Source organism: Streptomyces sp. NPDC029164, from assembly GCF_055563995.1.
Genome location: NZ_JBVHWW010000032.1, coordinates 1 through 57,671 on the forward strand (window position 1 = coordinate 1; position 57,671 = coordinate 57,671).

The 57,671-nt window shown below is 71.9% G+C and carries 43 protein-coding genes (1 of these 43 running past the window's edge); 20 read left to right on the forward strand and 23 right to left on the reverse strand.

The window, feature by feature from the left end; translation table 11 throughout:
• The first annotated feature begins 134 nt into the window (after window positions 1-134).
• Window positions 135-1,751 (forward strand): ABC transporter permease, encoded by a 1,617-nt coding sequence (locus ACZ4VT_RS27705; RefSeq protein WP_467953614.1) that lies wholly within the window; start codon window positions 135-137, stop codon window positions 1,749-1,751.
• Window positions 1,751-2,779: an ABC transporter ATP-binding protein gene (locus ACZ4VT_RS27710; RefSeq protein ID WP_467953616.1), complete on the forward strand. Its 1,029-nt coding sequence runs from the start codon at window positions 1,751-1,753 to the stop codon at window positions 2,777-2,779. Before ACZ4VT_RS27705 ends, ACZ4VT_RS27710 begins: the two co-directional genes overlap by 1 nt.
• A 10-nt stretch (window positions 2,780-2,789) precedes the next feature.
• Here the strand turns inward: ACZ4VT_RS27710 and ACZ4VT_RS27715 are convergent, their stop codons facing one another.
• The 10 genes from ACZ4VT_RS27715 to ACZ4VT_RS27760 form a co-directional block, all read right to left on the reverse strand.
• A complete protein-coding gene (locus ACZ4VT_RS27715) occupies window positions 2,790-4,034 on the reverse strand; it encodes a cytochrome P450 (protein ID WP_467953618.1) in 1,245 nt (414 codons plus the stop codon).
• 60 nt (window positions 4,035-4,094) lie between these two features.
• The gene (locus tag ACZ4VT_RS27720) at window positions 4,095-5,501 is read right to left on the reverse strand and encodes an NAD(P)/FAD-dependent oxidoreductase (RefSeq protein ID WP_467953619.1); all 1,407 of its coding nucleotides are present in this window, start codon (window positions 5,499-5,501) and stop codon (window positions 4,095-4,097) included.
• Window positions 5,498-5,761 (reverse strand): ferredoxin, encoded by a 264-nt coding sequence (locus ACZ4VT_RS27725; RefSeq protein WP_467953621.1) that lies wholly within the window; start codon window positions 5,759-5,761, stop codon window positions 5,498-5,500. The genes ACZ4VT_RS27720 and ACZ4VT_RS27725 overlap by 4 nt, the downstream gene beginning before the upstream one ends.
• A 131-nt stretch (window positions 5,762-5,892) precedes the next feature.
• The gene (locus tag ACZ4VT_RS27730; RefSeq protein ID WP_467953623.1) at window positions 5,893-6,525 is read right to left on the reverse strand and encodes a hypothetical protein; all 633 of its coding nucleotides are present in this window, start codon (window positions 6,523-6,525) and stop codon (window positions 5,893-5,895) included.
• Window positions 6,526-6,623: 98 nt separating this feature from the next.
• Entirely contained in the window at window positions 6,624-7,529 is a 906-nt protein-coding gene (locus ACZ4VT_RS27735) for a DMT family protein (protein WP_467953625.1), read from the reverse strand.
• 80 nt (window positions 7,530-7,609) lie between these two features.
• Complete coding sequence (locus ACZ4VT_RS27740) at window positions 7,610-8,701, reverse strand: LOG family protein (RefSeq protein WP_467953627.1); 1,092 nt, start codon at window positions 8,699-8,701, stop codon at window positions 7,610-7,612.
• A 26-nt stretch (window positions 8,702-8,727) separates the two neighbouring features.
• Window positions 8,728-9,801, reverse strand: a complete 1,074-nt coding sequence (locus ACZ4VT_RS27745; protein ID WP_467953629.1) for a hypothetical protein — start codon at window positions 9,799-9,801, stop codon at window positions 8,728-8,730.
• Complete coding sequence (locus ACZ4VT_RS27750) at window positions 9,783-10,568, reverse strand: ABC transporter ATP-binding protein (RefSeq protein WP_467953631.1); 786 nt, start codon at window positions 10,566-10,568, stop codon at window positions 9,783-9,785. Before ACZ4VT_RS27750 ends, ACZ4VT_RS27745 begins: the two co-directional genes overlap by 19 nt.
• Before the next feature lie 203 nt (window positions 10,569-10,771).
• Entirely contained in the window at window positions 10,772-12,151 is a 1,380-nt protein-coding gene (locus ACZ4VT_RS27755; RefSeq protein ID WP_467953633.1) for an aspartate aminotransferase family protein, read from the reverse strand.
• Entirely contained in the window at window positions 12,136-12,639 is a 504-nt protein-coding gene (locus tag ACZ4VT_RS27760) for an Lrp/AsnC family transcriptional regulator (protein ID WP_007266859.1), read from the reverse strand. Before ACZ4VT_RS27760 ends, ACZ4VT_RS27755 begins: the two co-directional genes overlap by 16 nt.
• A 168-nt stretch (window positions 12,640-12,807) precedes the next feature.
• Here ACZ4VT_RS27760 and ACZ4VT_RS27765 point away from each other — a divergent pair, with 168 nt between their 5' ends.
• From ACZ4VT_RS27765 to ACZ4VT_RS27775, 3 genes are all read left to right on the forward strand, one after another.
• Window positions 12,808-14,247, forward strand: coding sequence for a gamma-aminobutyraldehyde dehydrogenase (locus ACZ4VT_RS27765; RefSeq protein ID WP_467953635.1), 1,440 nt, complete (start codon window positions 12,808-12,810; stop codon window positions 14,245-14,247).
• 92 nt (window positions 14,248-14,339) lie between these two features.
• The gene (locus tag ACZ4VT_RS27770; RefSeq protein WP_467953637.1) at window positions 14,340-15,518 is read left to right on the forward strand and encodes an ABC transporter substrate-binding protein; all 1,179 of its coding nucleotides are present in this window, start codon (window positions 14,340-14,342) and stop codon (window positions 15,516-15,518) included.
• Window positions 15,519-15,595: 77 nt separating this feature from the next.
• A complete protein-coding gene (locus ACZ4VT_RS27775) occupies window positions 15,596-16,060 on the forward strand; it encodes a hypothetical protein (RefSeq protein WP_351292910.1) in 465 nt (154 codons plus the stop codon).
• Between the two features lie 8 nt (window positions 16,061-16,068).
• Here ACZ4VT_RS27775 and ACZ4VT_RS27780 read toward each other — a convergent pair whose 3' ends face one another.
• The 5 genes from ACZ4VT_RS27780 to ACZ4VT_RS27800 all read right to left on the reverse strand — a co-directional run bounded on the left by ACZ4VT_RS27780 (window position 16,069) and on the right by ACZ4VT_RS27800 (window position 21,030).
• Window positions 16,069-17,268, reverse strand: a complete 1,200-nt coding sequence (locus ACZ4VT_RS27780) for a serine hydrolase domain-containing protein (RefSeq protein WP_467953640.1) — start codon at window positions 17,266-17,268, stop codon at window positions 16,069-16,071.
• Between the two features lie 149 nt (window positions 17,269-17,417).
• Window positions 17,418-18,086, reverse strand: coding sequence for a response regulator (locus ACZ4VT_RS27785; RefSeq protein WP_467953642.1), 669 nt, complete (start codon window positions 18,084-18,086; stop codon window positions 17,418-17,420).
• Window positions 18,083-19,282, reverse strand: a complete 1,200-nt coding sequence (locus tag ACZ4VT_RS27790) for a sensor histidine kinase (RefSeq protein ID WP_467953644.1) — start codon at window positions 19,280-19,282, stop codon at window positions 18,083-18,085. Before ACZ4VT_RS27790 ends, ACZ4VT_RS27785 begins: the two co-directional genes overlap by 4 nt.
• Entirely contained in the window at window positions 19,279-19,968 is a 690-nt protein-coding gene (locus ACZ4VT_RS27795; RefSeq protein WP_467953646.1) for a glycerophosphodiester phosphodiesterase, read from the reverse strand. The genes ACZ4VT_RS27790 and ACZ4VT_RS27795 overlap by 4 nt, the downstream gene beginning before the upstream one ends.
• Before the next feature lie 36 nt (window positions 19,969-20,004).
• Window positions 20,005-21,030 (reverse strand): adenosine deaminase, encoded by a 1,026-nt coding sequence (locus ACZ4VT_RS27800; RefSeq protein ID WP_467953648.1) that lies wholly within the window; start codon window positions 21,028-21,030, stop codon window positions 20,005-20,007.
• A gap of 110 nt (window positions 21,031-21,140) precedes the next feature.
• Between ACZ4VT_RS27800 and ACZ4VT_RS27805 the strand changes: the two genes are divergently transcribed.
• Window positions 21,141-21,869 (forward strand): DUF4190 domain-containing protein, encoded by a 729-nt coding sequence (locus tag ACZ4VT_RS27805; protein WP_467953650.1) that lies wholly within the window; start codon window positions 21,141-21,143, stop codon window positions 21,867-21,869.
• A gap of 15 nt (window positions 21,870-21,884) precedes the next feature.
• Here the strand turns inward: ACZ4VT_RS27805 and ACZ4VT_RS27810 are convergent, their stop codons facing one another.
• From ACZ4VT_RS27810 to ACZ4VT_RS27820, 3 genes are all read right to left on the reverse strand, one after another.
• Window positions 21,885-23,492 (reverse strand): TROVE domain-containing protein, encoded by a 1,608-nt coding sequence (locus ACZ4VT_RS27810; RefSeq protein WP_467953652.1) that lies wholly within the window; start codon window positions 23,490-23,492, stop codon window positions 21,885-21,887.
• Window positions 23,493-23,915: 423 nt separating this feature from the next.
• Window positions 23,916-24,347: an NUDIX hydrolase gene (locus ACZ4VT_RS27815; RefSeq protein ID WP_467953654.1), complete on the reverse strand. Its 432-nt coding sequence runs from the start codon at window positions 24,345-24,347 to the stop codon at window positions 23,916-23,918.
• Window positions 24,344-24,898, reverse strand: coding sequence for an NADAR family protein (locus ACZ4VT_RS27820; protein WP_467953656.1), 555 nt, complete (start codon window positions 24,896-24,898; stop codon window positions 24,344-24,346). The genes ACZ4VT_RS27815 and ACZ4VT_RS27820 overlap by 4 nt, the downstream gene beginning before the upstream one ends.
• Before the next feature lie 194 nt (window positions 24,899-25,092).
• Here ACZ4VT_RS27820 and ACZ4VT_RS27825 point away from each other — a divergent pair, with 194 nt between their 5' ends.
• From ACZ4VT_RS27825 to ACZ4VT_RS27860, 8 genes are all read left to right on the forward strand, one after another.
• Window positions 25,093-26,607, forward strand: a complete 1,515-nt coding sequence (locus ACZ4VT_RS27825) for a gamma-aminobutyraldehyde dehydrogenase (protein WP_467953738.1) — start codon at window positions 25,093-25,095, stop codon at window positions 26,605-26,607.
• 47 nt (window positions 26,608-26,654) lie between these two features.
• Complete coding sequence (locus ACZ4VT_RS27830; RefSeq protein WP_467953657.1) at window positions 26,655-27,905, forward strand: polyamine ABC transporter substrate-binding protein; 1,251 nt, start codon at window positions 26,655-26,657, stop codon at window positions 27,903-27,905.
• A 64-nt stretch (window positions 27,906-27,969) separates the two neighbouring features.
• The gene (locus ACZ4VT_RS27835) at window positions 27,970-29,118 is read left to right on the forward strand and encodes an ABC transporter ATP-binding protein (RefSeq protein ID WP_467953658.1); all 1,149 of its coding nucleotides are present in this window, start codon (window positions 27,970-27,972) and stop codon (window positions 29,116-29,118) included.
• Window positions 29,115-30,044, forward strand: coding sequence for an ABC transporter permease (locus ACZ4VT_RS27840; protein ID WP_467953659.1), 930 nt, complete (start codon window positions 29,115-29,117; stop codon window positions 30,042-30,044). The genes ACZ4VT_RS27835 and ACZ4VT_RS27840 overlap by 4 nt, the downstream gene beginning before the upstream one ends.
• Window positions 30,044-30,850 carry an ABC transporter permease gene (locus tag ACZ4VT_RS27845; RefSeq protein ID WP_467953661.1) on the forward strand — a complete coding sequence of 269 codons (807 nt, stop codon included), beginning with the start codon at window positions 30,044-30,046 and terminating at the stop codon, window positions 30,848-30,850. Before ACZ4VT_RS27840 ends, ACZ4VT_RS27845 begins: the two co-directional genes overlap by 1 nt.
• A gap of 23 nt (window positions 30,851-30,873) precedes the next feature.
• Window positions 30,874-32,292: an NAD(P)/FAD-dependent oxidoreductase gene (locus tag ACZ4VT_RS27850; RefSeq protein ID WP_467953662.1), complete on the forward strand. Its 1,419-nt coding sequence runs from the start codon at window positions 30,874-30,876 to the stop codon at window positions 32,290-32,292.
• A 188-nt stretch (window positions 32,293-32,480) separates the two neighbouring features.
• The gene (locus ACZ4VT_RS27855; RefSeq protein WP_467953663.1) at window positions 32,481-32,942 is read left to right on the forward strand and encodes a hypothetical protein; all 462 of its coding nucleotides are present in this window, start codon (window positions 32,481-32,483) and stop codon (window positions 32,940-32,942) included.
• A gap of 52 nt (window positions 32,943-32,994) precedes the next feature.
• The gene (locus ACZ4VT_RS27860; protein WP_467953740.1) at window positions 32,995-34,836 is read left to right on the forward strand and encodes a chitinase; all 1,842 of its coding nucleotides are present in this window, start codon (window positions 32,995-32,997) and stop codon (window positions 34,834-34,836) included.
• Between the two features lie 169 nt (window positions 34,837-35,005).
• Here the strand turns inward: ACZ4VT_RS27860 and ACZ4VT_RS27865 are convergent, their stop codons facing one another.
• Both ACZ4VT_RS27865 and gabT read right to left on the reverse strand, forming a co-directional pair.
• The gene (locus ACZ4VT_RS27865; protein WP_467953665.1) at window positions 35,006-35,827 is read right to left on the reverse strand and encodes a phosphatase PAP2 family protein; all 822 of its coding nucleotides are present in this window, start codon (window positions 35,825-35,827) and stop codon (window positions 35,006-35,008) included.
• A 143-nt stretch (window positions 35,828-35,970) separates the two neighbouring features.
• On the reverse strand, window positions 35,971-37,317 hold the full coding sequence (gene gabT, locus ACZ4VT_RS27870) for a 4-aminobutyrate--2-oxoglutarate transaminase (RefSeq protein ID WP_467953666.1): 1,347 nt from the start codon (window positions 37,315-37,317) through the stop codon (window positions 35,971-35,973).
• A 253-nt stretch (window positions 37,318-37,570) separates the two neighbouring features.
• Here gabT and ACZ4VT_RS27875 point away from each other — a divergent pair, with 253 nt between their 5' ends.
• From ACZ4VT_RS27875 to ACZ4VT_RS27885, 3 genes are all read left to right on the forward strand, one after another.
• A complete protein-coding gene (locus ACZ4VT_RS27875) occupies window positions 37,571-39,697 on the forward strand; it encodes an ATP-binding protein (protein ID WP_467953668.1) in 2,127 nt (708 codons plus the stop codon).
• Between the two features lie 184 nt (window positions 39,698-39,881).
• Window positions 39,882-41,462 (forward strand): PucR family transcriptional regulator, encoded by a 1,581-nt coding sequence (locus ACZ4VT_RS27880; RefSeq protein ID WP_467953670.1) that lies wholly within the window; start codon window positions 39,882-39,884, stop codon window positions 41,460-41,462.
• 200 nt (window positions 41,463-41,662) lie between these two features.
• Window positions 41,663-43,108, forward strand: coding sequence for an aldehyde dehydrogenase family protein (locus ACZ4VT_RS27885; RefSeq protein ID WP_467953672.1), 1,446 nt, complete (start codon window positions 41,663-41,665; stop codon window positions 43,106-43,108).
• Window positions 43,109-43,182: 74 nt separating this feature from the next.
• Here ACZ4VT_RS27885 and ACZ4VT_RS27890 read toward each other — a convergent pair whose 3' ends face one another.
• The 3 genes from ACZ4VT_RS27890 to ACZ4VT_RS27900 all read right to left on the reverse strand — a co-directional run bounded on the left by ACZ4VT_RS27890 (window position 43,183) and on the right by ACZ4VT_RS27900 (window position 53,005).
• Window positions 43,183-46,593 (reverse strand): Swt1 family HEPN domain-containing protein, encoded by a 3,411-nt coding sequence (locus tag ACZ4VT_RS27890; protein WP_467953674.1) that lies wholly within the window; start codon window positions 46,591-46,593, stop codon window positions 43,183-43,185.
• Entirely contained in the window at window positions 46,593-49,454 is a 2,862-nt protein-coding gene (locus tag ACZ4VT_RS27895; RefSeq protein ID WP_467953676.1) for a DUF1156 domain-containing protein, read from the reverse strand. The genes ACZ4VT_RS27890 and ACZ4VT_RS27895 overlap by 1 nt, the downstream gene beginning before the upstream one ends.
• An 80-nt stretch (window positions 49,455-49,534) precedes the next feature.
• Complete coding sequence (locus ACZ4VT_RS27900; RefSeq protein ID WP_467953678.1) at window positions 49,535-53,005, reverse strand: helicase-related protein; 3,471 nt, start codon at window positions 53,003-53,005, stop codon at window positions 49,535-49,537.
• Window positions 53,006-53,341: 336 nt separating this feature from the next.
• Between ACZ4VT_RS27900 and ACZ4VT_RS27905 the strand changes: the two genes are divergently transcribed.
• The 3 genes from ACZ4VT_RS27905 to dxr form a co-directional block, all read left to right on the forward strand.
• Window positions 53,342-55,336, forward strand: a complete 1,995-nt coding sequence (locus ACZ4VT_RS27905) for an acyl-CoA dehydrogenase family protein (protein WP_467953680.1) — start codon at window positions 53,342-53,344, stop codon at window positions 55,334-55,336.
• 91 nt (window positions 55,337-55,427) lie between these two features.
• Window positions 55,428-56,750, forward strand: coding sequence for a serine/threonine-protein kinase (locus tag ACZ4VT_RS27910; RefSeq protein ID WP_467953682.1), 1,323 nt, complete (start codon window positions 55,428-55,430; stop codon window positions 56,748-56,750).
• Window positions 56,751-56,770: 20 nt separating this feature from the next.
• Window positions 56,771-57,671 carry the 5' portion of a 1-deoxy-D-xylulose-5-phosphate reductoisomerase gene (gene dxr, locus ACZ4VT_RS27915; protein ID WP_467953684.1) on the forward strand. The gene runs 353 nt beyond the window's last position, so 901 of the gene's 1,254 nt are visible here — the first part of the coding sequence; the start codon lies at window positions 56,771-56,773; the stop codon falls past the right edge of the window.

Sequence of the window (57,671 nt, forward strand, 5' to 3'; positions counted from 1 at the left end):
TGGAGCCAACACCCTCATCCCTCCTGGCATAAGCCACCCCTCCCCCCCTCCTCCCCCCCCCCCCCCCCCCCCCCCCCCCCCCCCCCCCCGGCCCCCGCGAGGGCGGCCGGGCGACCGCGGTACGGCTCGCCCTGATGGCCGTGCCCCTGGTCTTCTTCGGGCTGTTCTTCGCCTACCCGGTCGTCGCGATCGTCGGACGCGGCCTCAAGACCGGCGAGGGCTGGCAGTTCGGCCGGATCGGCGAGGTGCTGACCCGGCCCGACATCGCCGGCGTGCTGTGGTTCACCACCTGGCAGGCGCTCGCCTCCACCGTGCTCACGCTGCTGATCGCACTCCCCGGCGCGTACGTCTTCGCGCGCTTCGAGTTCCCCGGCAAGCAGCTGCTGCGGGCCGTGGTGACCGTTCCCTTCGTGCTGCCGACCGTGGTCGTCGGCACCGCCTTCCTCGCCCTGCTGGGGCGCGGCGGGCTGATGGACGAAACGATGGGGGTCCGGCTCGACACCACCGTCTGGGCGATCCTCCTCGCACACGTCTTCTTCAACTACGCGGTCGTCGTCCGCACGGTCGGCGGGCTGTGGGCCCAGCTGGATCCGCGCCAGGAGGAGGCCGCCCGGGTGCTGGGTGCCGGCCGGTTCGCCGCCTGGCGGCGCGTGACACTGCCCGCGCTGGCCCCGTCGGTGGCCGCCGCCTCACTGATGGTCTTCCTCTTCACCTTCAGCTCGTTCGGCGTCGTACTGATCCTGGGCGGGCCCGCGTACTCCACCCTGGAGGTGGAGGTCTACCGGCAGACCGCGCAGCTCCTGGACCTGCCGACGGCCGCCGTGCTGACGATGGTGCAGTTCGCCGCGATCGGCGGGATCCTCGCCGTGCACGCCCGGACCGTGCGCCGGCGCGAGACCGCCCTGCGGCTGGTGGACCCGGGCCGGACCACGCACCGACCGCGCGGCTGGGCGCAGCGCGCGCTGCTGGGCGCGGTGCTGCTCACCGTGGCGCTGCTGATCGTGCTTCCGCTGGGCGTGCTGGTCGAGCGGTCCTTCGACGCCCCCGGCGGGTACGGCCTCGGCTTCTACCGCGCGCTCCAGGACGCGGGCGCCGGCGGTGGAACCTTCCTGGTGCCGCCGCTGGAGGCGATCGGGAACTCCCTGCGGTACGCGCTCGCCGCCACCGCGATCGCCCTGATCATCGGGGGACTGGCGGCCGCCGCCCTGACCCGGCGCGCGGGCCGCTTCGTACGCGGCTTCGACGCGCTGCTGATGCTGCCGCTCGGGGTGTCCGCCGTGACGGTGGGCTTCGGCTTCCTGATCACTCTGGACGAGCCCCCGCTGGACCTGCGGACCTCGTGGATCCTGGTGCCGCTGGCGCAGGCGCTGGTGGGCGTGCCCTTCGTCGTACGGACCATGCTGCCGGTGCTGCGCGCGGTCGACGGGCGGCTGCGGGAGGCCGCCGCGGTGCTCGGCGCGTCGCCGCTGCGGGCCTGGCGGGAGGTGGACCTGCCGCTGGTGCGGCGGGCGCTGCTGATCGCGGCCGGATTCGCCTTCGCCGTCTCGCTGGGCGAGTTCGGCGCGACCGTGTTCATCGCGCGGGCGGACCAGCCGACGCTGCCCGTGGCCGTGGCGCGGCTGCTGGGGCGGGCCGGCGAGATGAACTACGGGCAGGCGATGGCCCTGAGCACGATTCTGATGCTGGTGTGCGCGGTGTCCTTGCTGCTGCTGGAGCGACTGCGACCCGACAAGACCTCCGGGGAGTTCTGATGACACTGCTTCAGCTGGAAGGGGTGTCGGTCCGCTTCGGTGAGCGCGCGGTCGTCGACGCCGTGGACCTGGAGGTCGCCGAGCACGAGATCGTGTGCGTGCTGGGGCCGAGCGGAAGCGGCAAGTCCACGCTGCTGCGGGTCGTCGCCGGCCTCCAGCAGGTGTCCGCGGGCCGGGTGCTGCTGGGCGGGGACGACCAGTCCGGCGTGCCCGTGCACCGGCGGGGCGTGGGCCTGATGTTCCAGGACCACCAGCTCTTCCCGCACCGCGACGTCGGCGCGAACGTCTCCTTCGGCCTGCGGATGCGCGGTGGCGCGCGCGCCTCGTACGCGTCCCAGGTCGCGGAACTGCTGGAACTGGTCGGGCTCCCCGGGGCCCAGGGCCGGGCGGTGGCCTCCCTGTCGGGCGGCGAGCAGCAGCGGGTGGCGCTGGCCCGGGCGCTGGCGCCGTCGCCGCGGCTGCTGATGCTCGACGAACCGCTGGGACAGCTGGACCGCGGGCTGCGGGAGCGGCTCGTGGTGGAACTCCAGGGACTGTTCTCCCGGCTGGGCACCACGGTGCTCGCCGTCACCCACGACCAGGGGGAGGCCTTCGCGCTGGCCGACCGGGTCGTCGTGATGAGGGACGGCCGGATCGCGCAGGCCGGGACCCCGCTGGAGGTGTGGCAGCGGCCCGCGTCGGAGTTCGTCGCGCGGTTCCTCGGCTTCGAGAACGTGGTCCCGGCCGTGGTATCGGGCGCGGCGGCCGGGACCCCGTGGGGCAAGGTCCCGGTCCCTGAGGGATCCCCCGAGGGCGAGCAGCGGCTGCTGATCCGCCCGGCGGGGGTCGTGCTCTGCGCGGCCGGCCTGCGGTCCGAGGTGGTGTCCCGCACCTTCCGCGGTACGCACGTCGCGCTGCGGCTGCGGCCCGAGGCGGGGCCGGACCTGGAGGCGGAGTGCGGGCTGGACGGGGCGCCGGCCGTGGGGGACCGGGTCGCGGTGACCTTCACCCCGTCCGAGGTCGTCGTGCTCCCCGCGGACCCGGCCTGATCGGGAGGGCCTAGGGACGGATACCGTCGCAGGCGATCGGCAGGTGGCGCGGGCCGCGCAGGACCGCGTTCCGGCGGTACGGCGGCGGGTCCTCCAGCAGCCGCGGGTTCTCCAGCCGGCGGGCCAGTTCGCTCAGCGCGAGCTGCGCCTCCTGCCGGGCCAGCGGGGCGCCGAAGCAGCTGTGGATGCCGCTGCCGAGCCCGAGGTGCTGGATGTCCTTGCGGTCGGGGTCGAAGCGGTCCGGGTTCTCGAACCGCTTCGGGTCACGGTTCCCGGAGGCCAGGATCAGCCACAGGGAGGCGCCCTTGGGGATCGCGACGCCGGCGACCTCGATGTCGGAGAGGGTGGAGCGCTGGGGGAGCAGCTGCACGGGCGGCTCGTACCGCAGCAGCTCCTCGACGATGGGGACGGACAGACCGGGGTCCTCACGGAGCCTCTTGAGGACGTCCGGGTGGCGCAGCAGGGTCAGCATCCCGTTGGTGATCAGGTTGACCGTGGTCTCGTGGCCCGCGATCAGCAGCAGCGCGGAGGTGCTGAGCGCCTCCATGGTGGTCATCGACCCGTCCGGGCCGTCGTCGGTCGCCAGCTGGGACAGCATGTCGGTGCCCGGCTTCTTGCGCCGCTCCTCGACCAACCCGGCCAGGTACATGCCCAGTTCCATACGGGCGTCCATGGCGCCCTTCCCGTGCTGGGTGGGGTCGGCGTCCGGGTCGGGGTCCAGGCTCGCGGCGAGGGTCTCCGCCCAGACGTGGAACTTCGGCTCGTCCTCGCGGGGCACGCCGAGCAGCCGGCAGATGACCGTGACCGGGAAGGGGTACGCGAACTGGTCCACCAGGTCGACCCGGTCCAGGTTGCCCCTCTCGGAGATCGAGTCGATGAGCCCGGTGACGAGGCCGCCGAGTTCGTCGCGCATGTCGTGCACCCGGTGGGGGGCGTGGGGCGGCCCGAACGGCCGGTTCGTCATCCGCCGCAGGCGGTCGTGCTCCGGCGGGTCCAGCTTGAGGAAGGACGGCGGCAGGGCCGCCCCCTCCTCCTCGGCCTGGCCCAGCGGGTCGTTCCCGGTCGACTTCAGGTTCTTCGCGTCGGAGCTGATCCGCGGGTCGTGCAGGAGGCTCTGGATCTCGTAGTACGTGCTGACCACGTACGGGCCGTCCCCGTCGTGGGACACCGGGGTCCTGCGGAGCTCCTCGTACAGCGGATACGGATTCGCGCGGTTCGCGTAGTCGATGATCTCCCGCAGGAGGGCTTGTGTCATGACGGGTCCTCGTGATCCTCGTGATCCTCGGGGGAGGGCGCGGTGCGGTCTCGGACGCGGTCAGGGGCGCCCGGGAACGAAGGTCATCTTCCGGTCGGCCGGCGAGTACCCGCTGAGGGTGATGGTCGGCCCGTGCGTCGGCACCGAGGGGTCCGGGAAGTCCGCCGGAACCGGCTTGTGCCCCTCCGGCCTGCGGTCCACCGTCGAGAACTCCGGGGGGAACGGCGCGGTGGTCTCGATCTGGCGCTCGTAGAACGGCAGCCACCGGCAGTTGTCGAAGGTCACGGCGGCGATCACCCGCCCCTGGTACCCGTACACGGCCGCGAACCGGCGCTCCGCGAGCGAGCCCTGCGTGACGAGGAGCTCGGTCCCCATCGGCGGCACCCCGACCGACTTGATGTTCACCCCGAACTGCGAGGACCAGAACGCCGGGACCCACAGGTGGGGGCGGCGGTCCGCGCTCTCGCTGAGCATGTTGTGCGCGGCGGTGTCGGCCTGCGCGACGGCATTGCCCCAGTGCTCCAGGGAGAGGAACTGGTAGCCGAACAGGGCGTGCGGGGAACGTGCCACGTCACCCGCCACGTAGATGTCGTCGGTGACTATGCCGCGGATGTCGAAGGCCCGGCAGCCCGCGTCACAGGCGATGCCGCGGGGACCGGCACCCAGCCCGGACCCGGCGAGCCACTCGGTGTTGCGCTGCGCGCCGAGCCCCACGACCACCACATCGGCCTCGACGGTGGACCCGTCGGAGAAGTGGGCGGCGCGGACCCGTCCGGCGGGGTCGCCCTCCAGCCCGGTCACCATGACCCCGGTGCGCAGGTCCACCCCGTTCTCGCGGTGCATCTCGGCCGCGATCGCGCCGATCACCCCGCCGAGCGCGCCGACCAGCGGCGCCGCGCCCCGTTCGGCGACGGTCACGTCCAGGCCGCGTTCCCGGCAGGCGGAGGCGATCTCGGACCCGGTGAAGCCGGCTCCGATGACGAGCACCCGGCGGGGGCCGGCGGCGAGGGCCTGTTGCAGTGCTTCGCCGTCGTCGCGGGTGCGCAGGACGAAGACTCCCTTGAGGGCGCCCTCCTCCGCGTTGGGCCAGGGCCGCGCGCGGACTCCGGTGGCGATCAGCAGCCGGTCGTACTCGACCTCGTCGCCGTTGCCGAGGCGGACCCGGCGGGCGGCCATGTCCAGTCCCGTGGCGGGGACCCCGAGGCGCCATTCGGCGTCGATCGCGCGGCGGCGGGGGAGCGCCGTGTGGTCGGCCACCGCGTTGCCCAGCAGGACCTGCTTGGACAGCGGGGGCCGGTCGTAGGGCTCGTACGGTTCGTCGCCGATCATCGTGAGGGAACCGGTGAAGCCCTTCTCGCGCATGGTCTCGGCCGCCCGCAGGCCGGCCAGCGAAGCGCCGACGACGACGATGCGGCCCTCGCGCTTGAGCCGCTCCAGGGCTCCGTCGCGTGTTCCTTCACCGGTCACCGCGAGCCTCCGGAACGGGAGCCGGCTCCGGCCACGGCATCGGGGGCCGGCACGTTCGCCATGTCCTCGTCGGTCAGTTCCAGGAGGATCGCACCGACCGGACAGGCGGCCACGGCGCGTTCGACGTTCTCGCGCTGCTCGGCGGCCGCCTCCGGGCTGTAGAGCAGGGACTCGTCGCCGTGCATGGCGAACACGTCGGGAGCGAGGAACGCGCACTGGGCGTATCCCTGGCATCGGTTGAGGTCGACGACAAGCCTCATGACGGTTCTGCCCTTCCCTCGGCTCGGTACCCCGTCACCCCCGACATCCCCGGATCCTCCCCTTCACCCCAGCATGCACGTGGGACCCGCGGGCCGCCTGCCGGAGTACGCACCCCCAGGTCAGCAGCGGTTCAGGGCGGTCCGGACCGGCTCGTCCGGGCAGTGCCGCGGCGGGCGCGCAGGATGTGCACGCTGATGACCAGGGCCCAGGCCGGGAACAGCAGCTCGGACCAGGGCACGCCGGAACCCACCACGATCAGGATCAGGCCGACGACCGTGCCCAGCACGGCCAGCGAGCGGGGGAAGACCCCGAGCAGCCGCCCGATGGTCGAGGTCGCGAGCACGAAGACGGCCGCCATCCGCATGGCGTAGGTCGCGAGGAGCGTATAGGCGTAGTGGCGGCCGAAGTCGGAGGGCGTGTCCTCGTTCAGCACGGTGCCCGCGGCCGCGGCCGAGGCGAACAGCGTGGCCACGAAGACGAATCCGCTGCCGAGGAACACGGTGGCGACGAACCGGTCCTCGGCATCACCCGTGTGCGCGCGCAGGGCGCCCATGAACCAGAGGAAGAAGATGCCCGCGAAGGGCACGATCTCCAGGGCCACCTGGACCGCCCAGCGCTTGTCCGGGTCGATGGCCGCGTCGGCGACGTCGCCGGGGACGGCGATCCGCATCAGGACGATCGCCACCCCGAGCAGCAGGGCGAAGCCGACGCCGGCCATCCCTGCGGCGCGCGGTGTCTTCAGCCGATCGGTCGTGGGCTCCACAAGCCACTCGCTCTCTCCCCCGGTCCAGCAAGCGGCAGCCGCCGCCGCGCCACCACCGGGGGCGGCCGACCGGGTGATGCCCGGCCGGCGGGCCCGGGTCAGCCGACGGCCTCCGGCACCGGCGCAGGCACCTCCTCCTCGGAGCCCTCGTGCTTGCCGTACCAGGCGACGGCCACCGCGCCGGCGACGGCCAGGACGAAGCCGAGGACCGCCAGCCAGGCGAGGCCCGGGCGGGAGGCGTCACCGAGCCAGAGCACGCCGATCGCGCCCGGGAGCACCGTCTCGCCGACGACCAGGGCCGCCGTGGCGCCGTTGACCGAGCCGATCTGCAGGGCGACCGTGTGCAGGTACATGCCGCCGATGCCCGCCACCAGAATGGCGTAGAGGGCCGGGTCGGAGAGGAAGGTGCCGAGGTCGAACGGGTCGACGCCGTCGAGGATGCGGACGCCGACGCCGAGCGCGCCGAAGCCCAGGCCCGAGAGCAGGCCCGCGAGGATCGCCGCCCCGCCGCCGAGGAGGCGCACCGCGACCGTGCCGCCGACCATCAGCAGCAGCGTGATCCCCAGCAGCCACCAGTGCGTGGACATGGGTGCGTGGTGGCCGCCCTCGTGGCCCGCCGCCGTGGCGAGCAGCACCAGCGCCGTGCAGACGACGCCGATCGAGGTCCACTCCTTCCGGCTCAGCCGGATGCCCAGCATCTTCACGCTCAGCACGGCCGTGATCACCAGGTTGGCGCTGATCACCGTCTGCGAGAGGAAGAGGGGAAGGAGGCGGGCGGCCAGGGCACCGAGCCCGAAGCCCACGAAGTCCAGGATCGTGCCGACGATGAACTCCCAGGTCATCGCCGCTTTGGCGGTGGACGACAGATTGGGTCCGCCATGGGCGGTCACCCCGGCGGCGGTGGGGGACATCCGGGCGGCGCGGCGGGATCCGACGGCTTGCAGCACGGATCCCGTGCCGTAGCAGATGGACGCCGCGACAGCGGTCAGCAGGCCTATGAGCACCAAGGGCTCCGTTCACGTCTGGCAGGTTTTGCGGTACCTCTGCCAGACGTGCGAACGGGCCGCGAAGTTGCTTCCGGAGCTCAGCTCATTGACGCGAGGACGCCGGGGACCTCGTCCACCGAGTCGACCAGCGCGATCCGGGACTCCATGGCGCGGCCGCGGGCGAGCGCCCGGAGCAGCGGCCAGACCGGGAGGTGCTCGGTCCAGTGGGTGTGGCCGACCAGGACCATCGGCGCCGGCTCGCCCCGGGACTCGTAGTAGTTCGGCGTGGCGTTGCCGAAGACCTCCTGGACCGTGCCCGCCGCGCCGGGCAGGAAGACCACGCCCGCGGTGGAGCGGGCCAGCAGCCCGTCCTCGCGGGTGGCGTTCGCGAAGTACTTCGCGATGTGCCCCGCGAAGGCGTTCGGCGGCTCGTGCCCGTAGAACCAGGTCGGAATGCCCACCGAGTCGCCACCGGCGGGCCAGCGCTCCCGTACGGCGAAGGCCGCGCGCGCCCAGTCGGACACCGACGGCGCGAAGGACGGGGCCTTGGCCAGCAGCTCCAGGGCCTCCGCGAGGGCATCGTCGGGGGCCGGGGCCAGGTAGGCGCCGAGGTTCGCGGCCTCCATCGCGCCCGGGCCGCCGCCGGTGGCGACCGTCAGCCCGGACCGGGTCAGGGCCCGGCCCAGCTCTGCCGCGCCGCGGTAGTCCGTACCGCCGCGGGACATGGCGTGGCCGCCCATCACGCCGACGACCTCGGCGCCGACGAGGTGCTCGTCGAGGGCGTCGGAGACGGCGTCGTCGTGGATGGAGCGGAGCATGGAGGAGAAGACGTCGCCGTCGGCCTTGGTCTCCTGGAACCAGGCGTAGGCCAGGGCGTCCGGGGTGGCCTCGTACCCGTCGGGCAGTCCGGCGAAGAGCTCCTCGGGCGTGTAGAGCAGTCCCCGGTACGGGTTGAACGGCAGGTCCGGGACGGGCGGGAAGACCAGCGCGCCGTCGGCGCGGACCTTCACCGACGCGTCGGGCTCCATCGCGCAGCCCAGGAACACGGCCGCCGAGGTGTCGGCGGCGAGCAGCGCGAAGGTCCGCTCCAGCAGGTTGAGCGACTGGATCCGGTAGCCGCTGAGCGAGCCGCGTGCCACGACCTGGTCGAATTCGGCGAGCGTCTCGATCTCGATGTCTGCGTTGACCATTCGGCCCACCCTAAGGGCTGCTCGCGTCAGCGGGTCAGTGCCAGCGACGTCAGCTGCGCCACACCCCAGCTGACCGGAACGCACACCGCCACGAGCGCGCCGGCCCGCAGACTCGCCGCCGTACGCAGGACGTTGGCGGGAGCGCCCAGGTCGAGCAGGGCCTCCCGCGCGGCGCCCCTGCTGCGGCGCGCCTCCACCGCGGATGTGAGAAGGGTCGCGGCCGCGCACAGGGCCACCAGCGCGGCGGCCGGCCCGGTCAGCGGGCCCAGCGGGACGAGCGGTCCGCCCTGCTCGCGCAGGGCCACGGCGGTGAGGGCGCCCGCGCCGACCGAGCACAGCACGCCGAGCGGCGGGCCGATCCGGGGAGCCTCCTCCTGGAGGACCCGCCCGGCCAGCAGCCGCAGCGCGCCCGGGCGCACGGCCTGGACCAGACTCCCGGAGGCGTAGGCGAACCCGGGTCCGGCGAGGGCGAGGCCGATCGCGGTCAGTGACCAGCCGGCGAGCATCCCGGTGCCGCTCCGGCCCGCGTAGGCCTCGGCGGCGAACCCGCAGGCGGTCAGCGCGATCCCCCAGGGCAGCCCCGTCTGCGGGGCGAGCGGCCGGTGCGGGCGCAGGGCGAGGGCGGTGGCGGCCGAGGCGGTCATCGGGACCAGGGCCAGCAGGGTCAGGGCGGCCGCCACGGGCAGCGGCTGGTCGGCGTGGAGCAGCTTGGCCCCGGCTCCGTCGAACGGCAGTCCGGCCAGGTCCCCGCGCAGGTGGAGGAAGGCGGCCAGAGCCAGGGCGCTGCCCAGGGTGCAGGCGACGGCGGTGGAGATCGCGGCGACGAGGACGAGCCGTACGGGCCCTGGCCCGACGGCGTCCAAGCCCGCGCGGGGGCGGTTCGCCGGGTCGGCGCGGGCCACGGCCACGGCGAAGTGGACGGTGACGGCCACCGGGATCAGGGCCCAGAGCAGGCGAGGGAACGATCCGGCGGGCCGGGCCACGGCCCCGGCGAGTACGGAGAGCAGCAGGAACCCGGTGCCGGCCGAGGCGGCGGCGACGAGGAGCCGCCGCAGCTGGACGAGCGGCCGGGAACCGCGGGCTAGGCGGAGAGCGAGCACGCGGCCTGGCCCTCCGGGGTGTCGTCGGCGGGGGAGGAGACGGCCGCGGCCCCCGCGAGACGGCCGTCGAGCAGGGCCAGCCGGCGGTCCGCGACGGCCGCGGTGGCCTCGTCGTGGGTGGCCAGCAGCACGGTGACCTCGTGGGAGCGTGCCGCGGTGGTGAGGGTCCGGAGCAGCAGGGCCCGCTCGGCGCGGTGCAGCGGGGCCGTGGGCTCGTCGGCGAAGATCACCGCGGGCTCGTTGACCAGGGCGCGGGCCAGGGCGACCCGCTGGCACTCGGCCCGGGTGAGGGAAGCGGGGCGCTTGCGGGCGAAACCGCCGATGTCGAGGCGGTCCAGCCATTCGCAGGCGGCGTTCTTTGCGGCGCGGTGGGAGGTGCCGGCGAGGAGCAGCGGCAGGGCGGCGTTCTCCCAGACCTTCAGCTCGGGCAGCAGCTGCGGCTCCGGGCCGATCCAGCCGAAGCGGTCGCGGCGCAGCCGTTCGCGGGCCGCCGCGCCCATGGTGTGCACGGGGACGCTGTTGAACCAGACCTCGCCCTGCTCGGGCCGCAGCTGCCCGGACAGGCAGCGGAGCAGGGTGGTCTTGCCGCTGCCGCGGGGACCGGTCAGGGCCAGGATCTCGCCCTGACGGACTCCCACCGAGACGCCGACGAGGGCGGGGGATCCTCTCCCGGACTTCGTCCGGGGGGACCCCCAGTGGGAGTGGTGAAGGGACCGCGCCCAGAGGACGTCATTGTCAGGCGGGGCATTGTCCGGTGGAGCCACCATGGCGTACACCTCCGTCCGGGGGAACGAAGCGGAGCCGGTTCGGTCACTGGCGCCGCACTGAGATGTAAAGAGATGAACGTCTTGGATGGTGACAGCACACGGCCCGAACCCCCGCGTTCTCACTCGAACGGGGGATCCGGGCCATGTGATCGGACTACTGCGGCCTCGGACGGTTTACATCCTGGCCGGCCGGGCGGGCCTGTTTACAGCTTCGTCCACGCCTCGGTGAGCACCGAGCGCAGGATGCCCTCGATCTCGTCGAAGGTGCCCTGGTCCGCGATCAGCGGCGGCGCGAGCTGGATGACCGGGTCACCGCGGTCGTCGGCCCGGCAGTACAGGCCGTTCTCGAAGAGCGCCTTGGAGAGGAAGCCGTAGAGCACGCGCTCCGTCTCCTCGTCCGTGAAGGACTCCTTGGTGTCCTTGTCCTTGACGAGCTCGATGCCGTAGAAGTAGCCGTTGCCGCGGACGTCGCCGACGATCGGCAGGTCGTGCAGCTTCTTCAGCGTCGAGAAGAAGGCGCCCTCGTTGTCCAGCACGTGCTGGTTGAGGCCTTCCTTGTCGAAGATGTCGAGGTTGGCCAGCGCGACCGCCGAGGAGACCGGGTGGCCGCCGAAGGTGTAGCCGTGCAGGAAGGTGTTGTCGCCCTTGTAGAAGGGCTCCGCGAGGCGGTCGGAGATGATGCAGGCGCCGATCGGGGAGTAGCCCGAGGTCATGCCCTTGGCACAGGTGATCATGTCCGGCACGTAGTCGAACTTGTCACAGGCGAACATCGTGCCCAGACGGCCGAACGCGCAGATCGTCTCGTCGGAGACGAGCAGGACGTCGTACTCGTCGCAGATCTCGCGGACCCGCTGGAAGTACCCGGGCGGCGGCGGGAAGCAGCCACCGGCGTTCTGCACCGGCTCCAGGAAGACGGCGGCGACGGTGTCGGCGCCCTCGAAGAGGATCTCCTGCTCGATCTGGTCGGCGCACCAGCGGCCGTAGGCCTCGGGGTCGTCGCCGTAGATCGGGGCGCGGTAGATGTTGGTGTTCGGCACCTTGTGCGCGCCGGGGACCAGCGGCTCGAAGGGGGCCTTCAGGGCCGGCAGGCCGGTGATGGACAGGGCGCCCTGCGGGGTGCCGTGGTAGGCGACCGCACGCGAGATGACCTTGTACTTGGTGTGCTTGCCCTGCAGCTTGAAGTACTGCTTGGCGAGCTTCCAGGCGGTCTCGACGGCCTCGCCGCCACCGGTGGTGAAGAAGACCTTGTTCAGGTCGCCGGGGGCGTAGTGGGCGAGGCGCTCGGCGAGCTCGACGGCCTTGGGGTGCGCGTACGACCAGATGGGGAAGAACGCGAGTTCCTGGGCCTGCTTGTACGCGACCTCGGCCAGTTCCTTGCGGCCGTGACCGGCGTTGACCACGAACAGGCCGGCGAGACCGTCGAGGTAGCGCTTGCCCTTGTCGTCCCAGATGTAGGTGCCCTCGCCCCGGACGATGGTGGGGACGGGGGAGTTCTCGTAGGACGACATGCGGGTGAAGTGCATCCACAGGTGGTCGTACGCGGTCTTGGAGAGGTCCTGGCTCACGGTTATCGGGTTCCCCACATGTAGGTCTGCTTCTTCAGCTTCAGGTAAACGAAGCTTTCGGTTGATCGCACGCCGGGGAGCGTGCGGATCTTCTTGTTGATCGTTTCGAGCAGGTGGTCATCGTCCTCGCAGACGATCTCCACCATCAGGTCGAACGACCCGGCGGTCATCACCACGTACTCGCACTCGGCCATGGCGGTCAGCGCATCGGCCACGGGGTCGAGGTCGCCCTCGACGTTGATGCCGACCATGGCCTGGCGTCGCAGGCCCACGGTGAGCGGGTCGGTGACGGCGACGATCTGCATGACGCCCTGGTCGAGCAGCTTCTGCACGCGCTGGCGCACGGCAGCTTCGGAGAGGCCGACGGCCTTGCCGATCGATGCGTAGGGACGGCGGCCGTCCTCCTGCAGTTGCTCGATGATCGCCAGGGACACAGCATCGACCGAAGGGGACGGTTGTCTGTTCCTGGAATCTGCGCTTCGACTGACCACGACCTCACTGTGCACGAGGGTCGTCTGTTCCGCAAGACGGAATCGATGAAATCCGTTGTTTGGGCACTCGGATCTCACTGATTTCGTAGTTGGTGGCCTCTGGGTCTGTCGAAAGCCTCCGCTTAGGAGCTAGGCTTGGCTTTTGTCTCAATCGTTGGACATGTGATCAGGAGTGTGGCTGTAGTGACCACCGAACTGCGTCGTCTGCGCAACTACATCGGCGGGGAGTTCAAGGACGCCGCCGACGGGCGGACCACCGAGGTGGTCAACCCGGCCACCGGCGAGGCGTACGCCACGGCCCCGCTCTCGGGCCAGGCCGACGTCGACGCCGCCATGGCCGCCGCCGCGGCGGCCTTCCCGGGCTGGCGCGACACCACCCCCGCCGAGCGCCAGAAGGCGCTGCTGAAGATCGCGGACGCCTTCGAGGCGCGCGCGGACGAGCTCGTCGCCGCGGAGTCGGAGAACACCGGCAAGCCGCTGGGCCTCACGGCCAGCGAGGAGCTGCCGCCGATGGTGGACCAGATCCGCTTCTTCGCGGGTGCCGCCCGTCTGCTGGAGGGCCGCTCGGCCGGCGAGTACATGGAGGGGATGACCTCGATCATCCGCCGTGAGCCGGTCGGCGTCTGTGCCCAGGTGGCGCCGTGGAACTACCCGATGATGATGGCCGTGTGGAAGTTCGCCCCGGCCATCGCCGCGGGCAACACCGTCGTGCTCAAGCCCTCGGACACCACCCCGGCCTCCACCGTCCTGATGGCGGAGATCATCGACTCGGTCCTGCCCAAGGGCGTCTTCAACGTCATCTGCGGCGACCGCGAGACCGGCAAGGCCATGGTCGAGCACTCCACCCCGGCGATGGCCTCCATCACCGGCTCGGTGCGCGCCGGCATGCAGGTCGCCGAGAGCGCCTCCAAGGACGTCAAGCGCGTTCACCTGGAGCTCGGCGGCAAGGCCCCGGTCGTGGTCTTCGAGGACGCCGACATCCCGAAGGCCGTCGAGGACATCGCGGTCGCCGGCTACTTCAACGCCGGCCAGGACTGCACCGCCGCCACCCGCGTGCTCGTGCACCAGTCGATCCACGACGAGTTCGTGGCCGCGCTCGCCAAGGCCGCCACGGACACGAAGACCGGCCAGCCGGACGACGAGGACGTGCTGTACGGCCCGCTGAACAACCCGAACCAGCTCAAGCAGGTCACGGGCTTCATCGAGCGTCTCCCCGCCCACGCCAAGGTCGAGGCGGGTGGCCACCGGGTCGGCGAGAAGGGCTTCTTCTACGCCCCGACCGTGGTCTCCGGCCTCAAGCAGGACGACGAGATCATCCAGAACGAGGTCTTCGGCCCCGTCATCACCGTCCAGTCCTTCACGGACGAGGCTCAGGCCCTGGAGTACGCGAACGGCGTCGAGTTCGCCCTCGCCTCCTCGGTGTGGACCAAGGACCACGGCCGCGCGATGCGGATGTCCAAGAACCTCGACTTCGGCTGCGTGTGGATCAACACCCACATCCCGCTCGTCGCCGAGATGCCGCACGGTGGCTTCAAGAAGTCCGGCTACGGCAAGGACCTCTCCGCCTACGGCTTCGAGGACTACACGCGCATCAAGCACGTGATGACCTCGCTCGACGGCTGATCGGCCGCATCGGTCACAGCACAGCGTTGACGGGGCGGGCAGTAGACAACATGTCTATTGCCCGCCCTTCCGCGTTCCCCGAGGCTGTGCCCATGCCTGAACTCGCCTTCTCCCGCCGTGCGGCGCTGTACGGCCTCGGTGCCGCGGGCCTGTCGGCCGCCCTCGTCGGCTGTGGTGTGCCGGCCGCCTACGTTCCCGAGGAACGGCGTACGGGACCGGACCGGTCCGAGCGGGACCGGAACGTCGCCTTCTCCAACTGGCCGCTCTACATCGACACCGACGAGGAGGACGAGGAGCGCCGGCCGACGCTGGAGGCCTTCTCGGAGCAGACCGGCATCGAGGTCCGGTACAGCGAGGAGATCAACGACAACGACGAGTTCTTCGGCAAGGTCAGCCCGGCCCTGATGAACCACCAGGAGACCGGCCACGACCTGGTCGTGGTCAGCGACTGGATGGCCGCCCGCTTCGTCCATCTGGGCTGGGCCCAGAAGCTGGACCGCTCGGCGCAACCCAACGTGTCCAGGCACCTCGACCCGCAACTGCGCTCCCCCGCCTTCGACGAGGGCCGGCTGCACACCGTGCCCTGGCAGTCGGGGATCACCGGCATCGCCTACAACCGCAGGGCCCTGGGCCGGGAGATCAAGTCGGTCAAGGACCTCTGGCACCCGGACCTGGCGGGCCGCGTCACCCTTTTCTCCGGCCTCGACGAGTCCTTCTCCCTGCTGATGCAGGGCGACGGCGTGGACGTCACCCGCTGGACCGAGTCCGACTTCCACCGGATGTGCGACCAGGTCGAGAGCATGGTGAGAAAGAAGCACATCCGCCGCTTCACCGGCAACGACTACACCTCCGATCTGAGCAAGGGCGATGTCCTCGCCTGCCAGGCCTACTCCGGTGATGCCATCCAACTCCAGGCCGACAACCCGGACATCGAGTTCGTGGTCCCCGAGGAGGGGGCCGAACTCTGGGCCGAGAGCCTGCTCGTCCCCAACCTGGCCCGCCACAAGGCCAATGCCGAGGCCCTGATCGACTACTACTACGACCCGGCGGTGGCCGCGTCCCTGGCCGCCTCCGTCAACTACGTCTGCCCGGTCCCGGCCGCCCGGGAGGTGCTGGCCGGCTCCGACGACAAGGAGACCGCCGAACTGGCCGAGAACCCGCTGATCTTCCCGGACGGCGAGATGCGCAAGCGGCTCGTGGTGTCCCGGGACATCTCCTCGGCCGAGCGCCGCTCCCTCGCCACGCGCTGGAACGCGATCGTCGGACTCTGATCACGGTCCGGCCACGGAACTGAACGCGTTCAGCAAATTGGCTGAACGTGTTCAGAAACCTGCGTAGGCTTACTCCCATGAGCGAGAGAAGCGCCCTTCAGCGGCGGATCCGTGCCTGGTTGACCCTGTTCCTCATCTGCCTGGTGCTCAGCGGCCTCACCGCCTTCCCCCTGGTCACCGAACTCCACTGGCTCAACTCCCTCGTGGACAACGACTGGGTGCGGCGGGTGGGCGACGGCCTGGACCGGGCCGATGCCGACTACCCCTTCCTCCTCTACGGCACCGACTGGCTCGCCTTCGCCCACCTCGTCATCGCCGTCTTCTTCTACGGCGTCCACCGCGACCCCGTCCGCAACATCTGGATCGTCGAAGCCGGCATGATCGCCTGCGCCGGAGTGATACCCCTGGCCCTGATCTGCGGCCCGATCCGGGGCATCCCCATCTGGTGGAGCGTCATCGACATGTCGTTCGGCGTCTTCGGGGTCATCCCCCTGCTGGTGCTCCGCCGCATGATCAAGCGCCTTGAGGCGATGCCCGCGTAGCCGGCTTCCTATCGCGCGAAGGCCGCCATCACGATGTCGAAGGCCACCTTGTTCATGTCCTGGCCCTTGGCGTCGGTGGAGTTCACCGAGTACACGAGCGTGCGGGACAGGTCGCGGGTGCCGCCGATCGCGGTGTTGTATCCGTGGCGGCCGCCCGTCTTGCCCCAGGCCACGGTGCCGTCGGGCAGGACGATCTTGGACATCCCCGCCGTCAGCGCGGCGTCCTTCCCGCTCGCGAAGTCCTTCACCGCCGGCACCGTGAACATCTCCCCCAGCTGGGCCCTCGGCACGATCCGTCCGCTGAACAGGGCCACGGTGAAACGCTCCAGGTCCGCCGTGGTCGAGATGATGTCTCCCGCCGCCCACCGGTCCGAGGAATTCCACTCGGTCACGTCCCGCAGCTCCCGGGAGCCGTCCGCTCCCACCGTCGCCTGGTAGCCCCGATGGTGCGGACCGTGGATCTTCGTCTGCGTCCGCGCCGGGAACGAGGTCTGACGCAGACCCAGCGGCTTCAGGACCCGCCGGGCGACCGCCTCCTCGTACGAAGTGCCCGTCACCTTCTCGATGAGCACGCCCAGCACCGTGTAGTTGATGTTCAGGTAGTGCTGGGACGTGCCCGGGGTGAACTCAGGCTTCTTCGCGAAGGCGTTGGCCAGCTGATCGTGCGGGTCGGTGACATCGAAGCGGTGCTCCCACTGCTCCTCGAAGCCGTTCCCCGGTCCGTCGGCGGCCGGTATGCCGCTGGTGTGGTTGAGCAACTGCCGGACGGTGACCGTCCCGTACCCCTCAGGGACGGTGCCGGGCAGATAGTGCCGCACCGGCCTGTTCAGATCGAGCCGGCCCTCGGCGGCGAGCTGGAGCACCACCGCCGAAGTGAACGTCTTGGTCACCGACCCGGCCCGGAACCGGCCATGCTCCAGCGCCCCCCGCCCCGTGCGGACATCGGCAACACCGGAACTGCCCTTCCACGTGCCGCTCCTGCCGCCCACGCGGACCAGTGCGGCGGTCGCGTCCCCGTGTTCCGGGCCGAGACCGGCGATCGCCCTCTCCAGCGCCGCCGCGTTGGGCGGCGTCGAAATCACCGACGCGACCCCCGCGGAGGAGAGCGGAGCGGGATCCGGGGCCGGCGCGGCGTGGGCGACGGCCGGACCGGACGCGATCCCCAGGACCAGAGCGGCGGCGGCAAGCGTGCGCGTACGTGCGTTCATGGCGGTGTGCTCCCCCTGTGCGACATCGGGGCCGTCTGCCCCGATGGCCTCAATGCTCCAGGTCAGAGGGGTAGTTGCGAATCACCGTCAAGAGGGGTCTTCACCGGTACGACAACTACCCGCCGCGGGGGAGGCGACACGCCGTCCCCTCACTCCCCAGAGGGAGTACCCGCCGCGATCAAGCCCGTCTCGTACGCGCAGATCACCGCCTGGATCCGGTCCCGCAGCCCCAGCTTCGCCAGCACGTTCCCCACGTGCGACTTCACCGTGTGCTCGCTCACCACCAGAGATGCCGCGATCTCCGCGTTCGACAGGCCCCGCCCCAGGTGCAGCAGCGTTTCCCGTTCCCGCGCCGTCAGCACCTCCAGCCGGTCGGCCGGAAGGGAGGGCCGCACCGTCGCCGCCGTGTACTCCTCGATCAGCCGCCGCGCCACCGAAGGCGCCAGCAGCGACTCGCCCGCCGCCACCACCCGTACCGCGTGCACCAGATCGTCCCGCCGCACGTCCTTCAGCAGGAACCCGCTCGCCCCCGCGTGCAGCGCCTCGTACACGTACTCGTCCGAATCGAAGGTCGTCAGCATGACCGTCCGGCACGCGCTCCGCGCCGAGATCGCCCGGCACGCCTCGATCCCGTCCAGCACCGGCATCCGGATGTCGAGCAGCGCCACGTCCGGAGCGAGCCGGGCCACCGCCTCCACCGCCGCCGCCCCGTCCCCCACCTCCGCCACGACCTCGATGTCCTCCTGGACGTCCAGGATCATCGCGAACCCGCTGCGCACCAGCTCCTGGTCGTCGGCCACCACCACACGGATCGTCAATTCCCCACCTCCAGCGGTGAGGTTACAAGGACGGCCCGCACCTCGAACCCGGAGCCGTCGCGCCGCGGCCCGCACTCCACCGTGCCTCCGTGGGCCGCCGCCCGCTCCCTGATCCCGATCAAACCGTGCCCGCCGCTGCCGCTGCCGCTGCCGCTGCCGCCGCCCGTCGGCCCCCGCCCGTCGTCCGCCACCGTGATCGCCAGTTCCCGCGCCCCGTGGTGCAGCCGTACGCTCACCCGCCGGGCCCGCGCGTGCTTCACCACGTTCGTCAGCGCCTCCTGCACGATCCGGTACACGGCCGTGTCCACCGCCGGCGGCAGTCCCCGGACCTCGCCCGTGGCCTCGTACGCGATCTCCGGCCCGCCCCGGCGCACCCGGTCCAGCAGCGCCGGGAGCGACGCCACCCCCGGCTGCGGCTCGCGCGGCGCCGGGCCGTCCGCCTCGCGGAGCACCCCCAGCATCGTGCGCAGCTGCGCCATGGCCTCCCGGCCCGTCTCCGAGATCGCCTCGAAGGCCGCCTCGGCCCGCTCCGGCGCCCGCCGCACCGCCACCGGCCCGGCCTCCGCCTGCACGATCATGATGCTGACGGCGTGCGAGAGGATGTCGTGCATCTCCCGCGCGATCCGGGCCCGCTCCCGGGCCACGGCCTGCTCCGCCTCGATCCGGTTGGCCCGCTCCAACTGCGCCGCCCGGTCTTCGACGGCCGCGGTGTAGGCCTGCCGGGTGTACTGGAGCCGGCCCAGCGCGTAGGCGGCGCCCGCGCAGAACAGAGTGAAGGACAGCTCCCTGGCCGAGCCCGTCTCCAGCCCCACGGACGCGGCGACGGCCACCACCGAGCCAGCCCCGACCGCCGCCCGCACCCGGCCGGAGCACTGCAGGGCGACGGTGAAGAAGGCCATCAGCCCGGCGTACGGAAGCGGCTGGCCCGGCCCGTCCATCGTCACCTTGTAGACGCCACCGATCAGCAGGATCGCCACCAGGACGAGCACGGGCCGGCGCCGCCGCCACACCAGCGGGACCACCCCCAGCGTGGTGACCGCGTACGAGGCCCAGGTCGTCGGCGGCAGCCCGGGCTCCCGCGGCAGCACGAACGGCATCGTGACGGCCAGCTGCACCAGCACGGTCAGGCCCAGGTCCACGACCCACGGACGGGCTCCGCGCAGCCGCCGGAACCGCCGGCCCAGCGCGCGTCTCACCGTCCGGACGCGGCCCGAACGCGCGCCAGCACGTCCACCCGGTTCGTGGTGACCGCGTCCACCCCCGCCTTGACGAGCCGCTTCATCGCGCACTTGGTGTCCGCGGTCCAGGCCGAGACCAGCAGGCCGTCCCGGTGGAGCGCGTCCGTCAGCTCCCGGCTCACCAGCCCGAAGCGGTAGTTGAGCCAGCGCGGCGCCACGGCGTCGATCAGCACCCGCCGCGGCGGCGACAGCGTGGTCCAGGTCAGCGCGATCTCCGCGCCCGGATCGGCGGCGCGGACCGCCAGCATCGAGTGGGGGCCCGCGCAGTAGTACGTCCGATCGCGCGCGCCGCACTCGCGGACGAGGCCCACCACCGTGCGCACCGACTCGGACGTGGCACCCGGGAGGTCGAGCATCAGCCGCCCCGCCCCCGCGGCCATCAGGGCGTCGCGCAGCGTGGGAACGCCGCCCTCCGTCAGCTCCTCGAGCTGTGGGGCCGTGACGTCGCCGAGGCCTACGTCATGGCCCCAGAGCCGCTGGAGCGTGTCGTCGTGGAGCAGGACCGGCACCCCGTCACGGGTCAGCCGTACGTCGATCTCGACCGCGTCGGCCCCGCGGGCGAAGGCGGAGCGGATCGAGGGCAGGGTGTTCTCACGTACACGGTAGGGATCGCCGCGGTGGCCGACGGCAGTCAGGGTAGGCATGGCCCCATTCTCCGTGCCGCGGACGTCAATTGGAGATCAGCGCGCCAGCCATTCGGCGGTGTACGCGTCGATCTCCGCGATGATCCACGCCTTGCCGGCCGGCTCCAGGAAGGAGGCTTCGACGGCGTTCTTGGCGAGCTGCGCGAGACCGCGCTCGTCGAGGTCGAGGAGGCGGGCGGCCACCGCGTACTCGTTGTTGAGGTCGGAACCGAACATCGGCGGGTCGTCGCTGTTGATGGTGACGAGCACGCCCGCCGCGACCATCTCCTTGACGGGGTGCCGATCGAGGTCGGTGACCGCGCGGGTGGCGATGTTGGAGGTCGGGCAGACCTCCAGCGCGATGCGGTGCTCGGCGAGGTACGCGAGGAGCTCCGGGTCCTGCGTGGAGCTGGTGCCGTGGCCGATGCGCTCGGCGCCGAGCTCGCGGATGGCGTCCCAGACGGTCTCGGGACCGGTGGTCTCGCCGGCGTGCGGCACGCTGTGCAGGCCGGCGGCGCGCGCCGCGTCGAAGTACGGCTTGAACTGCGGGCGCGGGACGCCGATCTCGGGCCCGCCCAGGCCGAAGGAGACCAGGCCCTCGGGGCGCAGGTCGACGGCGAGCCGGGTGGTCTCGGCGGCGGCTTCGAGGCCGGCCTCGCCGGGGATGTCGAAGCACCAGCGCAGGATGACCCCGAGTTCGGCCTCGGCGGCCTTGCGGGCGTCCTCGATGGCCTCCATGAAGGCCCGCTCGTCGATGCCGCGGCGGGTGGAGGAGTACGGGGTGATGGTCAGCTCGGCGTAGCGGATGTTCTGCCGGGCCATGTCACGGGCGACTTCGAAGGTGAGGGTGCGTACGTCGTCCGGGGTGCGGACCAGGTCGACGACCGAAAGGTAGACCTCGATGAAGTGGGCGAAGTCGGTGAAGGTGAAGTAGTCGGCGAGGGCCTCGGGGTCGGTGGGGACCTTCGAGTCGGGGTGCCGGGAGGCGAGCTCCGCCACGATGCGCGGGGACGCCGAGCCCACGTGGTGGACGTGGAGTTCGGCCTTGGGCAGCCCCGCGATGAAGGGGTGCAGGTCGGTCATGGGGTTGCCTCCGGGAGGACGCGGTCGCGGGCAGGTCGGGATTCATCGTAGGCAGGCCCGTGACTGTCGGTGGCAGCGCTTAGCATGGCTGTACGAGAGGGGGGCGCCGTATGAACGACAGCAGTCCCGAGCCGCGCGACCCGTGGGCGCCGCCGGAGCGGCCCGCGGTGGAGCTGGGCAAGTCGCAGGGCACGCAGGACACCAACGGCACGCCGGGCGTGTCGGGCCCGCCGTCCGTGCACGACCAGCAGACGCTCGCCGGAACGCCCGGAGACCAGCTGCCGCCGACCGCTCAGCCGCCGACCGCTCAGCCGCCGACCGCTCAGCCGCCGACGCCGACGCCGGCACCCGCCCCGGCCGCGCCGCAGGTCGGCCCCGCGTCCGCCGCGTACGGATATCCGGTCCAGCCCGGTTACGGATACCCGGGCGACGCCGGCTACCCCGGCCAAGCCGGGTACCAGGGCTACCCGGGCGGCCCGCAGGGGTATCCGGGCCACGGCCCCTACACGCCGTACGGTCCGCAGCCCAGCAACGGCTTCGGCATCGCCGCGCTCGTCCTCGGCATCATCTCGGTCCTCGGCTGCTTCCTGAGCTTCGCGGGCGTGGCCATCGGGATCGCCGCGGTCGTCTTCGGCGCCCTCGGCAAGGGCAAGGCGAACCGCGGCGAGGCGGACAACGGCGGGATGGCGCTCGCGGGCATCATCCTGGGCGCGGTGGGCATCCTGCTGGGCGTGCTGATACTCCTGGCGGCGTTCGCCAGTCTCATGGACCTGGGACCGATCGACGATTCCCCGTACGACAGCCCGTACGACAACTCCCAGGTCCACGAGAAGGTCTGACCGGAGGGGACCGGCTCAGCAGGCCCAGGGCCAGTCCGCGTTCCGGCCGTCCTCGATCAGGGGCACCATCCGGAACGCCGCGTCGGTGAGCCCGCCGAAGGTGTGCCGGTTCCCGCCGCCGGACGGGGCGTGCCCGACCCGGTAGCCGGCCAGGTTCCAGGTGTAGACCGGAACCGAGGCCGGCACCTCCGCCGTCGGATCGCCGCCGTGGCCGTACGAGGCGGCCTGCTCGTCGGTGACGATCAGCACCCGGTCGTGGTCCCGGTAGTGCTCCCTCACGGCCTGGGCCGTGTAGGTGCCGCCGAGGTCCCCGAAGCGCTCCAGCACCTTCAGCACGGATTCGCCCCGGCCGTACGGGACGGCCTTGCTCGTCGTGCCGAACTGGACCAGGTCGGCGTGCTCGGCCCGCAGTGCCACCGCCGCGCCGAACACGGCCGCCGCGTCGGCCCGGTTGAGCTTCGAGCGGTCCGACAGCGGGGACCACATCGACCCGGACCGGTCGACGAGGACCAGCGTCCGGCCGGGCAGCGCCGGTACGTTGGCCAGCGAGTGGCCCAGCGCCTGCTCCAGCGGGTACGCCCAGCGCAGCGACGGGGCGTGCTGATGGGCGGCCAGGTAGCGGAAGGGGAACTGCCGGGACCGGGCGACGACCGCCGGGTCGGAGATCCTCGCCGCGACCTGTGCGGCCACCGCGTCCGAGACCCCGGCCTGGTCGAAGTTGCGCAGGTTGCGCAGCAGCGCCATCGCACCCATCGACGGGATGACCGCCTCCCAGGCGGCCGCGTCCATCGGGCCCTGCAGCCAGCCGGCCAGCGCCTCCCAGGTCATGCCCGCCTCCGCGAGCCGCTCGGCGCCGTCCGGGGCGAGGACCACACCACGCCGCTCGGAGACCGGCAGCTCCCTCAGCGCCCGGTGCGCGGTGAGGGTGCGGTTGCCGGCCGGGACCCGCGCGTCGTCCGGGTTGTGCCGGCGGTCGAGGGCGTAGCGGAACAGCTCGCCCTGCCAGGGCTTGGCCGGGTCGGGGGAGGCGTGCACGAGGTTGAGGACGTCACCGAAGCGGTAGGCCTTGGAATCCGTGTCGTACTTCAGCAGCGTGGTGCCGGAGTAGAGCCGGCGCACGGCGTCGGCGATGCCGCGCTTGACGGGCTTGGGCACGGCCCGGCCGTACGCCGCCGTCCAGTAGGCCAGCAGTTCACCGGGCTCGTCCGCGCGCCGCAGTACGCAATCCACGACCTGGCGGTTCGAAGGCCCGTCGGTGGCGCCCGCGTCGAGCCGCGCCTTGACGTACTCGGCGGCGCCGACGAGGGACGCGGTGCGCATGTTGGCGTCCCCGCGGAGCCAGCCCAGCAGGCCGGCCGTCCACGCGGGATCCTCGACGGCGAGGGTGCGCACGAGCGCGGCGAAGCGGTCGTCGCGGGCCTCGCCGCTCTCGTACGCGGTGCGCTGCGTCACGAAGTTGGCGACGGCGAGCAGGAACAGCTCGGAGCGGGGATCGCGCAGGTGGCCGGGGCCGCCCTGGCCGGTGCGGGCACGGCCGGCCGAGCACACGGGCGACGTCGGTGAAGCGGGCGACGTGGGCGACGTGGGCGCGGACTTGGACGTGCGCAGGTTGAAACGAGCCATGGTGAATCCCCCCGAATTCAAAGGAAGCGGGGGAGGCGTGACGTGCGGGATGCCCGAGATCAGAGGTCGGCGACGGACAAAGTCAGGTGCTCTGTCCAGCTGAGCTACCGGCCTGAGCCGGGCGGGATTCGAACCCGCCACCTCCTGATCCGGAAGTAGCCGTCGCCTGCGCACCGGGCATCCCGCACGCGGCCTCCCGAGATCAAGGTGGCGGCGGCCTGGAGTTCTTTGCAAAAGAAGGAGCCGCAGCCTGCGCACCGGGAGGTGCGTGACGTAGGTGTCCAGAGAACAAGGTCGGCGCAACCACAAGGTGCTCTGCCAACTGAGCTACACCGGCGTGACACCGGTGACGGGACTCGAACCCGCGACCGCCCGATGTGGAGTCGAAGTAGGTCGCGCCTTCGCACCTGGACAAGGATCACGTTAGGCGGCGGGGCCGGGATCCACCACGCAATTACTGAGCAGCGTGGGCACCATGACCGACGCGCCGTCCGGGCCGCGCGAGAGCGGGACCCAGATCAGCCCGACCATCCGGGGGCACTCGCACTCCAGGTCAGGGTCCACGCCGAGGACCGGCTCCCCGGGCGCCACGTCCACCCGGAAGCAGGAGGTCCAGCCCGAGGGGTAGGGCGCGTCGTACGCGTACCGTACGCCCAGGGCGCGCAGGCCGGTCTCCTCGGCCACCTCGCGCCGGACCGCCTCCTCGGGTTCCTCGCCCGCCTCCAGACCGCCGCCGGGCAGGGTCCAGTACTCCGGCCCGTCGTGCCGGCCCGTGGCCCCCCTGCCGCGCTCGCGCACCATCAGCACGCAGCCGTCGCGGACGATGACCGCGGCGACCCGGCGCCGCTCCGTCACGCGTCGTCCCCGCGCAGCCGCTCCCGGGCCTCCATCAGGGCGAAGCCCAGCAGGTTCAGCCCGCGCCAGCGGGCCGGATCCAGGGCGCGCTCGTCGTCGGCGGCCAGTCCGATGCCCCAGATCCGGTCCATCGGGCTCGCCTCCACCAGCACCCGGTTCCCGGTGCCCAGCAGGTACGAGCGCAGCGCCGGGTCGGAGCCGAACTTGTGCACGCTGCCCTCCACCACCAGGGCGAAGCGCTCCCGCTCCCATATCGCGTTGTCGAAGCCGCGCACGAGCCGCCCGGCCTTCTTCGCCTCCGCCGGGCTCTTCGCCGCCAGCGCGGCCCGCTCTCCCTCGGCGTCCCCGAACAGGCGGGCCTTGCCGGCCATCATCCAGTGCTCGGCCGTGGCATAACGGACGTCACCCACAGTGAAAGCGGACGGCCACCACTGGCTCAGGCAGCTCGGACCGAGCCTGCCGTCCGGCAGCGGCCGGTGCCCCCAGAACGGCAGGTACTTCACCCGTTCACCACGGCTGACCTGCTTGATCAGGTCCTCGATCATCTCCATGCACGCGAGTCTGGCAGTCGCCACTGACACTTCGTACGGGATTTCCGGTGTGCCTCGACACATGGTCGACCGATTCCGTCGCGTAATCAAAAGGCAACAACGGAATCACTTGGCCGAGGGCACCACCTCTGTCAGGATCGGCACTCAATTCGAGCTGTAGCTCGAACTGTAGCTACGGAGAGCGTGAGAGCGTGATGGGCAACCGCTTCCAGGTCAAGGACCGCTTCGCAGACGGCGCGCAGTACATCGACGGGCAGCTCAGGCCCGGCACCTCCGGACAGTCACACACGGTGGTCGATCCGGCGACAGGCGACGAGGTCCTCACCTACGAACTGGCGAGTACCGCGGACGTCGACGAGGCGGTCGCCGCCGCCAAGCGTGCCTTCCCGGCATGGTCCGGCGCCACCCCCGGCGAGCGTTCGGACGCCCTGCACCGGCTGGCCGCCGTGCTGGCCGAGCAGGCGGAGGACCTCGCGTACGCCGAGTCCCTGCAGTGCGGCAAGCCGATCAAGCTGTCCACGGAGTTCGACGTGCCGGGGACCATCGACAACACCGCCTTCTTCGCGGGAGCCGCCCGCCATCTCCAGGGGCAGGCCGCCGGCGAGTACTCGGGCGACCACACCTCCTGCGTACGCCGCGAGGCCATCGGGGTCGTCGGCTCCATCGCGCCCTGGAACTATCCGCTCCAGATGGCCGCCTGGAAGATCCTCCCGGCGATCGCCGCGGGCAACACGATCGTCCTCAAGCCCGCCGAGCTCACCCCGCTGACCTCCCTGATGTTCGCGCAGGCGGCCAAGGAGGCGGGCCTGCCCGACGGCGTGATCAACATCGTCACCGGCGCCGGCCGCGTGGCAGGCGAACACCTGGTGGGCCACCCCGACGTGGTCATGACCTCCTTCACCGGCTCCACCGCCGTCGGCAAGCGGGTCGCGGAGATCGCCACCGCCACCGTCAAGCGGCTCCACCTGGAGCTCGGCGGCAAGGCCCCCTTCCTCGTCTTCGACGACGCCGACCTGGAGGCAGCCGCGCACGGCGCCGTCGCCGCCTCCCTCATCAACACCGGCCAGGACTGCACCGCCGCCACCCGCGCCTACGTGCAGCGCCCCCTCCACGACGCCTTCGTCGCCCGGGTGGCCGAGCTGATGGAGACCGTCCGCCTCGGCGACCCCTTCGCCCCCACCACCGACCTCGGCCCGCTGGTCTCGCACGCCCAGCGCGACCGGGTCGCCGGCTTCGTCGAGCGGGCCCGCGCCTACGCCACCGTCGTCACCGGCGGCGAGATCCCGGCGGGCGAGCTGGCCGACGGCGCGTACTACCGGCCCACCCTCATCTCCGGCGCCGCCCAGGACAGCGAGGTGGTCCAGTCCGAGATCTTCGGCCCAGTCCTCGTGGTCCTGCCCTTCGACACCGACGACGAGGGCATCGCGCTGGCCAACGACACCCCGTACGGACTCGCGGCCTCCGCCTGGAGCCGGGACCTCTACCGGGCGAACCGCGCCACCCGTGAGATCCAGGCGGGCTGCGTCTGGGTCAACGACCACATCCCGATCATCAGCGAGATGCCCCATGGGGGCTACAAGGCCAGCGGCTTCGGAAAGGACATGTCCTCTTACTCCTTCGAGGAGTACACGCAGGTCAAGCACGTGATGTACGACAACACTGCGGTGGCCGCGAAGGACTGGCACCGCACGATCTTCGGGGACCGATAAGAAACCACCGCCCGACCAGCGGTACACCTCCCGAAAGGGCACAGCGCATGGAGCAGTTCGAGCCCGACCGCCTCTCGGCGGCGCAACTCGCCGCGATGCGGCGCAGCCTCACCAGTGGGCGCGGCGCCCTCACCCGCCGCTCGCTGCTGCGCGCCTCCGGAGTCGGAGCGCTCACCCTCGGAGGCCTGGCCGGCCTCGCCGGGTGCGGCATCCCGCCCGCGAAGCGCGCGGGTGACGCGGCGGCGGCCTCCGACGACCACTCGGCCGGGGAGAAGGAGATCACCTTCTCCAACTGGACCGAGTACATGGACACCAGCGAGGACGAGAAGTCGCGTCCCACGCTGGAGGAGTTCACCCAGCGGACCGGGATCAAGGTCAAGTACACCGAGGACATCAACGACAACGTCGAGTTCTTCGGCAAGATCAGACCGCAGCTCGCGGCCGGCCAGGACACCGGCCGCGACCTGATCGTCGTCACCGACTGGCTGGCCGCCCGCATCATCCGGCTCGGCTGGGCACAGCGGCTGGACCCCTCGCACCTCCCGCACGCCTACGCCAACCTGATCCCGCAGTTCCGCACCCCGGACTGGGACCCGGGACGGGCGTACAGCTACCCCTGGACCGGCATCGACACCGTCATCGCCTACAACGAGAAGGCGACGGGCGGCAAGAAGGTTGACTCCGTCACCCAGCTGCTCGACGACCCCACCCTCAAGGGCCGCGTCGGCTTCCTCACCGAGATGCGCGACAGCGTCGGCATGACCCTGCTCGACCAGGGCAAGGACCCCGCCGGCTTCACCACCGCGGACTTCGACGGGGCGATCGGCCGCCTCCAGAAGGGCGTGGACACCAAGCAGATCCGCCGCTTCACCGGCAACGACTACACGGCGGACCTCGACAAGGGCGACCTCGCCGCCTGTCTCGCCTGGGCCGGCGACGTCATCCAGCTGCAGGCCGGCAACCCGGACATCAAGTACGCCATCCCCGCCCCCGGATACATCACCTCCAGCGACAACCTCCTGGTCCCCGCCCAGGCCCGGCACAAGGCCAACGCGGAGAAGCTCATCGACTACTACTACGAGCCCGCGGTCGCCGCCCAGCTGGCCGCCTTCATCAGCTACGTCTGCCCGGTCGAGGGCGTCAAGGACGAGCTGGCCAAGATCGATCCCGAACTCGCGGACAACCCCCTGATCGTCCCGGACAAGGCGATGGCCGCCAGGGCCCACGCCTTCCGCTCCCTCACCAGCGAGGAAGAGACCGCGTACGAAGAGAAGTTCGCCAAGCTCATCGGCGCGTAGCCGTACGCGCCCCGCCGCGAGCCCTCCCTTGCCCGCTCCGCCCACCCACCCCCGGGACCTCTCCATGACTGACAAGACCGCGGGCGGCGACGTCCGCCTCTCCGGGATCAGCAAGCACTACGGCACCTTCACCGCAGTGCACCCGCTGGATCTCACCATCCCCCAGGGCTCCTTCTTCGCCCTGCTCGGCGCCTCCGGCTGCGGGAAGACCACCACCCTGCGCATGATCGCCGGCCTGGAGGAGCCCTCCACCGGCACGGTCCACCTCGGCGACCGTGAGGTCACCGACCTGCCGCCGTACAAGCGCCCGGTCAACACGGTCTTCCAGAGCTACGCGCTGTTCCCGCACCTGAACATCTACGAGAACGTCGCCTTCGGACTGCGCCGCCGCGGCATCAAGTCGGTCAAGAAGCAGGTCGACGACATGCTGGAGCTCGTCCAGCTCGGTCAGTTCGCCCAGCGCAAGCCGCACCAGCTCTCCGGCGGCCAGCAGCAGCGCGTCGCCGTGGCCCGCGCCCTGATCAACCACCCGCAGGTACTGCTCCTCGACGAGCCGCTCGGCGCCCTCGACCTCAAGCTGCGCCGCCAGATGCAGCTGGAGCTCAAGCGGATCCAGACCGAGGTCGGCATCACCTTCGTGCACGTCACGCACGACCAGGAGGAGGCCATGACCATGGCCGACACGGTCGCCGTGATGAACGGCGGCCGCGTCGAGCAGCTGGGCGCCCCCGCCGAGCTGTACGAGAACCCGGGCACCACCTTCGTCGCCAACTTCCTCGGCACCTCGAACCTCATCGAGGCGAACGTGGAGTCCGCCGGGTCGGACGTGGTCGTCTCGGCCTCGGGCGCCACCCTGCGGCTGCCCGCCGGCCGGTGTTCGACCACGCCCCGCGCGGGCGGAAAGCTCCTCGTCGGCGTGCGCCCGGAGAAGATCTCCCTCGTCCCGGCCGCGGACGAGCACACCATCGCGAGCGGCCGGAACAAGATCACGGGCCGCATAGCCGCCTCCTCCTTCATCGGAGTCTCCACGCAGTTCGTGATCGACAGCCCCGCCTGTCCCGGGCTGGAGGTCTACGTCCAGAACATCGAGCGCGACGCCCGCCTGGCCCCCGGCGCCGAGGTGGTCCTGCACTGGAACCCGGAGCACACCTTCGGCCTCGACGCCGCGCAGGACATCGACGCGGGCATCGAGACGGTCGAGGAGAGCGCGTGACCACCACCGCCGCGCCGCCCCAGGCGCCCGTCGCCGCCGAACCCCCGGTGCACAAGCCGTCCGTGCGCAAGCGGCTGATCCCGTACTGGCTGCTGCTCCCCGGCATCCTGTGGCTGCTGGTGTTCTTCGTGCTGCCGATGGTCTACCAGGCCTCCACCTCGGTGCAGACCGGCTCCCTCGAAGAGGGCTTCCGCGTCACCTGGCACTTCGGGACCTACTGGGACGCCTTCACCGAGTACTACCCGCAGTTCCTGCGCTCCCTGCTCTACGCCGGCACCGCGACCGCGCTGTGCCTGCTGCTCGGGTACCCGCTGGCCTACCTGATCGCCTTCAAGGCGGGCCGCTGGCGCAACCTCCTGCTGGTCCTGGTCATCGCCCCCTTCTTCACCAGCTTCCTGATCCGCACGCTGGCCTGGAAGACGATCCTGGCCGACGGCGGCCCGGTGGTCGCCGTCCTCAACGACATCGGCTTCCTCGACGTCACCAGCTGGCTCGGCATGACCGAGGGCGACCGGGTGCTGGCCACGCCGCTCGCGGTCGTCTGCGGTCTGACGTACAACTTCCTCCCCTTCATGATCCTGCCGCTGTACTCCTCGCTGGAGCGCATCGACACCCGCCTCCACGAGGCGGCCGGGGACCTGTACGCCCACCCCGCCACGGTCTTCCGGAAGGTGACCTTCCCGCTCTCCATGCCGGGCGTCGTCTCCGGGACCCTGCTCACCTTCATCCCGGCGAGCGGCGACTACGTCAACGCCGAACTGCTCGGCTCCACGGACACCCGGATGATCGGCAATGTCATCCAGTCGCAGTACCTGCGGATCCTCGACTACCCGACGGCGGCCGCGCTGTCCTTCATCCTCATGGCCATCGTGCTGATCATGGTCACCATCTACATCCGCCGAGCGGGGACGGAGGACCTGGTCTGATGCGCAATCCCCTCACGTGGCTGCGGCGCAATCTGGTCGTCATCGCGGGCCTCGGCACGCTCGCGTACATGATCCTGCCGAACGTCGTCGTCACCGTCTTCTCCTTCAACAACCCCACCGGGCGGTTCAACTACGCCTGGCAGGAGTTCTCCCTCGACGCGTGGAAGGACCCCTGCGGGGTCGCCGACATGTGCGGCTCGCTCTCGCTGTCGCTCCAGATCGCGCTGTGGTCCACCCTCGCCGCGACCGCGCTTGGCACCGCCATGGCCTTCGCGATGGTCCGCTACCGCTTCCGGGGGCGCAGCGCGGTCAACTCGCTGATCTTCCTGCCCATGGCCATGCCCGAGATCGTGATGGCGGCCTCGCTGCTCGCGCTCTTCCTCAACATGGGCATCCAGCTGGGCTTCTGGACGATCCTGATCGCCCACATCATGTTCTGTCTCAGTTTCGTCGTCGCCGCCGTCAAGGCGCGTGTCCTGTCCATGGACCCGCGGCTGGAGGAGGCCGCCCGAGACCTCTACGCGGGCCCGGTGCAGACCTTCGTACGGGTCACGCTGCCGATCGCGGCGCCCGGCATCGCGGCGGGCGCGCTGCTCTCCTTCGCGCTGTCGTTCGACGACTTCATCATCACCAACTTCAACTCGGGCAACACCGTCACCTTCCCCATGTTCGTGTGGGGATCGGCCCAGCGCGGTACGCCTGTGCAGATCAACGTCATCGGCACGGCGATGTTCGTCATCGCGGTGCTGGTGGTCCTCGTCGGCCAGATGGTCGGCAACCGCCGCAAGAAGGCACAACCGAAGTAGACCCCTGTAGGGAGTTGGAAGCCATGGCCCCAGTCGCCATGCGTAGTGTTGCGAAATCCCTTTCCGAAGCGAAGCCGGTCTCGTACTGGCTGGACGACCCCGGCAAGCCCGCGCCGCAGCCGGCGCTGACCTCGGACGAGCGCTGTGACCTGCTGGTCATCGGCGGCGGCTACAGCGGGCTGTGGACCGCGCTGATCGCCAAGGAGCGCGACCCCGAGCGGGACGTCGTACTCATCGAGAGCAAGGAGGCGGGCTGGGCCGCCTCCGGGCGCAACGGCGGTTTCTGCGCCGCCTCCCTCACCCACGGACTCGGCAACGGGATCGCCCGCTGGCCCGACGAGCTGGCCAAGCTGGAGGAACTGGGCGCCCGCAATCTCGACGCCATCGAGGAGGCCGTCGCCCGCTACGGGATCGACTGCGACTTCGAGCGGACCGGCGAGATCGACGTCGCCACCGCACCCCACCAGGTCGAGGAGCTGCGCGAACTCCACGAGGAGGCGCAGCGCCTCGGCCTGGCCGGCGGCTCCGAATGGCTGGACGCCGAAGCCCTGCGCGCCGAGGTCGACTCGCCGACCTTCCTCGCGGGCCTCTGGGACCGCGACGGCGTCGCCATGCTCAATCCGGCGAAGCTGGCCTGGGGCCTCAAGGAGGCCTGCCTCGGCCTGGGGGTGCGGATCTACGAGAACACCCGCGGCCTGAAGATGTCCGCGGTCGGGACCGGGATGGCCGTCCAGACCCCCTACGGCACGATCCTCGCCCGCCGGGTCGCCCTGGGCACCAACATCTTCCCCTCGCTGGTCAAGCGGATCCGCCCCTTCACGGTTCCGGTCTACGACTACGCGCTGATGAGCGAGCCGCTGGACGAGGGGCAGCTCGCCGCGATCGGCTGGAAGAACCGGCAGGGGCTCGGCGACAGCGCCAACCAGTTCCACTACTTCCGGATCACCAGGGACCACCGGATCCTGTGGGGCGGCTACGACGCGATCTACCCCTACCGGGGCAGGCTCGACTCCGAGTACGACCACCGCCCCGAGACGTACCTCAAGCTCGCGGAGCACTTCTTCACCGCCTTCCCACAGCTGGAGGGGCTGAAGTTCAGCCACGCCTGGGGCGGCGCCATCGACACCTGCTCGCGGTTCTCGGCCTTCTTCGGCACGGCGCACTCCGAGAAGGTGGCCTACGCGGCCGGCTACACCGGGCTCGGGGTGGGCGCCACCCGCTTCGGCGCGGAGGTGATGCTGGACCTGCTGGACGGGCTCTCCACCGAGCGCACCCGGCTGGAGATGGTGAAGTCCAAGCCGATGCCGTTCCCGCCCGAGCCCTTCGCCTGGACCGGGATCACCCTCACGAAGTGGTCGCTGGCCCGCGCCGACCGCCGCGGCGGGCACCGCAACCTGTGGCTGCGCACGCTGGACCGCTTCGGCCTCGGCTTCGACAGCTGAGCACACGCCGCCGATCGCACGCCCCGGCGCGCATCCGCCGGTCACCGTGTGACCCGTTTCACTACCATGGAGTAACGAAACCCGCGTCATAGTCGCGCCCGGCCCCGCTCTCTCCCGGTGAGAACCCTTCACCGCGCACGAGACGAACGGAGGCCGGGCGATGACGTTCCGGGGGGGCCAAGACGGCAGTGGAATGGCTGGTATCGGTGGCACCGGACCCCGATGCCTGCCGGTGGGAGTGGGAGCGCAACCCCTTCGGGGTCGTCCTGCTGCCCGCCGGCCGGCTGTGGGACGTGCTCATCCTGCCCGGGGACCTGGGGCAGGTCACCCTCGACGTACTACGGCTCATCACCGGCCGGCCCGGCCCGGTGCTCGCCGACTTCGGCGACTCCCGGATGGGCTTCTTCGTGCCCGCGGGCACCGCGTCCCGCTGGCTCGGCACGGGGGTGCGCGGGGCCGGGCGCGGGACCTGGATCGTCGTCCCGTACCCCGGCCGGGCCACCGGCGGGGTGCACTGGGCGGTGCTCCCGGACGGGGAGGGGACCCTCACCGACCCGGCCGTGCTGGAGCTCGCGATGCACGAGGCGGCGGCGACGGTCGCGGCGTCCGCCCTGGCGCCCGCCGGGGAGGGGGAGGGTCGGACACCTTGACAAGGGCATTGGTCTGGACCATCTTGGGCGCCGCTGTTCCCGTTTCCGCAGCCTGGCTCCATCCCCCCATGCCCCGGAGGCAGTTGTGCGCAGAACCTGGTCCCTCCTCACGGCCGCCGCCCTGGCGGCGGCCGCATTCCTCGCCGCCGGACCGCCCGCCGCCGCGGCCGACGCCGATCTCGTACGCAACGGCGGCTTCGAGGCCGGCCTCGAAGGCTGGAGCTGCTCGGCGGGCAGCGGAGCCGTCGTCACCGCACCCGTCCACAGCGGGGGTTCCGCCCTCAGGGCCACCCCGGCCGGCCAGGACAACGCCCGCTGCTCCCAGAGCGTCACCGTCAAGCCCGACTCCTCGTACACGCTGGCCGCCTGGGTGCAGGGCACGTACGTCTACCTCGGCGCGAGCGGCACCGGCACCACCGACGTGTCGGCCTGGACGCAGACCCCGGGGGCGTGGAAGGAGCTCACCACCACCTTCCGCACCGGCCCGTCGACGACCTCGGTGACGGTCTACAGCCACGGCTGGTACGGCCAGCCCGCCCACCTCACCGACGACCTCACCCTGATCGGCCCCGACCCCGGCGGCCCCGGCCAGCCCCAGCCCCCGGCCGCCCCCACCGGCCTGACGGCCACCGCCACGTCGTCGAGCTCGGTCTCCCTGAACTGGTCGGCGGTGCCCGGAGCCACCTCGTACACCGTCCACCGGGACGGCGCCGCGCCGTACTCCGTCACCTCCACCGCGACGGCCGTGACCGGCCTCGCCGCGTCCACCACGTACACCTTCCGGGTCGGCGCGGTGAACGCGGCGGGCGAGTCCGCGCAGAGCGCCCCCGCCTCCGCGACCACGACAGCCGGTGGCGGTGGCGGTGGCGGGGGAGGCCTGCCGGCCCACGCACTGGTCGGCTACCTGCACGCGAGCTTCGCCAACGGCTCCGGCTACGTCCGGATGGCCGACGTGCCCGCCTCCTGGGACGTCGTCAACCTCGCCTTCGGCGAACCGACTTCGGCGACCTCCGGCGACATCCGCTTCCGGCTCTGCCCGGTCGCCGAGTGCCCGAACGTCGAATCCCCGGCCGAGTTCAAGGCCGCGATCAAGGCCAAGCAGGCCGCCGGCAAGAAGGTGCTGATCTCCATCGGCGGCCAGAACGGCCAGGTACAGCTGGCGACCACCGCCGCCCGCGACACCTTCGTCTCCTCCGTCAGCAAGATCATCGACGAGTACGGGCTCGACGGGCTCGACATCGACTTCGAGGGCCACTCCCTCTCCCTCGCCACCGGGGACACCGACTTCCGGGCCCCCACCACGCCGGTCGTCGTGAACCTGATCTCGGCCGTGAAGACCCTGAAGGCCAAGTACGGCCAGGGCTTCGTCCTGACCATGGCCCCGGAGACCTTCTTCGTCCAGCTGGGCTACCAGTACTACGGCTCCGGCCCCTGGGGCGGCCAGGACCCGCGCGCCGGCGCGTACCTCCCGGTCATCCACGCCCTGCGCGACGACCTCACCCTGCTCCACGTCCAGGACTACAACTCGGGCCCGATCATGGGCCTCGACAACCAGTACCACTCCATGGGCGGCGCGGACTTCCACATCGCCATGACCGACATGCTGCTGACCGGCTTCCCGGTCGCCGGCAACACCGCCCGCGTCTTCCCGGCCCTGCGCCCGGACCAGGTCGCGATCGGCCTCCCGGCCACGACGAACGCGGGCAACGGCCACACCCCGCCCGCCGAGGTGAACAGGGCCCTGAACTGCCTGACGAAGAAGGCCGACTGCGGGAGCTACCAGACCCACGGCACCTGGCCCGCCCTGCGCGGCCTGATGACCTGGTCGATCAACTGGGACCGGTTCGGCGGCTGGGAGTTCAGCCGGAACTTCGACGCCTACTTCGGCGGCTGACCCAGCACGTCCCGCCACCACCGGGCCGGAGCCGCCGACGGCTCCGGCCCGCCCAGCACCGCGAGGGCCGCACCCATGGGTGGGCGGCCCGGTAGTGGGCGTTGTGCCGGTGGTACTCCAGTCCGGCGACGAGCGTCCGCGGGGAGCGGGATCCTGCCGTCCGACAGGGTCACTTCGTGCGGGCGGCCCCCGACCGTGAGCGCGTACTTCCGCCGCTTCGACTGCTCTTCCGGCCGTACGTCACCACCCAGGCCACGCCGAGCAGCAGGGGGGTGCACATCAGGAGGCTGGCCGCCACGTCCAGGGGCCAGTGCCAGCCGCGCAGGATCAGGCCGGCGGCCGTGGCGGCCGTGAGGGCGAGGGCGGCGGCCATCGGCCAGGGCCGGCCGGTGTACGGGCGGACCAGCAGGGCCGCGCCGATGTAGGCGACGGTCGCGGTCGCGGTGTGGCCCGAGGGGAAGTAGCCGGCGGCCCAGGGCTCCAGGGGGCCCGGCCGGGCGGTCCCCTCCTTGAACGGGATGACCAGGGCCGGGACCAGGGCCATGGCCAGGCCCGCGGCTCCGGCGGCGAGGCGCCGGCCGCGCCGGGCGGCGTAGGCCATGGCGAGTGCGAGGACGGGTACGGCGACCGGGATGTTGCCGAGGTCCGAGAGGCGTTCGGTGACGGAGTCCGGGACCGTGCGCACCAGGGCGCGGCTCAGCTCGTGATCCGGCGCCAGCAGCGGGCCCGAGACCAGCACCTGCCAGGTGACCAGGGAGAAGAGGAGGCCGCAGACCGCGGCGATCAGGAGAGGAGTGGCCGGCCGTCCCGGAACAGGGGGGGTGGTTCCGGGACGGCCGCCCGGACCGGGTTGCCGCACGCCCCGGGGGGTTTGGGGCGAACGGCTGTCCGATCGGTGAGGAGTGTGCGCGAACGCATGCCCAATACGGTGCTGGGGAAGCCCGGTACTGGTGTCGCCCTCGGTTTCCCTTGAGCGGGGTGTCTCACTCATCTGCAGAAACCGTACGGCAGCGAAAGGGGGACCGACAGCAGGATCGCGTTCCCGCCATCGGCCCCCCACAGCTTCTTCACAGCGTCCGCCCGTTACCGCCGGTAGGGGAGGGGGTGCTGCGTTCGGGCGTTCTAGCCGTCCGCTCAGACGTCCGTGCCGATGGCGGCGAACGCGGCCTCGATGAGGTCCAGGCCCTCGTTCAGCAGGTCCTCGCCGATGACGATCGGCGGGAGGAAGCGGAGCACGTTGCCGTAGGTGCCGCAGGTGAGGACGAGCAGGCCCTCCGCGTGGCAGGCCTTGGCGAGGGCGCCGGCCGCCTCCGGGAACGGGGTCTTGGAGACCGGGTCCTTGACGAGCTCGATCGCGATCATGGCGCCGCGGCCGCGGATGTCGCCGATGATGTCGTACTTCTCCTGCATGGCCGCCAGGCGGGCCTTCATCAGGGACTCGATCTTCTTCGCCTTGGCGTTGAGGTCGAGCTTCTTCATGGTCTCGATGGAGCCGAGCGCACCGGCGCAGGCCACCGGGTTGCCGCCGTAGGTGCCGCCGAGGCCGCCCGCGTGGGCGGCGTCCATGATCTCGGCGCGGCCGGTCACGGCGGCGAGCGGCAGACCGCCCGCGATGCCCTTGGCGGTGGTGATCAGGTCGGGGACGATGCCCTCGTCCTCGCACGCGAACCACTGGCCGGTGCGGCAGAAGCCGGACTGGATCTCGTCGGCGACGAAGACGATGCCGTTCTCGTTGGCGAACTTCACGATCGCGGGCAGGAAGCCCTTGGCCGGCTCGATGAAGCCGCCCTCGCCGAGGACCGGCTCGATGATGATCGCGGCGACGTTCTCGGCGCCGATCTGCTTGGTGATCTGGTCGATCGCCTGGGCGGCGGCCTCGGGACCGCAGTTCTCGGCGCCGGTGGGCCAGCGGTAGCCGTAGGCGACCGGGACGCGGTAGACCTCGGGGGCGAACGGACCGAAGCCCTGCTTGTACGGCATGTTCTTCGCCGTCAGCGCCATCGTCAGGTTGGTGCGGCCGTGGTAGCCGTGGTCGAAGACGACGACGGCCTGGCGCTTGGTGTACGAGCGGGCGATCTTGACGGCGTTCTCGACGGCCTCGGCGCCGGAGTTGAACAGGGCCGACTTCTTCGCGTGGTCGCCGGGGGTCAGCTCGGCGAGGGCCTCGCAGACCTCGACGTAGCCCTCGTACGGGGTGACCATGAAACAGGTGTGGGTGAAGTCGGCGAGCTGCGCGGAGGCGCGGCGCACGACGGCCTCGGCGGAGGCGCCGACCGAGGTCACGGCGATGCCGGAGCCGAAGTCGATCAGGCGGTTGCCGTCGACGTCCTCGATGATGCCGCCGCCCGCGCGGGCCGTGAAGACGGGCAGGACGGAGCCCACGCCGCCGGCCACCGTCTGAAGGCGGCGGGCCTGCAGCTCCTGCGACTTGGGGCCGGGGATCGCGGTAACGATCTTGCGCTCCTGCGGGACAGCGGTCATAGAGGGCTCCTGGGGGGTGTTTTCGGGCGCACTTGTGTCTTTGTCCGCAGGCTAGGCCCGGGGGAGGGGGTCCTGCATGCTCCGTTCGGTAGTGATCTCCGCGTGTCCTTGTCCGCGACGGCCATAGAAGCGCGCCGCGGGGGGTCTTGTGGACGGCGCGGCGAACCGGAGAGCCGGTACGGGCCCACGGCCGACGCCGGGCAACTACATTGAGCGACGCAGCAGCGCATGCACGGTCAGGGGGCAGGGGTTCATGGACACCGACGGCACGCACGAGACGCGCCCGGCCCACGCCGGGCAGATCCCGCGACCGGCCGCCCCGCCGCCCCAGGGCCTTCCGCCGAAGCCGTCCCACGCGCCGACGGCCGGGCCGACGCTCGGGGACTGGCTGCGTGTCCCGCGCTCTTCGGACGGGCCGGGCGTGTGGACGTACGGACACGTACCGCGGGCCGCGGAGGAGCCGGAGGAGACCCCCACCCGCCAGCTGATCAGCGGAGCCCTGATCTCCCTGCTGGCCGGGATGCTGCTGTGGTCCCTGTTGTGGAACGGCTACCTCGGCGGGTTCTGGCTCTGGCCGCTCTACATGTTCACGCCCGACTCCTGGGCGGGGAAGCTCCCGGCCGTCGTGGCCTCGTACGTCTGGTACGCCGTGGTCGCCGCCGTCCTGGTGACCGGATTCGGGCGCCTCGGCCGCTGGCCCGAACTCGGCCGCCGGGCGCTCCGCAGCCGAGCCGTGCGGCCCCTGCACTCCGCCGGACCGGTCGGCCCCGTGGCCGGCGGCCCGGACGATCCCGCGCGGTGGCCGCAGTTGCGGGGGGTTGGGCTTGACGAGGTGGCTGATCGGCTGGAGGGGGAGGTCGGGGGTGGGCGGATGAACGACGTGGACTGCGTGCGCATTCGGCGGGCCTGGGATTCCGTGCGGGTCGACCCCTCCCGGATGCGGGCTTTCGCCGAGGCCGTGCGGGACAAGGGCGCCGGGGCCTGCGTGCACCCGTCCGGCGCGCGGGACCTGCCCGTGCGGGCCGCCCGGCACGATCTGCTGGCCCGGCAGGTGCTGCTCGGCACCGTCGAGGACGGCGCGCGCAACCCGTACGCCCGCCGCGGCACCGGATTCGCCCTCGACCCCGACGTGCTCGGCACCTCGCTCCTCGCCGTCGGACCCTCCGGCAGCGGCAAGACCCAGCGCCTGGTGCGGCCCGTCGTCGAGTCCCTCATGCTGCAGGCGCTCGCCGGCCAGGCCGCCGTCGTCGCCGTCGGCGCGGCCGGAGCCCCGCTCGGGCCGGACACCGGCTACGACGTCGTGGTCCGCATCGGCGACCCCGCCTCCGTCTACGACCTCGACCTCTACGGCGGCGCCACCGACCCCGACGAGGCCGCCACCCTGCTCGCCGACGCCTTCGTCGGGGACGTTCCCGGGATGGACGTGCGCCGGGCCGCGACCGCCCTCGCCCAGCTCCTCGGCCCGTTCCGGGCGGCGTACGGCCGCTTCCCCGCCGTGCCCGAGCTGCGCGAACTGCTCGACCAGGTGCCCGCCGCCTTCGAGGCGCTGCGCCGCGACCTCGGACCGGCCGGCGCGGGCAGCGGGCAGGCGATGCTGCGCGAGCTCGACGCCCGGACCCGCCAGCACGGGGCCCAGGGCGACCCCGGACCGGCCCTCGCCGACCGGGTGGCCCTGCTGGACCGGCCCGCCTTCGCCGGGTTCTTCGACACCACCGGTCAGGGGCAGCCGTTCTCGCTGCGCGCCCTGGAACACCCGCTGCGCGTCCGCGTCGACCTGCCCGAACGCGGGCACGCCGACGCCTCCCGGATCCTGGCCCGGCTGCTGCTCGCCCAGTTCAACGCCGCGGCCGCCGCCCGCACCGACCGCTCCCTCTTCGCCTTCCTCGCGCTCGACGACGCCTCGCAGACCCTGACCGCGGAGACCGTGCGGGGCGTCCAGCGGCTGCGCTCGGCGCACGCCGGCGTACTGCTCACGCTGCGCACGCTGGACGACGTCCCCGAGGCGCTGCGGACGCCGCTGCTCGGGGCGGTCGGCTGCCGCATGGCCTTCTCCGGGGTCACCACCTGGGACGGCAAGCGCTTCGCCGAGGCCTGGGGCACCGAGTGGGTGGAGACCCGCGACGTCACCCACCGCACCGTCTTCGCCGACCAGCCGCTGACCCGGGCCATGCACGCCTTCCGCAAGCTCGTCACCGGCAAGGCGGTCACCACCGACGCGGTGACCGTCCGGCAGGTGGAGCGGGAGCGGTGGTCGGCTTCGGACCTGGCGCACGCCGTGCCGCCCGGGCACGCCGTGCTGTCGCTGACCTCGGTGCGCGGGGAGCGGGCGGCTCCACTGCTGGTCCGGCTCGCTGAGGGCGGGTCCGGCCCGGCGGCCTGACCCGCGCCCCGACCCGTACGGGGTGGCAGAATCGAGGGGAGCCGTTCATACGTTAAGGCGAAAAGCGCCCGCGGCTGTTCTGTTCCTCTGCTGCTCTGCCCGTCTGCCCGGCCCGTCCGCTCCTTCGCTTCCGCCCCAGCGCCCCGTGCCCGCCGCCCCCTCCCGCTAAGGCCCCTGGTAACCGATGCCGCTCACCCTCGCCTCACTCGTCCAGCACTCGGCGCTCAAGCTCGGCGTCCGGGCGGGAGAGGGCCGCCTGGACACCCCCGTGCGCTGGGCCCACGTCAGCGAGCTCGCCGATCCCGTCCCGTACATGGAGGGCGGCGAGCTGCTCCTGATCACCGCGATGAAGCTGGACGCGGAGGACCCGGAGGAGATGCGCCGCTACGTACGCAGGCTCGCCGCGGCCGGCGTCGTCGGCATCGGTTTCGCGATCGGCGTGAACTACGAGGAGATTCCCGAGGCGCTGGTCGAGGCCGCCCGCGCCGAGGACATGCCGCTGCTGGAGGTGCCGCGCCGGACCCCCTTCCTGGCGATCAGCAAGGCCGTCTCCGCCGCCCTCGCGGCGGACCAGTACCGGGCCGTGACCGCCGGTTTCGAGGCGCAGCGGGAGCTGACCCGCGCCGCCCTCTCCGCCGACGGGCCTGCCGAACTGCTGGCGAAGCTGGCGGCGCACGTGCACGGCTGGGCGGCGCTGTACGACACCTCGGGCGCCGTCGTCGCGGCCGCCCCCGACTGGGCCGCGCGGCGCGCCGCCCGGCTGACCCCCGACGTGGAGCGGCTGCGCGAGCGGCCGGCGCCCGCCAGTGCCGTGGTCGGCGGCTCCGAGGACCGCGTCGAACTCCAGTCCCTGGGCACGGGCCGGCGGGCGCGCGGCGCGCTCGCCGTCGGCACCGGGGCCCCCCTGGGCACCGCCGAGCGGTACGCCGTCCACTCCGCGGTCGCCCTGCTGACCCTCACCACCGAGCGCTCGCGCTCGCTGCACGACGCCGAGTCCCGGCTCGGGGCGGCGGTGCTGCGGATGCTGCTCGCGGGCGAGGCGGAGCACGCGCGGTCGGTGGCCGGGGACCTGTACGGGAACCTGCTGGAGGCGCCGTTCCGGCTGATCGTCGCCGAGCCCGCACTGCCCGGGACCGCGCAGCCGGAGGGCCTGGCGCTGCTCGCCGACGCCGTGGAGTCGGCGGCCGCCCGCACGGGGGAGACGCTGCTGGTCGTCCCGGAACCGGGGCGGCTGATGGTGCTGGCCTCCGACGCGGGCCCCGCCGTACAGGCGTGCGTGGACCACGCGGAGGCCCTGGAGTCCCGGCGCGGCCTGGACGCGGCCGGGCCCGAGCCGGACGAACTGGTGGTCGGCCTGTCCGCCCCGGCCGGCCCGGAAGGCGTGGCGGCGGCCCTCAAGCAGGCCGACCAGGCGCTCGCCGTGGCCCGCCGGCGCGGGCGGCCGATGGTCGAGCACGAGGACATGGCGGCGGGCTCGGTCCTGCCGCTGCTGGCCGACGACGCGGTACGGGCCTTCGCGGACGGCACCCTGCGCGCGCTGCGGGAGCACGACGCGACCGGCCGCGGCGACCTGGTGGCCTCGCTGCAGGCGTGGCTCTCGCGCCACGGCCAGTGGGACGCGGCCGCCGCCGACCTCGGCGTGCACCGGCACACCCTGCGCTACCGGATGAAGCGGGTCGAGGAGATCCTCGGCCGCTCCCTGGAGGACCCGGACGTCCGCATGGAGCTCTGGCTCGCCCTCAAGGCCACCTCGGCCCCGTCGTAGCAGGCCGCACGGCAGCCCCATGGCCCGACGCCGACCACCCCTTCCGGCCGGGCGGGTGGCCGGTCCCGGCGGGGCGACAGTGACAAAGCGGCGAAGCCCGACGACCCGCCGCTCCATCAGGGACAAACGCCGAAACGCCGGCGGAGTCCTACGGTGGAGGGGACAAGCCCACCGCACACATCCGAAGGGCCGGGATTCGCATGACTTCCACCCACGCCTTCTGGCTCGCCGGCCGCCAGGCCACCGGCGAGGACAGCTTCGACGTCCACTCTCCGTGGGACGGCCGGCTCGTCGGCACCGTCAGCGTGCCCACCGACGAGCAGGTCGAAGAGGCCGTGGCCGCGGCGTACGCCGTGACGGCGGAATTCTCCGCGACCCCCGCCCACGTACGGGCCGCCGCCCTGGACCACGTGTCCAAGCGGCTCGCCGAGCGCACCGAGGAGATCGCCCAGCTGATCTCCGCCGAGAACGGCAAGCCCGTCAAGTGGGCCCGCGGTGAGGTCGGCCGTGCGGTGTCCGTGTTCCGCTTCGCCGCCGAAGAGGCCCGCCGCTTCAACGGCGGAGAGGCCCAGCGCCTCGACACCGACGCCGGCGGCGTCGGCCGGCTCGCGCTGACCCGCCGCTTCGTCAAGGGTCCGGTGCTCGGCATCGCGCCGTTCAACTTCCCGCTGAACCTGTGCGCCCACAAGGTGGCCCCGGCCATCGCCGTCGGCGCGCCGATCATCCTCAAGCCGGCCCCGGCCACCCCGCTCTCCGGGCTGATCCTGGGCGAGCTGCTCGCCGAGACCGACCTCCCGGCCGGCTCCTGGTCGGTCCTGCCGGTCGCGAACGAGAAGATGCCGGCCCTGGTCAAGGACGAGCGCCTGCCCGTCATCTCCTTCACCGGCTCCGACACCGTCGGTTACGCCATCCAGCAGTCGGTGCCCCACAAGCACTGCACGCTGGAGCTCGGCGGCAACGCCGCGGCCGTGGTCCTGGCCGACTGGTCCTCCGAGGCCGACCTCGACTGGGCCGCGACCCGTATCGCGACCTTCTCGAACTACCAGGCCGGCCAGTCCTGCATCTCCGTGCAGCGCGTGATCGCCGACGCCTCCGTCTACGACAGCCTCGTCGAGAAGGTCGTCGCGAAGGTCCAGGCCCAGGTCACCGGCGACCCGTCCGACTCCGCCACCGACGTCGGCCCCCTCGTCTCCGAGGCCGCCGCCCAGCGTGTCGAGTCCTGGGTCGACGAGGCCGTGTCCGCCGGAGCCAAGCTGCTCACCGGTGGCAAGCGCGAGGGTGCCTCGTACGAGCCCACCGTGATCGCGAACGTGCCCGACGGCGTCAAGCTGGCCACCGAGGAGGTCTTCGGCCCGGTCCTGACCCTCCAGCGGGTCGAGAACACCGACGAGGCCTTCGCCGCGGTGAACGACTCGAAGTTCGGTCTGCAGACCGGCGTCTTCACCCGGAACATCCAGACGGCGTTCCGCGCCCACCGCGAGCTCGAGGTCGGCGGCGTGGTCGTCGGCGACGCGCCGTCCTACCGCGCCGACCAGATGCCGTACGGCGGCGTCAAGCAGTCCGGCGTGGGCCGCGAGGGCGTCCGCTACGCGATGGACGACTACACGTACGAGCGGGTCCTGGTCCTCACCGGCCTCGACATCTGATCTCGTACGGCCACAAGGCCGACGGCCGGAGCCCACTGTGCGGGGGCTCCGGCCGTCTTTTGTTGTGCCGGCTGTCAGTTCTCCTCGAAGCCGCTGTCCTCGAACTTCAGCTGGACGGCGTTCTCGCGCACGGTGCGCACCTGCTGCTCCGTGAACCCGTCGGCGGTGGTCGCGGTGATCTCGATGCGGACCTCCAGCCGCACGCCGTCGGCCGCTTCGAGGTGCGCGAGCACCTCCTGCTGGATGTTGGCGAAGTCCGCGGCCGGGCGGTTCGGGTTGAGGGCCTTGACGCCCCAGAACCTCCGTGCGGCCTTCCTGGCCGCCGGCATCGGGGGCTGGGGGCCGGTGCCCGCCGGGCGAGGAGCGACGGTGCCCGGCTGCGGGGTGCCGCTGCCGCCGTGGCCGGCGCCCTCCGCCGGGAGGACCGGCTCGGCCGGCGGGGTGGCGACGACCCGGGCACGCTGGGCCACCGCGCGTCCCGGCTGGACGAGGAGCGTGTCGTCGGTGACGAAACCGGGTTCGGGCTTGTCACCGTGGATCCACAGGTTCCGGTACTCGTCGGCGGTCTCGTCGTAGCCGTCGGCGAGGGCGAAGGCGTCCTGCTGCCACAGGAGGACGTCGGCGGCGCTGAGCACGGCCTGTTCGAGCACCTGCCGGTTGGGCAGGCGCTTCAGGTACGGGTACTGCGTGTACCAGGACCACAGGTCGCCGAACCGCACGTGCCCCTTGCCCCAGGCGTTGGCCAGGGCGCCTTCGAGGGCCATGCGCACGAGCGTGGCCCCCAGGACGGGGGTGATCCACCCCTTGGCCTTGAGCGCCGCGGTGACGCGCTCGGCCAGGGGCCCGCCGTCCTTGGCGACACGGGTGAAGGAGATGGTCGGCTTCTGGCCGGGGACCTCGGTCGGGACCAGCGCCGCGGTGAAGGCCGCGCGGACGCGGTCGTCGACGGCCGCGTCCAGCTGGCGGGCGCGGGTGACGGACTGCTTGCGCTGCTGGGCGCTGAGTTCGAGCTCCTCGGCCTCGTCGGCGATGGACTGCCAGGCCCGGTACTCGCGCACCACCCCGTCGAGCTCGGGGTAGGTCTCGCGATCGGCGGCGACCATGACCAGCATGTTGCGGCGCTGCCGCTGCCCGTTGCCGGCCTCCCTCAGGAGACGCTCGGCGAAGTCCGCGGCGGTGGAGGCGTCCTTGCCCCAGGTGAACCTCGGGTGCAGCACCACGAGCTTGAGGACCTCGGAGTCGGGGATGTCCCCGGTGTCGAGGGGCGCGGCGTGCACGGCACCGAAGGAGGCCTTGGGCGCCTTGCCCATGGCCTTGAGGCGTTCGACGATCGTGGCGTGCACGTCGGCCTCGCCGTAGCCGGCGGCGCGGTCGGCCGCGACCCGGGAGACCGAGGCCGCCAGGTCGTACCAGGAGCGGTCGCCGTCCTCGTAGAAGTACGTGGCCCGCTGGCCCAGCAGGGCCCGGGCGTCACCGATGTGGTTGATGACGTCGCCGGGCACCGCGGTGCCCAGGCGGAGCTGCTGCATGTCCACGCCCTTGTGCGCCGAGCGCAGGGTCGGGACGGTCGCGATGAACACCGACCGGGCCACGCGCCGGGTCAGCGCCCGCTGCCCGAACGAGGGACGCTCGCGGTCGATCTGGACCGGGGTGGCCCCCTCGCCGTCGACGTCCTTGTCCACCACCGGCTTCCAGTTGTCGTCGAGGTACTTGGTGATCTCGCTGAAGACCTGGGTGTCGTGGACGGGCACCGCGCCCGGCGTGATGAGCGGCGTGGTGTCGTTGGCCGCCCACAACGCGTTGATGACCACGCTCATCAGACGCAGCACACCGCGGGTGCGCTGGAACTTCGGCAGCGTCGACCAGTCCTCGTAGAGCCGGTCGAACAGCTCGGGATGGATCGGGTACGCCGCGCGGATGCGCTGCTCGTACTCGCCGGTGGTCGTCTCGCGCGGGAAGAACCCGGTGTTCTCCTGGTAGTACTTCACGTACTGCTTGGCCACGGCGGAGATGTCCGCCAGGGCCACGGCATCGGGTTCTTCGAACAGGCGCCGGCGCACGATCTCGAAGGACTCGATGTTGTTGGCGGGCCGCCAGTCGTCGGCGTTGCGGCCGATGGTGTGCTGCAGGGTCTCCAGGGCGACGTGCCCGTTGGGACCGCCCACCTCCAGCGCCGAGCCGCCGCCCCCGTTGTCCAGGGAGTCGGAGGCGGGGATCGAGACGACGAGCATGACGCCCGGGACGGACTTGGCCATCTCGGTCAGGTGCTGGGCGAAGGTGTGCTGCGTGGCGAAGGATCCGCCGGGCAGGTCGTCGCGCCCCACGAGCTGGCGGGCGTAGGCCACCCACTCGTCGATGAGGATCAGCACGCTCTTGCCGTCGGCGACGACGTCGCGCACGACGGCGTCGAGGGCGTCACCCGGATCGGTGCCGGTGGCATCGGCCATCGCGATGCGGTCGTACGCCGGGCGCCCGCCGAGCTGCCAGGCCAGCTCCCCCCAGATGGTGCGGACCTGCGTGCCGTCGTCCTTGACGATCGGCTGGCTCGGGGAGAGCTTCGTGCCCACCAGGGTGACCCGCCGCACGTCCAACGACCGCAGCGGGTCGTCCTCGGCCGCGGGCAGGGCGGCGTGCACGACGTCCTGCACGCCCTGGGACAGCGCGCTCGTCGCCAGCCCCTCGGAGAACAGGTGGTACAGGGCCAGCATCGAGTGCGTCTTGCCGCCACCGAACTGGGTCTGCAGGTTCACCACCGGGCTCGCGCCGGCGTCCCCGGAGAGGCGCTTGAGCGCACGGGTCAGCAGGTCGGACAGACCGCTGGTGAGGTAGGTGCGGGAGAAGAACTCGGCCGGGTTCAGGTACTCCGGCGCCGCGGTGTGGCCATGGGCCACCGCGTACAGATCGGCGGCGAACTCGGCGGCGGAGAACTGCCCGCGGATCACGTCGGCGTGCGGCCGGATGACCTCGCGCCACGGCTTGATCGCCGTACCGGCCAGCATGCCGGCCACCCTGACGGCCTGCGCCTCGCGCATCAGCCGGTTGCGGGTCTGCTTCTCGAAGACCTCCCGCTGGTGTTCCATGCGCATCTTCGCCACCGCGTCGGCCTCGTCACCGGCGCCGATCACCGTCAGCAGACGCTCGATCGTGTCCAGCGCACGGTAGGTGTCGTCCGAGGAGAACTTCTGACCGTGGTGCGCCGCGTTCGCCGTCTCCCGCAGCTCGGAGGCGAGCGCGGACTGCGGGCGGGAAAGGTCCTTCTCGAAGACCTTCCAGCGCTCGGTGACGACGCGCAGCAGGAACCGCACGTCCTCCCGCGAGTACGTCTTGGCCACACCGAACTTCGCCGTGTCCTCGGCCGAGATCAGCTCGATCCAGTCCTTCCCGGCCGGAGCCAGGGCGGACATGCGCATGTCGACCCACGGACGCATGCCCTCCAGCAGCTGGTCGAAGCTGCGCAGTACCTTCTCGTTGTTCGTCAGCGCCATCAGATCTCCTCCCCAAAGAGCATCTCGGCCACAGCGGCCGGGCGGATCGTGGTCGACGTCGCGGAGACGTCCGCCCACGCGCCGCCGAGCCCGTTGAACAGGCCGGCGGTCGAGGAGTCCTGAGACTCCATCAGTTCGTAGAGGCGGGTGGCCAGACGGTTGACCTCGTCCAGGTCCACCCTGCCCTTCACCTCGGACATCAGCCGGGCGGCCTCCTCGCGCCCCTCGGTCGCGTACGCGCGCGCCAGGTGGCAGGTGACCTCCCACAGCGACAGCCGGTCGTCGTGGGCCGGCACCCACCGCGGGTCCAGGTCCTGCGGTTTGACCAGCGCGACCTTCCCGGCGCCGGAGGTGAGGGTTCCGCCGCGGGCGATCCCGTCCACCGACAGGCCCAGCGGTACGGCCAGCGACTCGGCGTCACCGTACGGGCGCGTGTCCCACCCGTAGGAGCGGAACCAGTCCAGACAGAAACGGGTGTCGGCGTCCAGCTCGGCGTCGTGCTCGTTCTGCAGCGAGTCGAAGGTCTGGTTGATCAGCGCCAGCGCGGTCTTCACCGACATCGTGGAGCCGTCGTCCTCCAGCACCCGGGAGAACCGCGAGAACACGGCCATGCCGGGGCCGAGGATCGTCTGCCGCAGGTCCGCGGGCGCGATGGCGCCCTCGCGGATCCGGGGCAGCGCCTCGTCCAGCTCGGTGTGCAGCGCCGCCAGGAACCCCGTGCGGTCCGTCGCGGGTGCGGTCGTCTCGCGGGGCCGCAGGGCCAGCACGATCGAGGAGGCGAGGGCGTTGGTGCCCACCGAGATCATCCGGCCGCCGCGCTCCGAACGGACGGGCCACGTCGCGGTGATGGTCCAGCCGTTGCGGACCATGCCCTCCAGGAAGGTGGACCACCCGGTGGAGGCGACGCCCTCCTTCTCCAGCTCGGCCTGCTTGAAGGCGTAGAAGACGGTGATGGGGTAGTCGGGCGAGGCCGTCTCCCGGGCGTGCGCGAAGACGTGCTGGAACCCGTTCTCGAAGAACTCCTCCGCGTTCTCCTTGCTGCCGTGCCGGTACGGGTTGGCGACGAGCTCCTCCGCCTTGGGGACGAGCATCGTCTGGAACAGGTCCGGGTGGATGCCGCGCAGGGACCGGCGCAGCCAGACGTAGAAGAAGTCCGAGAGGTCGGAGTAGCCGATGTTGTCGTAGTAGGGAGGGTCGGTCGACACGAGGAGGCCCGTGTAGTCACGGCTCGACGCGTCCGCCTGGGTGACCGTGCCGTGCGTGGACGCGGGAAGCATGTCCAGGGCCCGGGACACCCAGGTCGCGCTCCACTCGATGTCACACGGTCCCTTGCAGAACGTGTTCCCCTCGGCGAAGTCCCAGAGCATGGGCAGCGCGTGCCGGGAGAACGTGTCGGAGACGCTCTCCTTCGAGGGCGCGGAGTTCCAGCGGCACAGCGACGAGTTGGTGGAGGACAGGCGGCTCACCGCCTGGCCCAGGTACGTGGCGACCGCGTCCGCGTACGCCTCGGCCCCCGTACCGCCCTGCGCCAGCCGGGCGCCCTCGGGCAGACCCGCGGCGAGGGCGTGGGCGAGCACCTGCTCGCGGGCCTCGCCGATGAGGTCGGTGAAGGTCATCAGCGTGGTGAGCTGACGGTCGGTGAACAGGTCGGAGAACTCGGTCAGGCCGTACTGGGGCGGCGAGAACCAGCGCGGGTTCGTCGCGATGGAACCCATGGGCGCGTCGTCCGGCCGCGGGACCTCGGCCGCCCGTGCGTGTTCCTCGTCCGGAGCCAGGTAGATGCGGCGGCGGTTGCCCTCCGCGACCACGGCGAGCAGCTGGACGCCGATCCGGCCGGCGGCTCCCTCGGCGCGGATGGCCGTCAGCTCGACGAATCCCTCGCAGGCGACGCAGGTGGCGCCCCTGCTGCTCGTCATCGTCCCGTCGTGCGTCTTCGTGGGGGCCTGCTTCGGGTCGTGACCGATGCCGAACTCCACCCGCCGTCCGCCGGGCGCCGACGCGTCGTCCACCACCGTCGGGACGACGTACGCCTCCTTGGCCTTCTTCTTGCCCAGCCACCAGGAACGCACCAGCGGCATCCGGATGCCGCACGCCGGGTTCGGGCAGGCCACCGTACGGGCCCAGATCCACGCGATGACGGTGGCCTCGGCGGTCTTCCCCGTGGGCTCGCCGTCGCGTCCCGGAACCGGTACCTGAGCGGTGGGGTACAGGTGCCCCAGGCGCTCCTGGGCGCGCTCCCGCATCCAGGCGCCGTAGCGGCGGACGTCCTCCGCCAGACCCGTGGCGCGGGGCCAGGGGCCCATGCGGCTCTCCGCCACGCCCGGGAAGACGGGGGGCCGTCCCGCGAACTTCGGCGGGGTCTCGATCAGGGTCTTGTTGATCAGCACCGGCACCGGGTTGAGGTCGCTGGCGTGCGCCGCCAGGCCCAGGCGCTGCGCCTCCAACGGGATCGTCCCGCCGCCCGCGAAGGGGTCCAGGACGGCCGGCGGGTTCCCCCCGGTGCTCTTGAGGATCTCCTCGTGGGCTTCCCGGTACAGGCCCTCGTCGCTGATGTTCTCCCACACCACCAGCCGTCGGATGATGCCGTGCAGGCGCTCGCGCTCCCTCTTCTGCTCCTCCTCGGTGGGGAACAGATCGGGATGCGAGGAGGGGTCGTCGACGAGCTGGGCGAACAGCACCGCCCGCGCGGCCGCCAGCGGGCGGCGGGCCCACCACAGGTGCAGCGTGGACGGGTGTCCGTGGCGGATCGACTTCTCTCGGGCCGACTCGGCGTTGATGTCCTCCAGCGGGAGGGAGACCTCGATGAGCTTGCGTCGGGGGACAGAACCTGACGGCGTTCCGGGCTGCACTGCGGTGTTCACCTACTCAATTTAGATTCCGAGGCACTCGAACCGTGCCTCGGGTGGGGTGCGAGCGGAGGGAGGGGTGTGGCTGCTGTGCGTCAGAGGGGCTCCACACCGCGCTCCCACTCGGCCTTCCACGTGCGGCGCAGGTCGTCGACGTACTTGTCGAGGACGAGGTCGGCGAAGGGGTTGAGCACGTAGCGGACCCGGTCGTTGGATCCGTCGGGGGTGTCGGGGTCGACGGCGACCAGCGCGAGCCGGTAGCGGGGCTCGGCGTTCTTGGCGTAGCCGACCTCGCTGGTGGTGACGGTGAAGGTGTCGGCGCCCAGCACCCGGCCCTTCACCTCGATGAAGAGCAGGTGGCCGTCGGGCATGAGGGACCGGATGTCGAAGCCCTTGTTGGAGTGCGGCATCTCCTCGGGCACCCGGCCGAGCCGGCGCTCGGCGGCCAGGACGGCGTCGACGGCCCGGCGCTCGGTGACGGTGGTGTCCGAGGCGAAGCCGTCGGGAGCCGGCGGTTCGCCGGCGGGGCCGGGGACGACCGAGGCGGGCAGCACGAGCGCGGCGCTGATGATCTGCGGCAGGTGCACGTTGACCTGGGCCTCCAGGTCGAGGTCGGCTTGGCGGCGCTCCAGCCGGGCCTCCAGCGACCGGGCGCGCTCGCGGGCGGTGGCCGGCGAGAGGCGGATCCTCCGGCCGGCCGCCTGCGCCTCGGCGAGCTTGATCGACTCGCCGTCCCAGTAGTTCATCTGGGCCAGCAGCCGCTGGCGTACGAGCTTGCGCGTGCGCTCGACGGCCGGGACCACGCGGGCGACGACGTCGGCGCGGTGCTCGGGCAGGCCGTGCTCGACCGCCCAGTCCCGGGCGATCCTCTCGACCCCTTCGGCGAGCCAGGCCGAGGACAGCTCGGCGGCGACGGCCCCGGTGAGTGCCGTGTGCTGCTCGGGGTCCAGGCCCGTGGGCAGGGACAGGTCGAGGTACGGGGCGGGGCCGGCCGGCTGCGCCGTTCCGTCCGGCTGTACGGAGACGTACGCGAACCTCTTGCCGATCGCGGTGCCGTGCCCGTCCGAGAGCTCTTCCAGCAGGGTGAACACGAGCTGCGGGGCGGTGGCGGTCCGGTCCAGGAAGGTCGTCCCGCGGGTCAGGGTGTCGCCGTACCTGGCCAGGACCTCGGTGACGAGCGCGTCCATCAGCGGATGACCGGGGGCTATGAGCTCGGCGTCCGGGCGGCCGGCCAGCACCACGGCCGACGGATCGAAGGTGACGCGTGCGTAGCGCGGGCTGACCGTGCGCCTGCCTTCGCGCAGGACGGCGGGTACCTGGGTCAGCTCGAACCGGTCCTTCTCCCGCCGGGAGGCCCGCCCGCCCAGGGCGCGCAGGGACTCCATGACGAAGGCCTGCACGAAGTGCGGCTGCATGCGCCGGGCCCGGGCCTCGTCCATCCGCCGCCGCAGCCCGGCCAGCTCCTCCAGCCCGATCTCCGGCGTGGCCAGGGCGCGTTCCCTGATCAATTCCTGGAGGCCGTCGGAGACGGACTGGTCGATGACCTGGTCCAGGTAGGCCCGTACCTCGGGCCGCTCGCCGTAGCGGACGGCCCGCATGAGCAGGTCGCGCAGGGGTTCGTCCGCGAAGGCGTTCTCCCCCAGGACGTCGAAGACCTTGCCGCCGTAGGCACGCCGCTGCTGCTCGATCTTGGTCAGCAGCCGCTGGAAGACCTGGCCCTCCCTGGTCTCGGAGGCCACCAGGTTCCACAGCCGGCAGACCTCCCGCTGGCCGATGCGGTGGATGCGTCCGAAGCGCTGCTCGATCCGGTTGGGGTTCCAGGGGAGGTCGTAGTTGACCATCAGATGGGCGGCCTGGAGGTTCAGGCCTTCACCGGCGGCGTCGGTGGCGATCAGGACGTGGCAGTGCGGGTCGTTGGTGAACTCGGTGCGGATCTCCCGGCGCGCCTGCCGCGCGGTCCCGCCGTGGATCGTGCGCACGGCGTCGTGGTCGCCGCCCAGCAGGGTGGTGATGCGGCCCGCGAGGTATTCGAGGGTGTCGCGGTGCTCGGTGAAGACGATCAGCTTGTGCGGGGCCCGCCCCTCCCCGTTCAGACCGTCCTCACGGGCCTTCAGCACGAGGGAGCGCAGCTCCTGCCACTTGCGGTCCTCGCCCGAGGACCGCACCCGCAGGGCGATCTCCTCCAGGCGTGCCAGGACCGCGAGCTCGGCGTCCAGCTCGGCCGCGGTGCGGGCGGCGGTGGCGGAGTCCAGGACCTCGTTCTCCAGCTGCTCCAGCTCGGCGGAGCCCAGCTCGTCGGGGTCGAAGTCGTCCGGGTCGAAGGACAGTGCCCCGGGCGGGGGGACGAACGGGCCCGCCAGGGTCTGCTCGCGGTGGGTGCGCAGGCGGGCGATGCGCCGCCGGATCGACTGGTGGATCGCCTCGGGACTGGACGCGAGGCGCCGCTGCATGACGGTGAGCGCGAAGCCGACCGTACGCCGCCTGCCGTTGGCCTGCTCGGCCCTGTTCATCTCGGTGCGCACGTACGAGGTGACCTCTTCGTACAGGAGCATCTCCTGTGGGGAGAGGGTGTACGCGACGGTCTCGGCCACCCGCTCGGGGAAGAGCGGCTTGCCCTCGAAGGTGAGGAGGTCCTCCTTGACCATCCGGCGCATCAGCCCGGTGGTGTCGGTGGAGTGCACGCCCTGGCGGTACTGGCCGGCGTACCGGTCGGGGTCCAGCAGGGCGAGGAAGGTCTGGAAGTTGGCCTCCGACCCGGAGTGCGGGGTCGCCGTCATGAGCAGGAAGTGCCGGGTGATCCCGCCGAGCAGCCGGCCCAGTTCGTAGCGCCGGGTGCGCTTGAGTTCGCCGCCGAACCAGGAGGCGCTCATGCGGTGGGCCTCGTCCACGACGATGAGGTCCCATTCCGACCCGGCGAGCAGCGCCTGCCACCCGTCGTTGCGGGCCAGCTGGTCCATGCGCGCGATCAGCATCGGGTGGTGACGGAACGGGTCGCCGTCGCGGTCGGCCTCGGCGAGGTCGCGGCTCAGGACGGTCATCTCGATCCCGAACTTCTCCGCGAGTTCGGTCTGCCACTGCTCGACCAGGCCGCCGGGCGCGACGATCAGGCAGCGCTGCACGTCCCCGCGGAGCAGCAGTTCCTTGAGGTAAAGGCCGGCCATGATCGTCTTCCCGGCGCCGGGGTCGTCCGCGAGCAGGAAGCGCAGGGAGCCGGGCCGGCTCAGCATGGAGCCGTAGACGGCGCGGATCTGGTGGGGCAGGGGGTCGATGTCGCTGGTCTCCACCGCCGGCATGGGGTCCGACAGGCCCGCGTGCCGCATCCGCAGTGCCTCGGCGGCCAGCCGGAACCGGGCGGGGTCGGCGTCGAACGACCACCGCGATCGCGGTGCCTCCGGCCGGAGCGAGGCGATGTCGTGGGGGAAGAGCACCTGATCGGAGAGCTGCCCGCGGTCGTCCCGGATGGTGACCTGGAGGGCGTGGCCAATCGGTGTCACCGCCACGACGGTGACCGTTCCCGACGACAGCCCGGTCAGACGGATGCCGGGCTGGACGTCATCGGCGCGCATGGAGCCCTTCACTTCGGCCAGGCGCCGAGCGGCCCCGGCGCTGCCATCGTATCCGGGAAGAGGTGACCGTCCGCCCTGTTCGATCATGAAAGTCACCGGTCGGGCGGTTGTCCTGTCCGGGGAGATTCGGGCAGATGAGTGAAGATGCCGGCCCGAGCGTCGCCGTGTCCGCGTAGATCGGCGAGAAAGCGCAGGTCAGGTGGGTGGTCGTGGGGTCGGTGTGCGGGGGCTCCGGCCGTTCCCCTTTTCCATCGCGCCGACATTGGGTACGACTCACAGGTAGCACCGGCTGGTAATCCGATGAACCCCGACTCCGGCGGCGAGGTGAGTCCCCTCATGTCCGCAACACAGCCCGCACAGCCCGCACAGCCCGCACAGCCCGCACAGCCCGTACAGCCCGGCGGCGCGCAGCCCAAGGTGACCGAGCGCGAGGCACGGCAGGTCGCGGAAGCGGCCCGGGAACAGGACTGGCGCAAACCCAGTTTCGCCAAGGAACTCTTCCTCGGACGGTTCCGGCTCGACCTGATCCATCCCCATCCGCTGCCCGCGGACGAGGACGTCCGGCGCGGTGAGGCCTTCCTCGCCCGGCTGCGGGCCTTCTGCGAGACCGAGATCGACGGGGCCCGCATCGAGCGCGAGGCGAGGATCCCCGACGAGACCGTGCGCGGGCTCAAGGAGCTCGGCGCCCTCGGCATGAAGATCGACCCCAAGTACGGGGGCCTCGGCCTCACCCAGGTCTACTACAACAAGGCGCTCGCCCTCGTCGGCTCGGTCAGCCCGGCCATCGGCGCCCTGCTCTCCGCCCACCAGTCGATCGGCGTACCGCAGCCGCTGAAGATGTTCGGCACGCAGGAGCAGAAGGACGCCTACCTGCCGCGCTGCGCCACCACCGCCATCAGCGCCTTCCTGCTCACCGAGCCGGACGTCGGCTCCGACCCGGCGCGGCTGGCCACCACGGCCGTCCCGGACGGTGAGGACGCGTACGTCCTCGACGGGGTGAAGCTGTGGACCACCAACGGGGTCGTCGCGGACCTCCTCGTCGTGATGGCCCGCGTCCCGAAGTCGGAGAACCACCGCGGCGGGATCACCGCCTTCGTCGTCGAGGCCGACTCCCCGGGCATCACCGTCGAGCACCGCAACGCCTTCATGGGCCTGCGCGGCCTGGAGAACGGCGTCACCCGCTTCCACGGCGTACGGGTCCCGGCCGCCCAGCGCATCGGCGCCGAGGGCGCCGGCCTCAAGATCGCCCTGACCACCCTCAACACCGGCCGGCTGTCGCTCCCCGCCATGTGCGTCGGCGCCGGCAAGTGGTGCCTGAAGATCGCCCGCGAATGGTCCGGCGTACGGGAGCAGTGGGGCCGGCCCGTCGCGAAGCACGAGGCGGTCGGCGCCAAGATCTCCTTCATCGCCGCCACCACCTTCGCCCTCGAAGCGGTCGTGGACCTCGCCTCCCAGATGGCCGACGAGGACCGCAACGACATCCGCATCGAGGCCGCCCTCGCCAAGCTCTACGGCTCCGAGATGGCCTGCCTGATGGCCGACGAGCTGGTCCAGATCCGCGGCGGGCGCGGCTTCGAGACCGCCGAGTCGCTGGCCGCCCGCGGCGAGCGTGCCGTCCCCGCCGAACAGATGCTCCGCGACCTGCGCATCAACCGGATCTTCGAGGGCTCGACGGAGATCATGCACCTGCTGATCGCCCGCGAGGCCGTCGACGCCCACCTCTCGGTGGCCGGCGACCTCATCGACCCCGACAAGGCGCTCGGCGACAAGGCGAAGGCGGGCGCCCGCGCCGCCGGGTTCTACGCCCGCTGGCTGCCCAAGCTGGCCACCGGCCCCGGCCAGGTCCCCGGCACCTACCGGGCCTTCCACCCCGGCGGCCACCCCGACCTCGCCACCCACCTGCGCTACGTGGAACGCAGCGCCCGCAAACTCGCCCGGTCCACCTTCTACGCCATGTCCCGCTGGCAGGGCCGCATGGAGACCAAGCAGGGCTTCCTCGGCCGGATCGTCGACATCGGCGCCGAGCTCTTCGCGATGAGCGCGGCCTGCGTCCGCGCCGAGCACCTGCGCGCCACCGGCGAGCACGGCCGTGAGGCCTACCAGCTGGCCGACGCCTTCTGCGAGCAGTCCCGGCTGCGCGTCGAGGAACTCTTCGGCCGGCTCTGGGCCAACACCGACGACCTCGACCGCAAGGTCGTCGCGGGAGTCCTCACCGGCACCTACGCCTGGCTGGAGGAGGGTGTCCTCGACCCCTCCGGCGACGGCCCCTGGATCGCGGACGCCGAACCCGGTCCCTCCACGCAGAAAAACGTGCACCGCCCCATCCGCTGACCTGCGATCATCGCCGGACGTCGGACAGACGTACGAGGATGAGTACGCGTACTGGTACGCGTACGAGCACAGCGCGAGGCGGACGAGAACGATGCCGACGGCCGAGGAAGACCGCACCAGCCGACGGCTGGCCTGGTGCGTGGCGCACCTGCTGCGCCACGCACCGGACCGCGTCGTCACCGACATGACCGGCCGGCTCGACGAGCCCGCCCTCAAGTACCTGTGCCGGGACGAATGGCTGGCGGCCTCGACCGTCACCCTGCTGCTGCGCCACGGCGGCGCGACCGACCGCACCTACATCGCCCGCAACCCCCGTGTCGTCGGCCGGCCGCTGCCCGGCCTGCCCGGACCCGCCCGCTACGCCCGCCGCCGCACCCCACCGGAACTCCTGCCGGTGCTCCGCGCCGAACTCGGCCGGGACCCCGAAGAGGAGCCGCTCACCGCGGCCGAACTGATCGGCCTGCTGCGCCGGCACGGCCGCCGCGGGCCCAGGGTCCCGCTCGACATCCTGGCGCTCCGCCACCGGCCCGACCCGGAACTCCTGCTCGCCGAGCACCTCCGCCGGCCGCTGCCCGCCGGCTCCGTCGAGGCCCTGCTGCTCGTCGAGGACCTGCCCCCGGAGACCGTGCGCGGGCTGCTCGCCACCGGGGCGGCGGACGAGCGCGCCTGGCACCGGCCCGCCATCCGCGCCGTGCGCATGGGCCGCGTCACGCACGAGGAACTCGTCGCCCACGTCACCCCCGCCCGCCACACCCTGCTCCTCGGCCACCTCCCCGCCCTCCGCTCCCTGCGCTGGACCCTGCCCGAACAGGCCGGCATGCAGACGGCCGTGATGCGGGCCCTGCGCCCCCTCGGGGACGACCCGCGCCTGTGGGCGGAACTGCTCAGGCACGCCCCCGGCCACCCGGGCCCGCTGCCCGCGCTCGTGGCCGCCGTGACCGACGCGACCCTGCCCGAGCCGGCCGGCGCGCGGGAGCCGGACCCCGCGCTCACCCGGGCGGTGCGCCACCTGGCCCCGGCGGCCGCCGAGCCGCCCGGCGAGGTGGAGCGCGAGCTGGCCCTGGCGAGCCTCGCCGTCCCGATGGACAGCGTCCAGGAGGACATCCGCTGGGTGCGCGACTGCCTCGACCGCGGCCTGCTCACCGGCATCGACGTGATCCGCCACAAACTGCCGGCCTGCTGGGCCCTCGACGAGGACCACTGGCTCGGCGAAGTGGACCACCCCGACCGCCACGACCACCCCGAGGCCGTCCTCGCCGCCCACGCCGAGGCCGACCGGCTGTTCGCCGCGGCCCTCGGCGAGGACCCGGACGCCTGGTGGCGCGTGGCCCGCACCCTCCCGGACTTCGCCGGAACCCTCCCGCACCTGCTGCTCCGCGTCACGGAAGGGGGCTCCGTGTCCGGCCGCTCCTGACTTCCGGCAACAATGGGGGCATGAGCGACCGCCCAGCCCCCCTCGCCGATCCGCACCTCCTCTTCGACCCCGCGGCCGGCCTCCGGGACATCGTCATCCTCGGGTCGACCGGATCCATCGGCACCCAGGCCATCGACCTCGCCCTGCGCAACCCGGACCGGTTCCGGGTCACCGCACTGTCCGCCGCCGGCGGACGGGTCGGGCTGCTGGCCGAGCAGGCCCGGCTGCTGCGGGTCAAGACGGTGGCCGTCGCCCGCGAGGACGTCGTACCGGCCCTGAAAGAGGCGCTGAGCGCCCAGTACGGTCCGTCCGAGCCGCTGCCCGAGATCCTGGCCGGACCGGACGCCGCGACCGAACTCGCCGCCTCCGAGTGCCACACCGTCCTCAACGGCATCACCGGTTCCATCGGCCTCGCCCCGACCCTCGCCGCCCTGCGCGCGGGCCGCACCCTGGCCCTGGCCAACAAGGAGTCGCTGATCGTCGGCGGCCCGCTGGTCAAGGCCCTGGCGAAGCCCGGCCAGATCATCCCGGTGGACTCCGAGCACGCCGCGCTCTTCCAGGCGCTCGCCGCCGGCACCCGTGCCGACGTGCGCAAGCTCGTGGTCACCGCCTCCGGCGGGCCCTTCCGCGGCCGCACCCGCGCCGAGCTGGCACACGTCACCGTCAAGGACGCCCTCGCGCACCCCACCTGGGCCATGGGCCCGGTGATCACGGTCAACAGCGCCACCCTGGTCAACAAGGGGCTGGAGGTCATCGAGGCGCACCTGCTCTACGACATCCCCTTCGACCGCATCGAGGTCGTGGTCCATCCGCAGTCCTACGTGCACTCGATGGTGGAGTTCACGGACGGCTCCACGCTCGCCCAGGCCACCCCTCCGGACATGCGCGGCCCCATCGCGATCGGCCTCGGCTGGCCCCAGC

What these genes read in the sequence shown, in the direction of transcription:
- ACZ4VT_RS27705 (WP_467953614.1), top strand. Translation starts at nt 135, where the DNA reads ATGGCCGTGCCCCTGGTCTTCTTCGGGCTGTTCTTCGCCTACCCGGTC.
- ACZ4VT_RS27710 (WP_467953616.1), top strand. Translation starts at nt 1,751, where the DNA reads ATGACACTGCTTCAGCTGGAAGGGGTGTCGGTCCGCTTCGGTGAGCGC.
- ACZ4VT_RS27715 (WP_467953618.1), bottom strand. Translation starts at nt 4,034, where the DNA reads ATGACACAAGCCCTCCTGCGGGAGATCATCGACTACGCGAACCGCGCG.
- ACZ4VT_RS27725 (WP_467953621.1), bottom strand. Translation starts at nt 5,761, where the DNA reads ATGAGGCTTGTCGTCGACCTCAACCGATGCCAGGGATACGCCCAGTGC.
- ACZ4VT_RS27740 (WP_467953627.1), bottom strand. Translation starts at nt 8,701, where the DNA reads ATGGTCAACGCAGACATCGAGATCGAGACGCTCGCCGAATTCGACCAG.
- ACZ4VT_RS27750 (WP_467953631.1), bottom strand. Translation starts at nt 10,568, where the DNA reads ATGGTGGCTCCACCGGACAATGCCCCGCCTGACAATGACGTCCTCTGG.
- ACZ4VT_RS27770 (WP_467953637.1), top strand. Translation starts at nt 14,340, where the DNA reads ATGCCTGAACTCGCCTTCTCCCGCCGTGCGGCGCTGTACGGCCTCGGT.
- ACZ4VT_RS27775 (WP_351292910.1), top strand. Translation starts at nt 15,596, where the DNA reads ATGAGCGAGAGAAGCGCCCTTCAGCGGCGGATCCGTGCCTGGTTGACC.
- ACZ4VT_RS27780 (WP_467953640.1), bottom strand. Translation starts at nt 17,268, where the DNA reads ATGAACGCACGTACGCGCACGCTTGCCGCCGCCGCTCTGGTCCTGGGG.
- ACZ4VT_RS27795 (WP_467953646.1), bottom strand. Translation starts at nt 19,968, where the DNA reads ATGCCTACCCTGACTGCCGTCGGCCACCGCGGCGATCCCTACCGTGTA.
- ACZ4VT_RS27800 (WP_467953648.1), bottom strand. Translation starts at nt 21,030, where the DNA reads ATGACCGACCTGCACCCCTTCATCGCGGGGCTGCCCAAGGCCGAACTC.
- ACZ4VT_RS27805 (WP_467953650.1), top strand. Translation starts at nt 21,141, where the DNA reads ATGAACGACAGCAGTCCCGAGCCGCGCGACCCGTGGGCGCCGCCGGAG.
- ACZ4VT_RS27810 (WP_467953652.1), bottom strand. Translation starts at nt 23,492, where the DNA reads ATGGCTCGTTTCAACCTGCGCACGTCCAAGTCCGCGCCCACGTCGCCC.
- ACZ4VT_RS27820 (WP_467953656.1), bottom strand. Translation starts at nt 24,898, where the DNA reads ATGGAGATGATCGAGGACCTGATCAAGCAGGTCAGCCGTGGTGAACGG.
- ACZ4VT_RS27825 (WP_467953738.1), top strand. Translation starts at nt 25,093, where the DNA reads ATGGGCAACCGCTTCCAGGTCAAGGACCGCTTCGCAGACGGCGCGCAG.
- ACZ4VT_RS27830 (WP_467953657.1), top strand. Translation starts at nt 26,655, where the DNA reads ATGGAGCAGTTCGAGCCCGACCGCCTCTCGGCGGCGCAACTCGCCGCG.
- ACZ4VT_RS27835 (WP_467953658.1), top strand. Translation starts at nt 27,970, where the DNA reads ATGACTGACAAGACCGCGGGCGGCGACGTCCGCCTCTCCGGGATCAGC.
- ACZ4VT_RS27845 (WP_467953661.1), top strand. Translation starts at nt 30,044, where the DNA reads ATGCGCAATCCCCTCACGTGGCTGCGGCGCAATCTGGTCGTCATCGCG.
- ACZ4VT_RS27850 (WP_467953662.1), top strand. Translation starts at nt 30,874, where the DNA reads ATGGCCCCAGTCGCCATGCGTAGTGTTGCGAAATCCCTTTCCGAAGCG.
- ACZ4VT_RS27865 (WP_467953665.1), bottom strand. Translation starts at nt 35,827, where the DNA reads ATGAGTGAGACACCCCGCTCAAGGGAAACCGAGGGCGACACCAGTACC.
- gabT (WP_467953666.1), bottom strand. Translation starts at nt 37,317, where the DNA reads ATGACCGCTGTCCCGCAGGAGCGCAAGATCGTTACCGCGATCCCCGGC.
- ACZ4VT_RS27875 (WP_467953668.1), top strand. Translation starts at nt 37,571, where the DNA reads ATGGACACCGACGGCACGCACGAGACGCGCCCGGCCCACGCCGGGCAG.
- ACZ4VT_RS27880 (WP_467953670.1), top strand. Translation starts at nt 39,882, where the DNA reads ATGCCGCTCACCCTCGCCTCACTCGTCCAGCACTCGGCGCTCAAGCTC.
- ACZ4VT_RS27885 (WP_467953672.1), top strand. Translation starts at nt 41,663, where the DNA reads ATGACTTCCACCCACGCCTTCTGGCTCGCCGGCCGCCAGGCCACCGGC.
- ACZ4VT_RS27890 (WP_467953674.1), bottom strand. Translation starts at nt 46,593, where the DNA reads ATGGCGCTGACGAACAACGAGAAGGTACTGCGCAGCTTCGACCAGCTG.
- ACZ4VT_RS27900 (WP_467953678.1), bottom strand. Translation starts at nt 53,005, where the DNA reads ATGCGCGCCGATGACGTCCAGCCCGGCATCCGTCTGACCGGGCTGTCG.
- ACZ4VT_RS27905 (WP_467953680.1), top strand. Translation starts at nt 53,342, where the DNA reads ATGTCCGCAACACAGCCCGCACAGCCCGCACAGCCCGCACAGCCCGCA.
- ACZ4VT_RS27910 (WP_467953682.1), top strand. Translation starts at nt 55,428, where the DNA reads ATGCCGACGGCCGAGGAAGACCGCACCAGCCGACGGCTGGCCTGGTGC.